Source organism: Micromonospora sp. NPDC050276 (assembly GCF_044459545.1).
Classification (GTDB): Bacteria; Actinomycetota; Actinomycetes; order Mycobacteriales; family Micromonosporaceae; genus Micromonospora.
In genome coordinates, this window is record NZ_JBITJA010000022.1 from 1 (window position 1) to 56,562 (window position 56,562).

Below are 56,562 nucleotides of genomic sequence, written 5' to 3' on the forward strand. Positions count from 1 at the left end.
CGAACTCAACGGACGACCACGCCAAACCCTCGACTGGCAGAATCCAGCCGAGGTACTCCACAAACACCTGGTTGCAACCGCCGCTTGAAACCGCCTACCTCGGACACCGCGACTTTCAGCAACCCGAGTCGATCAAGGCGGCGGGGCCCCAGTCGCAGGACGGCAGGGCTTCAGTCGCAGGACTGCGGGGCTTCAGTCGAAGGACGGCAGGGACGGGCCGAGGACGTCGTCGGCGTCGACGATGGTGTACGCGTACCCCTGCTCGGCGAGGAAGCGCTGCCGGTGCGCCGCGTACTCGGTGTCGATCGTGTCCCGGGACACCACCGTGTAGAAGTGCGCCTGCCGGCCGTCGGCCTTCGGCCGGAGCACCCGCCCCAACCGCTGCGCCTCCTCCTGGCGTGACCCGAACGTCCCGGACACCTGGATCGCCACCGCCGCCTCGGGCAGGTCGATGGAGAAGTTGCCGACCTTCGAGATCACCAGGGTGCGGATCTCGCCGGTGCGGAACGCGTCGAACAGCCGCTCCCGCTCCTTGTTGGTGGTCGAGCCCTGGATGATCGGCGCGTCGAGGTACTCGCCGAGTTGGTGTAGCTGATCGATGTACGCGCCGATCACCAGCACCTGGTCGTCCGGGTGCCGGTCGACCAGCGCCTTCACCACCGGCAGCTTGGTGCGGGCGGTCGCCGCCATCCGGTAGCGCTCCTCGGCCTCGGCCGTCGCGTACGACATCCGCTCCGCTTCGGTCAGCGTCACCCGGACCTCGGTGCACTCGGCCGGGGCGATCCAGCCCTGCGACTCGATGTCCTTCCACGGCGCGTCGTACCGCTTCGGCCCGATCAGGCTGAACACGTCACCCTCGCGGCCGTCCTCGCGTACCAGAGTCGCAGTGAGGCCCAACCGGCGGCGGGCCTGGAGGTCCGCGGTGAACCGGAAGATCGGCGCGGGCAGCAGGTGCACCTCGTCGTAGACGACCAGGCCCCAGTCGCGGGCGCCGAACAGGTCCAGGTGCGTGAACGCGCCGCCGCGCCGGGAGGTGAGCACCTGGTACGTGGCGATGGTGACCGGGCGGATCTCCTTGCGCTCGCCGGAGTACTCGCCGATCTCCTCCTCGGTCAGCGACGTGCGGGCGACCAGCTCCCGCTTCCACTGCCGGCCGGCGACCGTGTTGGTGACCAGGATCAGGGTGGTCGCCTTCGCCTCGGCCATCGCCGCCGCGCCGACCAGGGTCTTGCCGGCGCCGCAGGGCAGCACCACCACACCGGAGCCGCCGGCCCAGAACGCCTCGACGGCCTCCCGCTGGTACGAGCGCAGCGTGAACGGCTTGCGCCCGTCCTTGCCGGCCTCGGCCAGCTCGATCGGGTGCGCCTCACCGTCGACGTAACCGGCCAGGTCCTCCGCCGGCCAACCCAGCTTGAGCAGCGCCTGCTTGAGCCGGCCGCGCTCGGACGGGTGCACCCGGATGGTGTCGTCGTCGATCTTGTCGCCGAGCATCCCGGCGAGCTTCTTGCTCTTGGCCACCTCGATCAGCACCAGCCGGTCCAGTGCCCGCAGCACCAGCCCGTACGCCGGGTCGTTGGCGAGTTGCAGCCGGCCGTACCGGTCCATCGTCTCGGCCACGTCCACCAGCAGCGCGTGCGGCACCGGGTAACGGGAGTACTTGATCAACGAGTCGACGACGCCCTCGGCGTCGTGCCCCGCCGCGCGGGCGTTCCACAGACCCAACGGCGTCAGCCGGTAGGTGTGCACATGCTCCGGCGAGCGCTCCAGCTCCGCGAACGGCGCGATCGCCATCCGGCAGGCCTGCGCGTCGGGGTGGTCGATCTCCAGCAGCAGGGTCTTGTCCGACTGCACGATCAGTGGTCCACCGCTCACGCCAGCGTCCTCTCCTCGGTTGGTCGTCGTCCGCTGGACGGGCTGCATACCCGCCGCTGGCCGACCATCCAGTGTTGCACGATGCGGGACGACGGAAGAAAGATGCTCACCGGGCGCAACCGTGACGGCACTTACGAACGTCTAGTAAAGGGACGACTGTCTGGGGAGGGCCCATGAAGCGTGTCTGGATCACTTCCCGACTGGTTGCCCTTGTGGTGGTCGTGCTGGTCGGCGCCGGTGCGTGCACGTTCGATCCGCAGTCCGGCGGGAGTGGTGGCGGGGGAGCCGCCCCGGCCGGAGCGGCGGAACAGGCAACGGGGGCGAGCGACACGCCCGGGCCGGACCAGCGCGGCCGGCCCACGCCGGCCGCGCCCACCCCGAAACCCTCCCGGACACCCACACCGAAGCCGACCCGCACGACGGCCAAGCCGACCCCGAGCACCACTGCACCGACCGTCGCCGGCTGCCCTCAGGGCCAGCACCAGCGCGCGGTGGAGACCTACCTGGCCCGGCTGGGCGGGTTCGGGGCGGTGACCGTCGACGGTCGGCAGTCCGCCGCCGACTGCGCCGCGATTAAGAAGTTCCAGAAGAGGTACGGCATTCGCCCCGTCGAGGGTCGCGCCGGACCGACCACCCTCGACGTGGCCCAACGCCTCGCCACCACCGACCCGGCCCGTTGCAAGGCCGGCACGGGCACCACCTTCTGCGTGGACCTGACCCGACAGACCGTCTGGGCGATCCGCGGCGGCAAGGTGATCATGTCGCCGACGGTGACCCGTACTGGAATGTCCGGCTACCGCACCCCGGCCGGCACGTACGCCGTCAACTACCGCAATCCCAAGGAGTGGTCCGACCCGTACGAGGTGTGGCTGCCGTACTGGCAGCACTTCACCCAGGGGATGGGCTTCCACGAAACCACCACCTACCTGCACGACAAGTCGATCGGCTCGCACGGTTGCGTCAACCTCCTGCACGCCGACGCGGTCCGGATGTGGGAGCTGGGCAAGGTCGGCACCCGGGTGGTGCTGATCGGCCGGCGCCCCGGCACCTGAGCGACACGGAGCGAATCACGGGGATAACCCCCTGTCCCACCGGTCTCTTGAGTGTCACCCTGGGAGTCCAGGGCCGGACCGGGCGGGGAGGCTGGGCATGACGGTCGACCGTGACGTGATCGCGGAGCATGAGCAAGCACCACCCGACGAGGTGTCCCGGGCGACCGTGATCGCGTACGCCGTCGCGGCGACGCTCCTCCTCGGGTGGTTTCTCTTTGGCTGGCTGGTGCTCCAGCAGGGCTTCGTCGACTCGGTTGGGGAGTCCGCCGGCGCCGGCTTCGCGCTGCTGCTGATCATCTCGGTGGTCGGCACCGTACGCCGCAGCCGCCGCTGACCGACAGCACCGCGCGTGGCGGCGCTGTCGGTCAGTCCGCCACCACCGCCGCGGTGATCCGGTGCAGCGCGAACGTGTGCAGCATCTCGGTCCGTTCGTCCTCGGCCCGGAGGTAGCCGGCACCGATCGAGACCGGTTTGAGCAGGCGCGACGCGGTCGCCCCGTGTGCGTCGACATAACCGACCCAGACCAGCGCCTTGTCCCGGACCGCCTGCTGGAGCACCGCCAGGGCCTCGCTGTGGGTGTGCGCCGGCACCGGTCCGCCGCCCAGCCCCGCCGCGCCGCCGCGGACCACCGCCGGTGCCCGCCGGGCCGCACGCGCCGCCGCGTCACCCCGCCGGATGTGCTCCACCACGCCGAGCAGCCGGGGCATGGGCAGCTTCGGGGCGGCCAGCGGATCGATCGTCCGGCTGGTCACCGACATCCGGGCCGGTGCCCGCCGGATTCGCGGCCGGGCCAGCACCGTGCTGCCCGTGCCGTCCTCCTGCACCGGGGCGTACCCGGCGTCGCGGAGCGCGCCCAGCAACCGGCCCACCTGGTACTGCGTGCACAGCACCGTCGGGGCGAGCCGGCGCAGTGCCAACGACTCCAACCGCCGGTCGGCCAGCACCTCGCTGATCAGCGTCTCGTCGTCACTGCGCAGGTACGCCCCGGCCAGGCCGACCCGCAGCCCGCCGTGCTTACGGGCCACGTCGTCGACCAGGTAGCTGAGCCCCTGCGGCACCGGGGTACGCGACCGGCGTCGGAACACCTCGTGCAGGTCGTCGGCCGTGTAGCCGGAGTCCAGTGCGCGCCGCACGCTCGCCGTGGTGACCCGGTGCACGCTGGCCCCGCCGGCCGACTCGAGTTCGGTCATCGCCTCCAACTCGGCGGCGAGCCCCGGCTCGGGTGGGCCCGGCACCACCACGGTCAGGTCGGCCTGCACCAGGAAGTGGTCGACCGGGGCGGGCAGCAGCGCGTCCAGCGCCCGAGCGGCACTGGACGGGTCGCCGCTCTCGACGTCCGCGTGTACGCCCAGCGGGTCGTCGGCGCCCCGTTCATCGGTCGAGGTCAGGTCGGCCAACAGCAACCGCCCGTACGAGGTGAGCGCCCCCAACCCGGTGACACCCAGCTGCGCGGCCTCGGCCAGCACCTCCCGGTGGGCGGCGTCCCGGCCTCGGCTGCGTCGCGGGGCCCGCCAGTCCAGCAGGTCCTGCACCTCCTCCGGGGTGGGCGCGGTCGCCGGCTCCAGGTCGGCGAGGACGCCGAGCACCGCCCGTCGGGTGGCCGGCACGTTGGCCCGCTCGGCCTCGGCGGAGAGCGCGGTGATCGGGCGATCCCGGTCGTCACGGCGGCCCACAAGTCCCACCTGCCGGGTCATGGTCAGCCAGGCGCGGGCGAGTTGCTCCCACCGTTGGGCCAAGGAGGCGGCCCGCCACACCTCGTACCCGCCGGTCGGCAGCACCTGCTGATCCGCCCCGTATCGGCCGGTGGCCGAGCCGGGCATCTCCAGCTCACCAGCGAGCCCCGCCGCGTAGGCGACCTCCAGCAGCAGCGCGGTGGTCGGTTCGTCCAGCCCGGCGGTACGCGCCAACCGGCGCAGGTCCCGCACACCGATGCCACCGGAACGCAGCACCGGCGCCGGCTCGTCGGCGAGTTGTTCCAGGAGCCCCTCGGTGTGCCGGACCACCTCCATGGTCTGCCCGGCGCCGGCCGAGTCGACCGCCTTCGGCTCGCGCGGCGCGGCGGCCACCGGCGGGGGGCTGGTGCGCAGTGGCCCGAGCGCGCCGCTGTCGCGGCGGAGCAGCAGGCCGACCTCGCGGGGCAGCTCCACCGTGCCGCTGGCCGTGGACGAGCCGGTCGTCACGGGGACCAGCAGCCGGTTGTCGACGAGCCACCGCACTGGTGAGCCGGTCGGGGCGCCACCGTTGGTCGGGTCGGTGAGCACCGGGTCCTCCGCGCCGAGCGGCGGCGCCTGCAACGCCCCCGGCGGTACGCTGCCCACCGGCGGGCCGGCCGCCAAGCGGTCCAGGATCGCCCGGGCCGAGGGTGGGGCGGCGAGCACCGTCCGGCGGAGCTTCGCCGGGTCCGCGCAGAGCGCGGCCGTGCGCGGGTCCAGCTCCGCGGCGGGCCGGCCGAGCCCAGCGGGGTACGGGGCGACCTCGTCGACGGCGGGCACCACCTGGAGCGCGTGTTCCGGGCCGTACAGCAGGAAGAGCGCACGCAGCCGGCCCACGGCGGCCCGGACGGCCGTCGGAGCCGGCCGCTGCGGCCCGGAGGTCGCCATCGCGAGCACGGTGTCGGTGGCCGTGGTGCCGTCGTCCGGATTTCGGGTGAGGCGGGCGGCATCGAGGATCTGGAGGGTGAACTGGTCCAGACCGTCCAGCGCGCGGGCCACGGAGACCCGGGACTGGGCCCGGATGGCGAGGGCGGAGACGTCGGCCGGCACGGGCACGACGAGGTCGGGCCGCAGCTGGAGGAGCGCGGCCAGTGTCTCGTCGGGCAGCGACCGCAGGTGGTCGGCGAGTGAGGTGGTCATCGTCTTTCCACGCTAGCCCGGCACCGGGCTTCCGCGCCCCTCGGACGTCCGGCCGACTGGGAGTCGCGGGTACGTTTCTCGACATGCCCGCACTGACCGTCGGATTCGACCTCGACATGACCCTGGTGGACTCCCGCCCCGGCATCGCCGCGGCGTATCGGGCGCTGACCGCGAGGACCGGCGTGCCGGTCGACGCCGAGCAGGCGGTGTCCCGACTCGGGCCGCCGCTGCGTACCGAGATCGCGCACTGGTTCCCGCCGGAGCAGGTCGAGTCGGCCGTGCGGATGTTTCGCGAGCTGTACCCGGCGTACGCGATCACCCCGACGTTGCTGCTGCCCGGAGCGCGGGAGGCCATCGACGCGATCCATGCGCGGGGTGGTCGTGTGCTGGTCGTCACGTCCAAGCTCGGTCGGTTGGCCCGGTTGCACCTGGACCACCTCGGCCTGCCGGTCGACGAGTTGGCCGGCGATCTGTTCGCTGAGCAGAAGGCGACCGCCCTGCGGGAGCACGACGCGACCCACTACGTCGGTGATCATGTCGCGGACATGGTGGCGGCGGCAGCGGCCGGGGTGCCGGGCATCGGTGTCGCGACGGGCCCGTGCTCCCGCGATGAGCTGCGCGAGGCCGGGGCGGAGGTGGTGCTGGACGGGCTCACCGAATTCCCAGCGGCGCTCGACGGGATGATCCAGCTAGCCTTGGAGCAGTAGCGGCTCAAGTGAAGCAGGGGTTTTCAGGTGCCTACGGGTCGAGTGAAGTGGTACGACACGGCCAAGGGATACGGCTTCGTCACGAGTGACGAGGGCGGCGACGTGTTCCTGCCCAAGGGGGCGCTGCCGGCGGGTGTCACCGACCTCAAGGGTGGCCAACGGGTCGACTTCAGCGTGGTGGACAGCCGTCGGGGCGCGCAGGCCATGGGAGTCAAGCTGCTGGACGCGCCGCCCTCGATGGCGGAGCTGCGCCGTCGGCCGGCCGAGGAGCTGCACGGCCTGGTCGAAGACATGATCAAGGTGCTGGAGGCGAAGGTCCAGCCGGACCTGCGCCGGGGTCGGTACCCGGACAAGAAGACCGCGCAGAAGATCGCTCAGCTGGTCCACGCGGTGGCCCGCGAGCTGGAGGTCTGAGGCACCAGGCCGGCGGTGGCGGCCCGGTCGAGCAGTGCCGCCACCGCGGCGAAACCGGCGTCGCCCAGGTCCGCGGTGAACTCGTTGACGTAGAGGCCGATATGCCGGTCCACCACGTCGAGCTCCATCTCCTGGGCGTGCGCCAACACGTACTCGCGGCTGGCCGCCGGGTCCGCCCAGGCTTGCCGGACCGACTCGCGGACCCAGCCGGCCGCAACCTCCGGGTCCACCGCGCCACGTCGGGCCAGGATCGCGCCGAGGGGGATGGGCAGGCCGGTGTCGGCCTCCCACCACTCGCCGAGGTCGACCAGGGCGCTCAGGCCGTGCCGATGGTAGGTGAACCGGGCCTCGTGGATGACCAGCCCAGCGTCGTAACGCCCAGCCGCCACCCCCGGCATGATCTCGTGGAACGGAACCACCTCGATCCGGGCCGGCGGCCGCCCGGCCGACCAGAGCCGGAACAGCAGGTACGCGGTGGTCCGGTCGCCCGGCACCGCCACCGTGGCGCCGGTCAGGTCGGTGCGGTCCGGGCCGCCGTCGCGGTCGCCCCGGGTGAGCACCAGCGGGCCACAGCCGCGACCGAGCGCACCGCCGCAGGGCAGCAAATGGTAGTCGTCGAGCAGCCAGGGCAGCGCCGCGAAGCTCACTTTCACCAGGTCGAACGCACCCCGCTCGGCCGCCGTGTTGGTGACGTCCACATCGGCGTACGTCACCTCGACGGGTGGCGCGCCGGGCACCCGCCCGTGCACCAGCGCGTGGAAGACGAACGTGTCGTTGGGGCAGGGCGAGATCGCCAGGGAGAGCGCCACACCGCCACGTTAGCCCCGCCCTCCGCCGGGTCGGTCGCCGCGGTCCCGCACCTGTGACCTGCCGTGCAATCGGCGCCGTCTGTTCGCAGCCATCGTCGGCCACCGAACGCCTCCACAGGCGGCTCCAGGGGGTACGGCGTGTCACTGCCGCTCCCTGTAGAGCTGCCCCATCGGCGGGGCGTCGTGCCCGGCGCCGCAGCGCCAGGGCCCTGATGCCAGTGCGTCTGTGCGTCAGTGGGTGAGTGGGTCCGTGCGGGCCCTGCGGCGGTGCGTGCGGGCGGCCGTGCGGCGGCGAGGCGGTGTTCGTCGGCGAGGCGGTGCGGCGGGGTGGCAGTGTGGCGGTGCGTCGGCCTGGCCGTGGCGGCGAGGCGGTGCGGCGGCGTGGCCGTGCGGCGGTGCGGCGGCGTGGCAGTGGAGCGGCGTGGCCGTGCGGCAATGTCAGCGTCAGCGCGGTGGCCAGCGGTGTGTCCGCGTTGGTGGTCGGACGTGACCCTTCCCGACGTCCGTCCGCGTGCCCCACTCCTGGGGCAGCTCTACAGGCCGCGAACAAAGAGGTATGCACAGCGGCGGCGACTTTATCCACAGCGTTGTCCACAGGTGGGTCGGGTTCTGTTGACGAGTTGAGATGAGCGGAAAACCATGGACCCGTGGCCACCGACAAGAATGCGATCGACGTGGGGGCAACTCTGCGCGATCTTCGTCGACGTGCCGATCTGAGCCAGCGGGAGTTGGCCGAGCAGTCCGGGATCCCGAAGAGCACGGTGGCGCGCATCGAGGCGGGGCAGGGGGCCGGGCCGGCGTTCCGGACGGTGGAGCGGTTGGTCCGTGCGGCCGGCGGTGAGATCGCGCTCAGCCTGCCCGGCGGTCCCTCCCACGCGGCGACCGGCGAGCCACCGGACAGCGAGCCACGATTGGGCAGCGAGCCACCGGACGAGCCGCGGGATGAGGCCGGTCGCCGATACCCGGCCCACCTTGACGTCCGTCGGGTCCTGACCCTCAGGGACTGGCCGGGCGCCTGGTGGGCGCAGTCGTACACCTTGCCCCGGCGGTTGTGGCCGGTCCGCGTCCCGGAGCTGACCTATGACCTGGATCGGACGCGGCGTGACGAGCGACGCCTGCGGGACCGGACGCGCGCCGAAGTGCGGTTTCGGCGCGTCGTCGAGGGGCTGCCAGCGACATCGTGGCGCTTTGTCGCCGAGGTGCCCGGTGCCGGGCCGGTCGGTGAGCTGAGGGCCCATGAGCGGAGCTTTGACCTCCTCGTCGGCGAGGATTGGGGCGACCGGCGTGAGCTGGTGTTGGAGGGTGTTCTCGTTGCTCCCGGCCTGCGGACCCTGGGCGTCGGGCGTCAGCTGATCGGGCTGCTGGCCAAGGAGATGGCGGTGGCCGGCATTCGGACCACCCACGCGATCGCCGAGGCCGGGAACGTCGAGTTCCTGCTCGCCTGCGGGTTCGAGCTACAGCCGAGTCGGCCATCGGCGCTCACGCTCGAAGTGCCTCCTCGGCCGTAGTCAGCGCAGTGCTGGGGCCGCCGTGGTCAGGGCGGTGAGCGCTTCGCGCAGTCGCCAGGCGTCCCGGTCGCGGGGGCCGATCGGGTTGGAGATGGTGCGCAGTTCGGCGAAGGGCACCCCGGCCTGTGCGGCGGCGACCGCCACGCCGTACCCCTCCATGGCCTCGGCGACCGCATCCGGATGCCGCCGACGCAGCTCGTCGGTGCCGGCGGTGGTGCCGGTGACGGTACTGACCGTCAGCACCGGCCCGGTCGTGGCCGTCGGGAGGGCGGCCCGCAGCGCCGCCAGCAGGCCCGGGTCGGCCGGCACCATGCTGCCGGCACCGAGCAGTGCGGGCGGCATGCCCAGCTCGTCGATGGGGATGAAGCCGTCCGGTGATTCGGCACCCAGGTCGGCGGCGATGCTGGCGGTGCCGAGCACGGTGTCGCCGACCTCGGCCCGCCCGGTGAAGCCGCCGGCCACGCCGGCGCTGACCACCGCACGGTACGGGCGGCCGGCGGCCTCGGCCAGCGCCAGCAGCCGGGCGGTGGCGGCACCGGCGACGGCCGGGCCCACCCCGACCGGGGTGACGGTCACGGAGGGGTCGGTGAGCCCGGCACGGATCGCGTCCGCCTCGGCGGGAACCGCTGTCACCACCAGCAGCCCGGTCACGAGAGTGAGCCGGGGGACTCGCGGCGGGTCTCGTCGTCGGCTCCGCCACCTGGGCCGCCAACCGCCGACGACGGGCGGTAGATGTGGTAGCCCGGTGGGGCCAGACTCGGGTCGTCGTACTGCGGGGAGTTGGTCTGGGCCGGTGCCGGTGAGGTCGGTGTGGGGTCCCCGGGCCCGCCCGCCGGCTCGTCCTCGGCCAGCTCGTCCTCAACCAGCTCATCGTCACCGAGCGGCCGGCCGGCCAGTTTCTCGCCGCGCAACCGGGCGGCGACCAGCATCCCCCGGATCGCGGTCAGCACGCCGACCCCGGCGGCGACGGCGATGCCCATCCGACCATCGAACGGCACCAGCCCGAGCCCGCCGCCGGCGACGAAGGCGAGCATCAGCACCGTCTCGGAGTGGGCGAAGGAGCTGGCCCGTAGCCGTTCCGGAATGCGCTCCTGAATCGAGGCGTCCACGGCCAGCTTCGCTATCCCGCTGACCATGGCGGCGACCAGGCAGAGCAGGGCGACCATCACCAGCGAGAACTGGATGACGGCGAGCACCGCCACCCCGGCCACGATGATCATGCTGCTGGACTGGATGGCGGTCGGCCGATGGATGCGCAGTCGGGTGCCGACCGCCGTGGCGAGGAACGTGCCGACCGCGAGCGCGCCGCCGACCACACCCAACGCCCACTCGGCACCCAGATCGCGGCCGAACACCACGGTGGTCAGGTCGCCCTTCTTGATCGCGAAGGCGAGGAAGAGCAGCAGGAAGCCGTACAACGCGCGTGACGTCGCGGCACCGATCAGAGTGGCGATCACCAGCCGGCCGGACGGTTGACCCCGCCCCAGCGGCCGATCGCCGCGGTGGCGGCCCAGCGCACGCAGCGCCCGGGGGACCCGCTCCGGTGGCTCCGAGTCGGCCTTCGGTGGCAGCCGCAGGGAGATCACCATGCCGACCAGGAAGATCAACGACGCGACGCGGAGCGGCCACTGCGGCCCGAACCAGAACGCGGCCAACCCGATCGGTGCCACCAGCGCGCCCGCGACCGTGCCGTAGACGCTGGCCCGGGCGCCCACCTGGGACAGGCCGAGGCCCTCCGGCAACAACCGGGGCACCGCCGCGGAGCGGGCCACGCCGTACGCCCGGGACAGCGCGAGCACCCCGAACGCGGCCGGATAGAGCCCGAAGCCGTGGATGTAGTCGGAGATCAACCAGGCCAGGAAGGCACGGCCGAGCATCGTCGCGGCCAGGGCGTACCGCCGGCCGTGCCGGAAATGATCCAGCAGCGGGCCCACCACGGGGGCGAGCATCGCGAACGGGACCATCGTCACCAGCAGGTAGAGCGCGACCTTGCTGCGGGCCTCGCCGAGCGGCACGTTGAAGAAGATCGTCCCGGCCAGACCGATGGCGATCAGAGTGTCGCCGGCACAGGAGAGCGCGTGCAGGTCGAACAGGCGAACCATGCCGATCTCGCCGCCGGCGCCTCGGGCGCGGGCTCGACCGGCCCGGCGGGTCACCCAGCGCCCGCTGCCCACCGAACCACGCAGCAGCAGACGGACGGCGCGAATGCCGGTGCCGACGGTCCGCCCGAGGACGGATCGCCCGGAGCGGGAGTACGACGGCATGTGCACCATCCTCGCCCATCTGATCCAGGTACGCCGCACCACCGCTGGGAAAGGTTCCCCGGGAGTCCCTGTCACCCCTGCGGGGCGCATGGGGAACAATGGTGAGGTGACCAGGCCCGCCTCCACCCGTGCCGCCCGTCTCGACCAGGTCTGTGCCGCCGCCGTCGAGGTGGCCCGCGCTGGCATCACCGAGGTGGACGCCGACGACGTCGGCGACCACCTGCAGGTGGTCGCCGAGGGTGATCGACTGGTTACCCACTACTTCGAATGTCGTCTCGCCGGCTACCGCGGCTGGCGCTGGGCGGTCACCGTCACCCGGGTGCCGCGCAGCAAGACGGTGACGATCTGCGAGACGGTGTTGCTGCCCGGCCCGGACGCGCTGCTCGCGCCCGGCTGGCTGCCCTGGCAGGAGCGGCTCAAGCCGGGCGATCTGGGCCCGGGTGACCTGCTGCCGACCTCGCCGGACGACGATCGACTGGTCCCCGGTTACCTGCTCTCCGACGACCCGGCGGTCGAGGAGACGGCGTGGGAGCTGGGCCTCGGGCGCGCCCGGGTGCTCTCCCGGGAAGGCCGGATCGACACGGCGCAACGCTGGTACGACGGTGACCACGGTCCCGCCGCGGCCATCTCCACCGCCGCTCCGGCCGCCGCCCGTTGTGGCACCTGCGGCTTCTACCTGCCGCTGGCCGGCGCGATGCGGCAGGCCTTCGGTGCGTGCGGCAACTTCTACGCCCCCGACGACGGCCGGGTGGTGAGCGCCGACCACGGTTGCGGTGCCCACTCCGAGACGTTGATCGAGGCGGCGGAGACCGCGGTCGAGGAGCTCCCCACCGTGTACGACGACAGCGCGGTGGAGGCCATGTCGGTCAGCCGGGCTCCGGGCTCGGTGGAGACGGCTGAGCCGGCGGAGCCGTACGGGCACTCCTGATCGGCCGCGCCGGAGTGCTCCGGCGCGGTGGCCAGGTCACCTGGCGCGGCGGCGGCGTCGGTTGGCGTCGTGCCGCATCATCACCGCGAGGCCTGGAAAGCCCCACAGGAAGCCGGCGAGGCAGGTCCAGAGCCAGTTCTGGTGACCGTGGTCGGTCAACCAACCCCGGAAGAAGATCAGCAGGACCAGGCCGGCCACTGCCCACGCGATCAATCCGGCGACGGCGAACGGCACCATCGGCGGATCCAGTGGTGCGGGCCGCGGTGGCTGCTCGTTCGGCATTCGGCAAGCGTACGGGATCTGCTTCCCCTGCCCACCGACGATCTGGGACGATGCGCGCGACAAACCGGAAGATCACCTGCGAGGACCCTGATGGCAGTAGCGCCGCCCGAGAACGGCACACCTCCCAATCCCGCCCACCCCCGTAACGGCTTCGACCGGTTCTTCGAGATCTCCGCCCGTGGCTCGACGGTGAGCCGTGAGGTACGCGGTGGCCTGGCGACCTTCTTCACGATGGCGTACATCGTGGTGCTCAACCCGCTGATCCTGGGCGGTGCCGTCGACGGTGCCGGCCAGACCCTCCCGATTCCCGCGCTGGCTGCCGCTACCGCGCTGGTGGCCGGACTGATGACCATCCTGATGGGTGTGGTCGGCCGGTTCCCGCTGGCGCTCGCCGCTGGTCTGGGCGTCAACGCGCTGGTGGCGTACGAGATCGCCCCCGAGATGACCTGGGCCGACGCGATGGGCCTGGTGGTGATCGAGGGTGTGATCATCGCGGTGCTGGTGCTGACCGGTCTGCGGACCGCGGTGTTCCGCTCGGTGCCGACGCAGATGAAGACCGCGATCGGCGTCGGCATCGGTCTGTTCCTGACCATCATCGGCCTGGTGGACGCCGGTTTCGTCCGACGCATCCCGGACGCCGCCAACACCACCGTTCCGGTCGGCCTCGGCATCGGCGGCAAACTGGTGAGCTGGCCGATGCTCGTCTTCGTGGTGGGCCTGCTGATCACGCTGGTGCTGGTGGTCCGCCGGGTGAAGGGCGCGATCCTGATCGGCATCCTCGTCTCGACGGTGCTGGCGGTGATCGTGGAGGCCATCGGCAACATCGGCCCGTCGTTCGTCGACGGGAAGCCCAACCCGAAGGGTTGGTCGCTGAACGTGCCGGAGCTGCCCAAGACGGTGGTGGACCTGCCGGACCTGTCGCTGCTCGGCAAGTTCAACGTGCTCGACTCGTGGGGGAGGGCCGGCTGGCTGGTCGTGCTGATGTTCATCTTCACGCTGTTGATCACCGACTTCTTCGACACCATGGGCACGATGGTCGCGGTCGGCCAGGAGGGCGGCCTGCTCGACGAGCAGGGCACCCCGCCGAAGGCCAAGGAGATCCTGCTGGTCGACTCGATCGCCGCGGCGGCCGGTGGTGCGGCCAGCACCTCCAGCAACACGTCGTACATCGAGAGCGCCGCCGGTGTCGCGGAGGGTGCCCGGACCGGGGTGGCCAACCTGGTCACCGGCGTGCTCTTCCTGCTCGCCATGTTCCTGGCACCGCTGGTCGTGATCGTGCCGTTCGAGGCGGCGTCGACGGCGCTGGTGGTGGTCGGTTTCCTGATGATGACCGCGGTGCGGACGATCGACTGGTCCGACTACGAGATCGCCATTCCGGCGTTCCTCACGATCGTGCTGATGCCGTTCACCTACTCGATCTCCAACGGGATCGGCGCTGGTCTGATCACCTTCGTGGTGGTCAAGCTGGCTCGGGGCAAGGCCCGGGAGGTCCATCCGTTGCTGTACGGGGTGGCCGCGCTGTTCGTGCTGTACTTCCTGCGTGGGCCGATCGAGTCCCTGGTGCTCTGAGGCACGTCCGGGCGGGGAGCCGATCAGGATTCCCCGCCCGTACCATCGGAATCCCCTCGTGAGCCTGGTCATAACGGATGTCGTTAGCCATGCTCATTAGTTAAGCTAACTACTGTGACGGAGCGGACGGTGACGGCGGAACGCGTGCCACCGGCGCAGCTGGCTCCCCAGCTGCGTGATGCGATCACCCGACTCAACCGGCGGGTCCGCCAGGCCCGACCGGTCGGCGACCTCACGGTCACCCAGGTCTCCGCGCTCACCAGCCTGCGGCTGGCGGGCGCGATGACGCCTCGGGAATTGGCCGACGTGGAGCGGGTGCAGCCGCCGACGATGACCAAAATCGTCGGGAAGTTGGAGGACCGCGGCCTCGTGCGGCGGACACCCCATCCGACCGACGGGCGGCAGGTCATCCTCGCGGCAACCGAAGGAGGGCAGGCCGTGCTCGACCAGTTCGAGCGGGCCCGCGACGAGTGGCTGGCCCACCGGCTGGCTGCCCTCGACGAGGACGAACGGGAGACCCTGCAAAGGGCCGCCGAGATTCTTCAGCAGCTCGCTCGCGCCTGAGCCGCACCCGCGCCACCGGGTCCGTGCCGTCACCTGTCGATGACGCGTACGTCCGGAGGAGGCGCACCAAGAGTGCAGGCGAAGCTGAGCACGATGTTCCAGTCCCTACAGGTCCGCAACTACCGCCTCTTCGCATCCGGGCAGCTGATCAAGCTGATCGGCGTCTGGATGATGTTCATCGCCCAGGACTGGCTCGTCCTCGAGCTCTCCAACAACTCGGCCACCGCGCTCGGCGTGGTCACCGCCTGTCAGTTCACCCCGGTGCTCTTGCTCACCCTGCTCTCCGGGCGGCTCGCCGACCGGTACGACAAGCGGGTGTTGCTGTTCGCCGCTAACGCCTTCTGGAGCATGCTGGCGCTCGGCATGTCCGTGCTGGTCCTCACCGACCTGGTGCAGCTCTGGCACGTCTTCGCGTTCGCCGCGCTGCTCGGCACGGCCAACGCCGTCGAGACGCCGGTCCGGCAGGCGTTCGTCTCCGAACTCGTCGGCACCCCACTGCTGCCAAACGCGCTGTCGCTGAACGCCGCCGTGTTCAACTCCGCCCGGATCGTCGGCCCCGCAGTCGCCGGCCTGGCCATCGCCGCGTTCGACGTGGGCCCGGTCTTCCTCTTCACCGCCCTCAGTTCGGTCGCGCCCCTGGTCAACGTGGTTCGCATGCGGACGGCCGAGCTGCACCGCGACGCCCTGCTGCCGCGCGACGAGCGGGCGTCCGCCCGGGTCGTCGACGGCCTGCGGTACGTGTGGCGCCGCCCCGATCTGTTGTTGCCGATGGCGGTCATGTCGGTGATCGGCATGTCGTTGTTCAACTTCCAGCTCACCCTGGCCGCGTTGGCGAAGACGGTGTTCAACACCGGTGCGGCCTCGTTCGGCCTGTTCAGCACGGCGCTGGCCGTCGGTGCGCTCGGCGGCGCGCTCAGTGGCACCGGTCGGCGTAGCCGTCCCTCGGTGTGGCTGGTCCTGGGCGCGGCGATCGCCTGCGCCAGCTTCGGCACCCTGGTCGGCCTCTCCTCGGCGTACTGGCTGGTCGTGGTGCTGCTGGTGCCGACCGGGTTCTTCATGGTCTTCTTCGCCCAGGCCGCCAACCAGCGGGTCCAGTTGGGGGTGGACGCGGCCTTCCGGGGTCGGGTGATGGCCCTGTGGGTGCTGGTGTTCCTGGGCACCAACCCGGTCGGCGCGCCGCTGATCGGTTGGGTCGCGGAGCACTACGGTGCCGGTGCCAGCATCTGGATGGGCGGGCTCATCTCGCTGGCCGCCGCCGTGATCGCCCTCACCTGGCAGCTACGCCACTCCGGTGCCCGGTTGCGCTTCCGGGTGCTGCCGATGCCCCGTTTCTACGTCACCTCCACCGACTGCTGAGGTTTAGGCCGGAGCTGGGCCGGGTCCCGTTGCGCGGATCGCGCGGATCCGGCCAAAGCGCTGGCGGGGTGGCACGGCGGGGCTTAGCGTCGATATGTGGGAGTCGGACGCGCGCTGATGCTGGCCCTGGCACTCCTTGCCGTGGCCAGTCTGCCGGCGGCATTTGCCCTGCTCTTCTGCTACGACGAGATCGTCGACCGGGTGGTCTGCGGCTGGTCCGAGTGGCGGGAGCGCCGCCGGGAGAGGCGCACGATCGCTCGGCTCGACCGGGCCATCGAGGCGGACGCGCTGACCCGGGACATCGACCTCAGCGAGTTCGACCGCATCGACCGGCGGCCGCTGGAGCAGCTCGCCGCTGACCTGCGTCGCCTCGGCGGTCAGCGGCTCGGCGGCACCGGCCGGTCGATGGTCTGGCACAGTGCGCTGCTCCAGGCGTACGACGACCGGCTCCGGCTCGCCTGCCGCGCCCTCGGCGTCACCGAGCACCTCGCCGAGCTGGAGGGTGTCGATCAGGAGATCGAGCGGGTCCGGGTGGAGGGTGTGCTGCACGCCGCCGGGCTGACCCTGCCAGCGGCGCGCGCCGGGCACCGGCAGCGGCACCGCTGACCGGCCGCGCGCTGTGCGACTCTTCGTCGCGGTCGACCCGTCCGTCGAGGCGGTCAATCACCTCGGCGTACGGGTCGCCCGGCTGCGCGTCGCGGCGGCGACCGCCACCGGCGTCAACGTCCGGCTTGCCGACCCGGCCGACCTGCACCTCACCCTGGCGTTCCTCGGTGCCGTCGAGGCTGCCCGGCTGGTCGAGGTGGAGAGTGCGCTCGGCTTGGCCGCCGAGCGGTTCCGGGACAGCCGGGATGCCGTACCCCGGTTGCGCCTGGGTGGCGGTGGCCGGTTCGGCCCGGATCGGTCCACCGTGCTCTGGGTGGGCCTCCGGGGGGGAGCTCGAGGCGTTGCACGTGCTGGTCGGGCTGATCCGGTCCCGACTGAACCACGGCCGGCTGCCGTGCGACGAGAAGCCGTTCCGGCCGCACCTGACCATCGCCCGGCCCGGCGACCGGATGGCCCCGGCCGAGGTCGAGGCCGACCGGGTCAGCCTGGACGGGTACGAAGGGCCATCGTGGCCGGTTTCGGAGCTGCTGCTGGTGCGCAGTTACCTCGGCGGCCGACCGCGCTACGAGCGGATTGCCGCCTGGTCACTCTGATCTGGCGGGACTTCGCTGGTCGCGGTGGAAGGACTGCTGCGCAGAACCTCGCGGGCCTGTTCGGCGGCGCGGGTGATGCTCTCGCTGATGAAGTCGAGGAAGCGGGCGATGTTCTCCAGCCGGGCGGCGGCGGGGGTGTGCGCGCCGAGGAGGGCGACGCCCTGGCGCGCGGTCGCGACGAGATGGTCGTTGGCCCGGGCGCTGGCGATCGTGGCCTGGTAGAAGAGCTCGTCGTCGACAACGTAGCGGTCGCGGCGGCGTTCGTCGCGTTCGCGGCGAACGAGGCTCTGGCTCTCAAGGAAGGTGATCGCCTTGGAGATCGACGCCGGGCTGACCTGGAGGCGCTGGGCGAGTTCCGAGGCGGTGAGACTGCCCGAGTCGGTGAGGAACAGGTTGGTCATCACCCGGGCCGCCATCTTGGTCAAACCGGAGGCCATGAGGACGGTGGTGAACGCCTCCTCGTACTCGGCCACGGCCTGGGCGTCGCGTCCGTCCGGTCGGGAGGCCGCCCCGGCCCCACGGAAGGTGGCGGGCTTGCGCCGGTGGGCGCGGCCTTCGGTAGCGCGGTGGGCTAGATCGGCGCGGTAGACGACGGGGCCGCCGTTGCGCATCACCTCACGCGTGACCGTCGACGTGGGACGGTCGAGGCGTCGGGCGATCTCGGCGTAGGGGAGGCTGTCGGCCAGCCCCAGCGCGATCTGCTGGCGTTCCTGCTGGCTGAGCCTGCCTCCCGGCATCGCGATCTCCCTGGTGGTCCCGTAGGGCGGTCTCGGACTCCGTCACCTTAGCGTTTACCGACTACAAATGCAACGCAAGGGTGGACCCTGTTGCATTAAATGCAGGATCGTTGCAACGATCCAAACCGCGTTAGCAGGTAAAACGGCTTCTCACTGCAACAAGCTTGTTGCCACAGAATCGAAAGCAACGTAGCTTTTCCCACATCGGAAACAAGCGCCAACCTGGGAGAGCACGATGCAGACGTTCGACACCCCCGCCCCGATCTCCGCCGTCCTGGACATCCCCGCCGGACGCGTCCAGCTCATCGCCGCGGACCGCGCCGACACCACCGTCGAGGTCCTCCCGGCCGACCCCGCCAAGAGCCGCGATACCAGGACCGCCGAGCAGACCACCGTCGCGTACACCGACGGCGTCCTGCGAATCACGACCGCACGTCCCATCAACAAGCTCTTCGGCCCCTCCGGATCCCTGGAGGTCACCGTCCGGCTGCCCGCCAACTCCCAAGTCGAGGTCAAGGCCGCCAGCGCCGAGCTTCGGGGCGTCGGACGCCTCGGCGATCTCGCCTTCGACGGGGCGTACCGGCGGATCAAGATTGACGAGGCCGCCAGCGTTCGCCTCACCGCGATCGACGGCGACGTCGAGGTCGGCCGGCTCAACGGCCCCGCCGAGATCAGCACCGCCCGGGGCGACATCAGGATCGCCGAGGCCGTGCGCGGCCGGGTCGTTCTCCGTACCCAGTCCGGCGACATCTCGGTCGCCGCGGCGGCCGGCGTCTCGGCCGCCCTGGATGCCGGCACCGGCTACGGCCGCGTCGACAACGCCCTCAAGAACGACGGCACCACCGAACTCGACATCCACGCCAGCACCCTGCAGGGCGACATCAGTGCCCGCAGTCTCTGAAAAGGACGGATTGAGATGACGAACAACAACAACCCCTCGACCATCTCGACGTGGACCGGCATGGTGGCGGTCGACGACACGGCCCTCGCCGTCACCGACACCGGCGGTCCCGGCATCCCTGTGGTCTACCTCAACGGCCAGTTCGCCACCCAGGGCTACTGGCGGCGCGTCATCGCCGACCTGGGCGGCGGGTTCCGGCACATCACCTACGACGAGCGGGCTCGCGGCAGGAAGTCGAAGCGGTCAGCCGACTACTCGTTCGAGGCGGCGGTCCGGGACGTCGACGCCGTTCTCGCCGCCCGGGGGGTGCACCAGGCGGTACTGGTGGGCTGGTCCTACGGAGCGGTGGTCGGGGCGCACTGGGTCAACCGGAACCCGGAGCGCGCCCTGGGCGCGGTCCTGGTCGACGGCGCGTTCCCGCACGACTGGCTCGACGACGCCATGGCGCAGCGGATCCGCAAGATGTTCCGACGGATGAACCTGTTCATGCCGCTGCTGCGCCCGACCGGCCTGACCCCACGAATGAACGCCGACCAGATGGCGGACAGCAACATCGAACTCGGCGAACTCTCCCGCGAACGCGAGCTGGGCCCGGTGCTGGACGCCATCACCGTCCCGGTGCGGTACGTGGTCGCCTCCGGAACGTCCCTCGGGAGCCGTGGCGACGAGCAGGAGACGATCCGCGCCAGCCTCGACGCGGTGATCGCCCGCAACCCGAACATAACGATCGGCGCGAAGGTCGCCAGCAACCACGGTGCGATCCTCAAGAAGGACTTCCGGGCCGTCGCCGAGGCCGTACGCGGGGTCGCCGCCCCTCATCCCGAAGGCGCCGGAGACATTCGGTGAGGTCAGAACGCTCGCGTTGACGGGTGGCGCAAAGTCACCCGTCACCGCGAAGCGTCAGGAGGATTCGCGGGCCGCCGGGCCGCTGCCGAACAGCACGTCGTCCCAGCTCGGCAGCCGCTTGCGCGGCTTGCCGTTGGCATCGGTGGACTCGCCGCCGGCGGCCGCCGCGGCGCCCGTCCGGCGAGGCCGCAGCACCGCCAGCGACGGCACGGCCGGCACCTCCTTGGGCGCGTCCGAATCGTCGTCGAAGGCCGAGCCCTGGCCACCGCCGAGCAGCGCCGCGGCACCCCCACCGACCGGTCGCTGCCGGGGCGCGTCCGATCCGGCGAGAGCAGCCGGAGTACGCGGCTCAAGCCCGCGACCCGACGAGGCGCCGAGCGGGCGGTCCAGGGAGGCGAGCAGCGCGTCCCGGCCGGCACGGATCGGATCGCGGCCGGGGCGCGGGTGCTCGGACGCGGCCGGCAACCCGTGCCCGCCACGACTCGGCTCACCGCGCGACGGGCCGGGCAGAGCATGCCCGCCCCGCTCCGGCGCCGGCTCCTGACCCAGGATCGGCGTGGGCCGCTCGGCGCAGAGATATTGCGCCATGTCGTCGTGCGGGGTCACCGACTGTCGGGTCTTGTCGAGATCCCAGATGGCCTGCGCGGTGGCCTTGCCCGACGGCCAGGTGGCGATGATCCGCCAGGTGCCGTCGTCACGCCGGTACGCGTCCCAGGAGATCTTCTCGGTGTCGATGCCGTGCTGGCTCAGCCGACCGTTGACCACCTCGGCGAGCGGGGTGGGCTTCTCCGCACCCTTGAGGCGGGTGCGGCGGGCGTGCTGGGCGAGCATCGCCCGCTCCTGCAGGACGGGGCCGGCATAGCGCAGCACCCGGTCGACCGGCACCCCGGCGATCCGGGCGACATCCTCCGCGGACTCGCCGGAACGGATGCGGGCCTGAATGTCCCGAGGGGACAGTGACGGAACCGGGTCGGCCGCGGTGGGCGCGACCGCCAGCGGCGGCGCACCGGGGTCGGCGTGCAACGCACCGGAGATCCGTTCGTCGATCGGCAGGGCGAGCAGCCGCCCGACCTCGTCGGCGAGAACCAGGGCATGGCCGTCCTCGGAGAGGGCGACGAAGCGTACTGGGCGCATAGCGTTGCCTCCGTCCCGCTTCGCTGGCCGCACGCCACGAGTCGGCCACCCAGGCGTCTCGGACCACCGTACGCGCATCTGCCTCGGGGTGGGGGAAGCGACACCCCGCATGTCGTGACTGAGCTGCGGCGATGATCACGGTCGGTGTCCGTTGAAGCCCCAACGGACACCGACCGTGACGAAGCTCAGAGTCGCTCGACCACGTAGTCGATGGACGCGGTCAGCGCCTCGACGTCAGCCGGCTCGACGGCCGGGAAGAGCGCCACCCGCAGCTGGTTGCGACCGAGTTTGCGGTAGGGCTCGGTGTCCACGATGCCGTTGGCGCGCAGCGCCTTGGCGATCGCCGTGGCGTCCACCCCGTCGGCGAAGTCGATGGTGGCGACCACGTTGGAGCGCAGCGCCGGGTCGGTGACGAACGGGGTGGCCACGCTGGACCGCTCGGCCCAGCCGTACACCGTGGCGGCGCTCTCGGCCGTGCGCTTCGCCGCCCAGGCCAGCCCACCCTGCGCGTTCATCCAGTCGGTCTGCTCGGCGGCCAGGAAGATGGTGGCCAGCGCCGGGGTGTTGTAGGTCTGCTCCAGCCGCGAGTTGTCGATCGCGGTGACCAGGTCGAGGAAGGCGGGGATGTAGCGCCCGGACGCCTTGATCTCGGCGGCCCGGTCCAGGGCGGCCGGTGACATCAGGGCCAGCCAGAGGCCGCCGTCGGACCCGAAGCACTTCTGCGGAGCGAAGTAGTAGACGTCGGTCTCGCCGACGTTGACCTCCAGGCCACCCGCGCCGGAGGTCGCGTCGACCAGCAGCAGCGCGCCCTCGTCGGCGCCGGCCACCCGGCTGATCGGGACGGCCACACCGGTCGAGGTCTCGTTCTGCGGCGTCGCGTACGCGTCCACGCCGGACTCGGCGACCAGGGCCGGGGCGCTGCCCGCGTCGGCCTTGCGGACGGTCGGCTCACCCAGGAACGGGGCGTCCTTGACCGACTTGGCGAACTTGGCGCCGAACTCGCCGAAGCTGGCGAACTGGGCCCGGTCGCGAATCAGGCCGAAGGTGGCGACCTCCCAGAACGCCGTGGTGCCACCGTTGCCGATGACGACCTCGTAGCCCTCGGGCAGCGAGAAGAACTCGGCGATGCCGGAGCGCAGCCGGGCCACCTGGTCGCGGACCGTCTTCTGCCGGTGCGAGGTGCCGAGGTAGCTGGTCGCGACCTCGGCGAGCGCGGACACCGCGGCGGGGCGGACCTTGGACGGGCCGCAGCCGAACCGTCCGTCGGCGGGCTTGATCTCGTCGGGAATCCGGATGATCGGTGCGTCAGCCACGGTCTTGAAGATCCTTCCGCAAGGGCGAGGGCGGGCCCGGCGACACTGCCGACCCTCATCCTCGCACCCGCCCCGGTCAGCGATGGGCGGGGTCCCGGCGGTGGGGCTGAGTCCTTCGCCACAGTCGGCCCCACCAGCCGACGAGAAGGGCCCCTCCCCGACGCTCGGCGTCGGGAAGGGGCCCCTTCGGATGGCTCAGACGCCGTGCGGGATGGCGGCCCAGCCCTCGACGTCGGACGGCTTGCGCGTCTCCGGGCCGATGTAGCGGGCGGACGGGCGGACCAGCCGCTGGAGGCGCTTCTGCTCCAGGATGTGCGCGCTCCAGCCGCCCATCCGCGCGCAGGTGAACATCGAGGTGAACATGTGCGCCGGCACCTCGGCGAAGTCCAGCACCACGGCCGACCAGAACTCGACGTTGGTGGCCAGCACCCGGTCCGGGCGGCGGGCCTGAAGCTCGGCGAGGGCGGCCTTCTCCAGTGCCTCGGCGATCTCGAAGCGCGGGGCACCCAGCTCCTTGGCCGTCCGTCGGAGCACCCGGGCGCGCGGGTCCTCGGCGCGGTAGACGCGGTGGCCGAAGCCCATCAGCCGCTCGCCGCGGTCCAGGACACCCTTGACGTAGCCCTCCGCGTCTCCGCTGCGCTCCACCGCCTCCAGCATGCTGAGCACCCGGGACGGAGCGCCGCCGTGCAGCGGGCCGGAGAGGGCGCCGATGCCGGAGGAGATGCAGGCAGCCGCGTCCGCCCCGGTGGAGGCGACGATGCGGGCGGTGAAGGTGGACGCGTTCAGGCCGTGCTCGGCGGCCGAGATGAAGTACGCGTCGACGGCCTTGACGTGCCGTGGGTCGGGCTCGCCGCGCCAGCGCTTCATGAACCGCTCGACGATGGTCTGCGCCTTGTCGATCTCCTTCTGCGGCACCGCCGGCAGGCCGAGGCCACGAGCGGACTGGGCCACGAACGAGAGCGCGGTCACCGAGACCCGGGCCAGATCCTCCCGGGCCTGCTCGTCGGAGATGTCCAACAGCTGGTTGAGACCCCAGTACGGGGCCAGCATGGCGACCGCGGACTGCACGTCGACGCGGATGTCACCGGAGTGCACCGGCACCGGGAACGGCTCGGCCGGCGGCAGGCCCGGCCCGAACCGGCCGTCGACCAGCAGCGCCCACACGTTGCCGAACGACACCTGGCCGATCAGATCCTCGATGTCGACTCCGCGATAGCGCAGCGCGCCGCCCTCGCGGTCAGGTTCGGCGATCTCGGTCTCGAAGGCGACGACGCCCTCCAGCCCGGGTTTGAAATCGGCCATGTCGCTCTCCTGGATCTGGTCGGTGCGCCCGATCGCTCATCCGGCCCGATCGGCCGAGCGCCTTAGGCGACCCTCAGGGATGTGTTCGGAACATCTTGCCTGCTGAGTAAGGGATACGCGACCCGCTGCGACTGTGCTGCACGCGACATCCCCGGACGCGCATTCTCCGCCGCACTCGGTGAGACTGGGCAGGGCGGGCTGGCCAGCGCGGGAGGGCGTTGGGCGGAGCGCCGAGAAGGAGTGGGGACGTGACGGGTGACACACCCGCCCCGGCCGCGATGCGTAACGAGTACGCCGCGGACCTGGGCCTGACCGAGGCTGACCTGGCCGTCGACTGGCACACGCAGTTCGACAGCTGGTTCGCCGACGCGGTGGCTTTCGGGCTACCCGAACCGAACGCCATGGTGGTGGGCACCGCCGACTCGGCCGGCCGGCCGAGCGGACGGACGGTGCTGCTGAAGGGGTACGACCCGGAGGGCTTCGTCTTCTTCACCAACCACCTGTCCCGCAAGGGCGTCGAGGCGTCCGCCAACCCGTACGCCAGCCTGGTCTTTCCGTGGTTTCCCATGCAGCGTCAGGTGGTGGTCGCCGGACGGGTCGCGCACGTCGACCGCGCGACGAGCGAGGCGTACTTCGCCAGCCGACCGCGCGGCTCCCAACTGGGCGCGTGGGCCAGCCCGCAGTCCCAGGTCGTGTCGGGCCGGGCGGTGCTGGAGGAGCGGTACCAGGAGGCGGCCGGGCGGTTCGCCGACCAAGCCGAGATCCCGACCCCGCCGCACTGGGGCGGATTGCGGGTCCAACCCGAGTCGGTGGAGTTCTGGCAGGGCCGGGCCGGCCGGTTGCACGATCGGCTCCGCTTCCGTCGCCTCGACGAGGGTGGCTGGATCGTCGAGCGGTTGGCGCCGTGACGGGTGTGCAGGAGACCCGGCCGCGCGCCGCGCGCCGCTGGGCGATCGACGCGCGTCCGCTGCGGGTGCCGGCGTACCGGCGGCTCTGGCTCGGCAACACCGTGGCGATGTTCGGCTTCCAGTTCACCGCCGTCGCGGTGCCGGTGGAGATGTACGCCCTGACCCGGGACTCGTTCTGGGTGGGTCTGCTGGGTGTGGCTGCCTTCGTACCGTTGCTGGTCTTCGGGCTCTGGGGCGGCGCGGTCGCCGACGCCCGCGACCGCCGTGCGGTGCTGCTCGGCGGCTCATTGTTGCTTTGGGCATCCACTCTCGGGCTGTTGATCCAGGCACTGCTGAACGTGGGCAGCCCGGTGCTGCTGTTGGTGTTGATGGCGGTGCAGTCGGTGGCCTTCGCGATCAGCTCGCCGGCTCGCAGCGCCATGCTGCCCCGGCTGGTGCCGGAGGACCTGGTGGCGCCCGCGACCACGCTGAACTACACGACCTTCACGGCCGCGTCGGTCGCCGGCCCGCTCGCCGCCGGCCTGATCCTCTCCGCGTCGCCGGACACCACGGTGGTCCTGCCGATCGCGTACGGGGTGGACGCGGTGCTGTTCACCGCCATGCTCTGGGCCGCGTTGCGGCTGCCGTCGCTCCCACCCGAGCCGACCGCCGACGGCCAGGCCCGGCGGGCCGGCCTGGCCAGCGTCGTCGACGGCTTCCGCTACCTGGCCACCACGCCGGTCCTGCTGCTGTCCTTCGCGGTGGACCTGATCGCGATGATCCTGGCCATGCCACGGGCCCTCTTTCCAGAGATCGCGCACGAGCGGTTCGGTGGGGGTGGCGCGGTCGGCCTGCTCTACAGCGCCATCGCGATCGGCTCGATGATCGGTGGGCTGACCTCCGGCTGGATCGGCCGACTCCGCCGGCAGGGGCTCGGCCTGGTGCTCGCGGTGGTCGGCTGGGGCCTGGCCATCGCCGCGGCGGGGTTGGCCCGCCAGCTCTGGTTGATGGTCGTGCTGCTCGCCGTGGCCGGCGCGGCCGACCTGATCAGTGCGGTGCTGCGGCAGTCCATGCTGCTGGTCTACGCGCCGGACCGGATGCGCGGCCGGCTCCAGGGCGTCAACACGGTGGTGGTGGCGGGTGGCCCACGCCTGGGCGACCTCCGCGCCGGCACCATGGCCGCGGGGTTCGGCGGCGGGGTGGCCTGGGTGGCCGGCGGGCTCGCCTCCGCGGTGCTCGTGGTGGTGCTCGCGGTCGCGTTCCCGGCGCTGCTGCGCTACCGCGTGGCGACGGCGTCGAGCGACGAGCGGACCTGACCGGTTAGGGTCGCCGGCATGGAAAGCCCTGATTCGCGCCCGTTCTCCGGTGCCCAGTGGACCATCTCCGCCGCCGGCCACGAGGCCGTCATCGTGGAGGTCGGCGGTGGGCTCCGGACGTACCGGCACGACGGTGTCGACCTGGTCGACGGCTATCAGACCGACGAGGTCTGCCCCGGTTGCACCGGGCAGGTGCTGGCACCCTGGCCGAACCGGATCCGCGATGGCAGCTACTCGTTCGGCGGACAGACGCACCAGCTCGCACTGACCGAGCCGGAGCGGCACGTGGCCATTCACGGGCTGGTCAACTGGGTGCCGTGGCAGTTGTTGGAGCAGTCGGCGGACGCGGTGACGGTCGGCTTCGACCTGCCGCCGCAGCCCGGCTACCCATGGCCGCTGCGGCTGCGCAGCCGGTGGAGCGTCGACGCGGACGGGCTGCGCGCCGAGCACGAGGTGACCAACATCGGTGCGGAGTTGGCCCCGTTCGGCTTCTCCGTGCACCCGTACCTGCAGCTGCCGGGCGTCGCGGTGGACGACCTGGTGCTGCGGCTGCCCACCCGGAGTCGGGTGCTGGTGGACGGTCGACTGCTGCCGGTGGGGGCGACCCCGGTGGCCGGCACCGAGTACGACTGGACCAGCCCTCGGCGGATCGGCGCAGCCGTTCTGGACTCCTGCTTCGGCGACGTGATCCGGGACGCCGACGGCGGCTCGTCGGTGAGCCTGTCCGCGCCGGACGGCTCGGCCGGGGTGAGCATCTGGGCGGATGCCGAGTTCGGCTGGTGGCAGGTCTTCACCGGCGACGCCCTCAGCGGCGAGCGGCACCGCCGTTCGGTGGCGATCGAGCCGATGACCTGCCCACCGGACGCGTTCCGGTCGGGCAAGGACCTGCTCACGCTCAAGCCCGGCACGACCTGGCGGGGTGCCTGGGGCATCCGCCCCGGGGCCTGATGGAGTTCGCCGAGGTCGTCCGCCGTCGGCGGATGGTGCGCAACTACGACCCGGACCGTCCGGTCCCGCCCGACGTGGTGGACCGGCTGCTCGACCACGCGGTCCGTGCTCCGTCGGCCGGCTTCGCCCAGGGGTGGGGTTTCCTGGTGTTGGAGGAGCCGGCCGATCGGGACCGGTTCTGGGCCGCCACCACCCCCGAGGGCGGCGGGCGGGAGCGGTGGCTCGCCGGCATGCGTCGGGCACCCCTGATCGTGGTGCCGCACGCCAACGAGTCGGCCTACCTGCGGCGGTACGCGGAGCCGGACAAGGGCTGGACGGATCAGTCCACCGACCGGTGGCCGGTGCCGTACTGGCACGTGGACACCGGCTTCGCGGCGCTGCTGATGCTGCTCACCGCCGTGGACGAGGGCCTGGGGGCGTGCTTCTTCGGCATTCCGCCGCAGCGGCTCGCCTCCTACCGGGACGCGTTCGGCGTGCCGCTGGAGTATCAACCCATCGGTGCCGTCACAATCGGTTACCGGGCGGCCGACCATCGGTCACCATCGCTGCGCCGTGGGCGTCGTTCGATGGACGAGGTGGTGCGGCGCGGTCGGTGGAACTGAGGTTGCCGTCCCGTTCATCCCATTGAGGATCGGACGACCGGTAGCGAAACTGACATCAGGGAGCAGAACGCAACGTGCGCCGGGCGGCTAGGCTGGCACGGTCATCGGTGCCGCGCCGCGCGGTGCCCGCCGCGGCCCGGCTCGGCGCCGTCGGTCGGCCCGGCCACGGGGAGGGGAGCGTGCCGTCGTGATCTTCAGAGCGGTCCGGGACGGGCGTCCCTATCCGGAGCACAATCTGACGCTCAAGCAGTGGGCGGAGATTCCGCCGCGACCACTGCGTCTGGATCAGATGATCACCACCAAGCGCGAGCTGGCGCTGGACAAACTCCTCGCCGAGGATTCCACCTTCTACGGCGACCTCTTCCCGCACGTCGTGCAGTGGAACGGCGGGCTCTACCTGGAGGACGGGCTGCACCGGGCGCTGCGCGCCGCCCTGCAGCAGCGCAACCAGATCCACGCTCGGGTGCTGGTGCTCTCCGAGGCGATCGAGTGACGAGCCCTTCTTTCGCGCGCTGAACCTTCGTTAGGGTGGCGTCCATGACCGCTCCGCTGGACCTGCTCGACCTGGACCCGTCGCTCACCGAGGAGGAGCGGCAGATCCGGGACGTCGTCCGTCAGCTCATCGACGACCGGGTGCGCCCGCACGTCGCCGACTGGTACGAGGACGGCCGGGTGCCGGCACGGGAGCTGGCCCGCGAGTTCGGCAAGCTCGGCCTGCTCGGCATGCACCTGACCGGTTACGGCTGCGCCGGTGCCTCCGCGGTCGCCTACGGGCTGGCCTGCCAGGAGCTGGAGGCCGGCGACTCCGGCGTCCGCTCCCTGGTCTCCGTGCAGGGATCGCTCGCCATGTACGCCATCTGGCGCTACGGCAGCGAGGAGCAGAAGCAACGCTGGTTGCCGTCCATGGCCACCGGCGAGGCGATCGGCTGCTTCGGCCTGACCGAGCCCGACCACGGCTCCGACCCCGCCTCGATGGCCACCCGGGCCCGCCGTGACGGCGACGACTGGGTGCTCACCGGCGGGAAGATGTGGATCACCAACGCCCCGATCGCGGACGTCGCGGTGATCTGGGCCCGCACCGACGAGGGTGTCTGCGGCTTCGCCGTACCAATGGACACGCCCGGCGTCACGGCCCGGGAGATCCGCCGCAAGATGTCGCTGCGCGCGTCGCTGACCGGCGAGATCGTGCTCGACGACGTCCGACTCCCGGCGGACGCCCAACTGCCCGAGGCGGTCGGGCTCAAGGCGCCGCTGAGCTGCCTCACCGAGGCCCGCTACGGCATCGTCTGGGGTGCCGTCGGCGCCGCCCGCGACTGCCTGGAAACCACCCTGGCGTACGCCACCACCCGCACCCAGTTCGGTCGTCCACTCGCCGGTTTCCAGCTCACCCAGGCGAAGCTCGCCGACATGGCCGTCGAGCTGGTGAAGGGGCAGCTGCTCGCGCTGCACCTGGGCCGGCTCGCCGATGCCCACCGGCTGCGGCCCGAGCAGGTCAGCGTGGGCAAACTGAACAACGTGCGGGAGGCCCTGGCCATCGCCCGGCAGTGCCGGACCATCCTCGGCGCCAACGGCGTTTCCGGCGAGTACCCGGTGATGCGGCACGCCAACAACCTGGAGAGCGTGCTGACGTACGAGGGCACCTCCGAGATCCACCAGCTGGTCATCGGGCAGCGGCTCACCGGGCTCTCCGCGTTCGCCTGACCTGCCGGTTCGCGCCTTCCTGACGCTCGACGCGCGACTGTCGTATCGGGGCCGTACCGTCATTCACAGACGACGTGTCTGACGAGGACGGTGAGCGTGATGGCCCGCGACGCTGGCAGCAACGAGCCCACGAGGGAGTTCCCCGGTTACCCGACCGGCGACGACCTCAAGGCGCGGTCGACCGCGACACCCGAGCCAACCACGGACGGGCCGGGCGGCCCCGGTGGGCCCGGCGGCCCTGGTGGCCCGACGACCGGTGGCGACGGCCCCGGCGGTGGCGGCCCCGGTGGTGGCGGTGGGGCGGCCCGAGGTCTGCTCCTCCTACTCGGCGCCGCCGCGCTGGCCGTGGTCGTGCTGCTCGGCATCCAGGCGACCGGCATCCTGCCGGAGTTCCGCAACCCGTTCGCCAAGGAGCAGACCGACCGCAGCCAGCCACCGCTGCTGAAGTCGATCCAGGACCTCAGCCGCTACGTGGCCGCCGAGGGCAACTTCCAGGTCGTGGTCGACACCCAGAACGACCGGCGCAACGTTCCGGATTTCCTGCTCAACGAGCGCACCCTGTTCGTCGGAGCCGGCAGCGTCGAGGCGTACGTCGACTTCGCCAAGATTGGTGAAGGTGCCGTCGTGCAGTCCGCCGACGGCAAGTCCGTCGAGATCAAGCTGCCCGCACCGCAGCTCGGCGAGACCAATCTCGACATGGAGAAGAGCTACGTCTTCGCCGAGCAGCGCGGTCTGCTCAACCGGCTCGGTGACCTGGTCGGCAACGACCCCAACCGGCAGCAGCAGGTCTACCAGCTCGCCGAGGACCGGATCACCTCCGCCGCTCGGGACAGCGGGCTCTCCGCCCGAGCGGAGGAAAACACCCGCAAGATGCTGGAAGGGCTGCTCCGCTCGCTCGGCTACCAGCAGATCACGGTCACCTACATCGCACCCTGACCTGCCTCATCTTGGACGCCGAAGCGCCCGCCCCGACGAGAATCGGGGCGGGCGCTCCCGTCTGCCACCATCCTTGCCCGCCGGACGCGGGCCGCGGGCCTGCGCCGTGTCGCGTCTGCCACCGCGCCCTCGACCGCCGAAGGCGGGTCGCCAGCCCCGCGCCTTTGTCGCGTCTGCCGCCGCGCACTCGCCCACCGGACGCAGGCCGCGGGTCCGTGCCGTGTCTGCCGCCGCGCCCTCGACCGCCGAAGGCGGCCGCCGGCCCGCGCCTTGCACGGCGTGTGCAGGTTGATCGACTCGACGTCACTGAAATCGGGGTATCGCGGCGGCCTCGACACCCCGACATCAGGGATATCGAGTCGATCAACGGCAAGGTCGGCCGCGCGGGCACCGCGCGGAGACGCGCCCGCGCGCCCGCGCGCCTGCGCGCCTGCGCTACCCAAGATCCGTGCAACTTCAGGGACGGTGGTGCCTCGGACGCTCGTGAGGCAGCCACTTCCCTGAAGTCGCGCCGTGGCCAGGGCCGGGCGCGACATGGCCTCGACGGGGCGTCAGTTGCACCGTGGTCAGGGCCACCGGATCAGGGGTGCGGGTCAGTGTCCGGTGGAGGCGAGGTAGCGGTCCTCGTTGGGCATCAGCACCCAGAGGATCAGGTAGACGATTACCTGGGTGCCGGGCAGCAGCAGGGACAGCAGGAACAGCAGCCGGACCATTCCGGCCGACATGCCGAAGCGCCGACCGAGGCCGGCGCAGACACCGGCGAGCATGCGCCCCTCGCGGGGCCGGACCAGTTTGCGACTCATCGTCGTACTCCCACTCTGCGGCGGTGCGCCGCGTCTGCAATCCACGGTAGAAAGGGATGGCCACCTCGCCCTCGGTCCCGAGGAGGAGTGGCAACCCGTGGACCCGTAGGTGCTTTACCCGGGCCGCCCTCGGCTGACGCCTCCGAGCACGCCGCCGTCTCCGAGCACGCCGCCACCTCCGAGCACGCCGCCACCTCCGAGCACGCCGCCGTCTCCGAGCACGCCGCCGTCTCCGAGCACGCCGCCGTCTCCGAGCACGCCGCAACCTCCGAGCACGCCCGCCGCCCACCGCGGCAGGCGTTCACGTCCCGGACCGGGTGGGCGGTGAGCTGGGCGGGTAGGCTGGCTGATCGGCCTTCCACACCCCGGAGGGTCGGCACCCATACCCCGGACGGTCACCAGCGGGGCCGTCCGACCGGCGGCCACGACCCGGCCGGTTCCCGTACGCCGGGACGACGGCGAGGAAGCGCAGCCATGATCAGTGTTTTCGACCTCTTCAGCGTCGGTATCGGGCCGTCCAGCTCGCACACGGTGGGGCCGATGCGGGCCGCGCGCACGTTCGTTGGCGGTCTCAAGGCCGACGGGCTGCTCACCCACACCGCGCGGGTGCAGGCCGAGCTGTTCGGATCGCTGGGCGCCACCGGGCACGGCCACGGCAGCGACCGGGCCGTGCTGCTCGGGCTGTCGGGTGAGTCGCCGGAGACGGTCGATACGGACACCGTGGGTCCTCGGGTCGAGCGGATCCGGGCCGAGCGGCGGATCAGCATCCTGGACGCGCACGAGATCGACTTTGACCCGGATCGGGACCTCACGCTGCACCGCCGCCGGTCGCTGCCGTACCACCCGAACGGGATGACCTTCGTGGCGTACGACGGGGCTGGTGCCGAGCTGCGCAGCCGCACCTACTACTCGGTCGGTGGCGGTTTCGTGGTGGACGAGGCGGCGGCCGGCGCGGACCGGATCAAGCCGGACAGCACCGTGGTGCGGTACCCCTTCCTGACCGGGGCGCAGCTGCTCGACGTCACCACCGCCACCGGCCTGTCGATCAGCGAGGTGATGCTGGCCAACGAGCGTTCCTGGCGCAGCGAGGCGGACATCCGGGCCGGTCTGCTGGAGATCTGGCGGGTCATGCAGGAGTGCGTGCAGCGCGGCTGCGAGCGCGACGGCGTACTCCCTGGGGGGTTGAAGGTGCGGCGGCGCGCGGCGGAGCTGCGGCGCGGTCTGGAGGCGGACGCCGGCACGGCCGACCCGCTGCACGCGATGGACTGGGTGACGCTGTTCGCCCTCGCGGTGAACGAGGAGAACGCGGCGGGCGGCCGGGTGGTCACCGCGCCGACCAACGGCGCGGCCGGGATCATCCCGGCGGTGCTGCACTACTACACCCGGTTCGTGCCGGGCGCCGATGACGAGGGTGTGGTGCGGTTCCTGCTGACGGCCGGCGCGATCGGTGTGCTGTTCAAGGAGAACGCGTCGATCTCCGGCGCGGAGGTCGGCTGCCAGGGTGAGGTCGGTTCGGCGTGCTCGATGGCGGCGGCGGGGCTGGCCGAGGCGCTCGGCGGCACCCCGAAGCAGGTGGAGAACGCGGCCGAGATCGGGATGGAGCACAACCTAGGCCTGACCTGTGACCCGGTGGGTGGCCTGGTGCAGATCCCCTGCATCGAGCGGAACGCGGTGGCTAGCATCAAGGCGATCACGGCTGCCCGGCTGGCGCTGCGCGGCGACGGGGTGCACAAGGTGTCGCTGGACAAGGTCATCAAGACCATGCGGGAGACGGGCGCCGACATGAAGGTCAAGTACAAGGAGACGGCGCGTGGCGGTCTGGCCGTCAACGTGATCGAGTGCTGAGTCCGGCCGATTCGGGGCATTCGTTCACCGACTGCTAACCTGTCGTCCGTTTCAGGAGGCGGGAGGCTGCGGTGACCTCTGGCGTCGCGGCGTTGTGGTCGCACCGCAACTCGCTGCGCATCCTGGTCAGACGGGACCTGGCGGTCAAGTACCAGCAGTCGGTGCTCGGCTACTTCTGGTCGTTGATCGAGCCGCTCGGCATGGGCGCCATCTACTGGTTCGTCTTCGGGGTGCTCTACTCCCGCGACACCGGTCGGCACCTCGGTGAGGCCGCCGGGTCGTACCCGCTGTTCCTGATCACCGGCATCTTCGCCTGGATGTGGACCAGCTCGGCGCTGAGCGAGGCGACGAACGCGCTGACCGGCCAGTCCCGGCTGATCACCACGATGAACGTGCCGCGTCAGGTCTTCCCGATCGGCCGGGTGACCGGCCGGTTCGCCGAGTACGCGGCCGGCCTGCCGATCCTGATCGCCATCGCGGTGATCTACGCGGTGCACGGTCGGATCCACCCCGGCTGGTCACTGCTCTCCCTGCCGCTGGCGGTGGCCGTGCAGGCCGTGCTGTTGACCGGGCTCGCCCTGCTGCTGTCGGCGTGGAACGTGCTCATGCGCGACGTGGAACGGTTGATGCGGCTGATCATCCGGGTGCTCTTCTACGCCACACCGATCATCTATCCACTCAGCCTGGTCCGGGAGTCCGGCCTGCCCGGCTGGCTGAAGGTGGGGTACGAGCTGAACCCGCTGGTCGGGATCTTCCAGCTGCACCACGCGATCTGGTACCCGGACGAGTTCCCGGACGCCCGGCTGCTCGCCACGACGATCGTCGGCAGTCTGTTGGTGCTGGCCGCCGGCTGGTGGTCGTTCCGCCGGCTGGAACCCGCCGTGCTCAAGGAGCTCTGAGGTGGCCGCGCCGATCATTGAGGCGGACGGCCTGGGTATCCGGTTCGTCCGTAACCGGCGCCGCCAGCTGCGGCTGCGGGAGTTGTTCATCCACCGGGGTGCCCGTGGTGCGCTGCCGGGCCAGTTCTGGCCGCTGCGGGACGTGTCGTTCACCATCGAGCCCGGCGAGACCGTCGGGGTGATCGGACGCAACGGCACCGGTAAGAGCACCCTGCTGCGGCTGATCGCCGGGGTGCTCATTCCGGACGAGGGCGGCATCCGGGTGCACGGCGCGGTGGCGCCGTTGCTGGAGTTGTCCGCCGGTTTCTCCAACGACCTGACCGGCCGGGAGAACCTGCACCTGGTAGGTGGGCTGCACGGGCTGTCGACGAGCTACCTGAAGCGGCACTTCGACGAGATCGTCGAGTTCGCCGGTGAGCAGGTGGAGCGGGCCATCGACACGTCGGTGCGGCACTACTCGTCGGGAATGAAGGTGCGGCTCGGCTTCGCGATCATCTCGCATCTGCCGCACCCGATCCTGCTGATGGACGAGGTGACCGCGGTCGGGGACGCGGAGTTCCGCAAGAAGTGTTACGCGACGATTGATCGTCTGCTCGGGGAGGGGCGCACGCTGGTGCTGGTGTCACACAACGAAAAGGACCTGACCCGGTTCTGCCGTCGGGGGTTGTACCTCGACGCGGGCCGGTTGACGCTCGACGGCACCATCGCCGAGGCGCTCGACGCGTACCACGCCGCGGTCACGCGGTGACGCTCGCGATCGTGCTCGCCGCCGGAACGTCCGCGGCGGGCCTGACCACGGCGACCGGCGAGCCGCTGGCCGACCGCCTGGCCGCCCAGTTGCGCGTGGCCGGGGCGGACGAGGTCCGCTTCGCCGCCAACCTCGACGAGCTGACCGACCTGGTCGCCACCGCGACCGCCCCCGTCTTGATCACCGGCACCGACCTGGTGGCGCACACCGCCGTGCTGCGGCACCTGGCCACCAGCCCGGCGGGGCCCACGGTGGCGCTGGTGCTCGGCGACCCGCCGGTGCCCGGCCGGACGGCCGTGCGGGAGGAGCGCGGCCAGGTGGTCGACGCCGGCGCGGTGGGCACCCTCGACGGGGACGCCACCGGTGTGTTCGGCGGCGCGCTGCGGGTTGGCGTGGACGACCTGCCGACCCTGGCCGCCGCCGCCCGAGCCGCCGCGACCGGGATGCTCCCCGTCGCCGCCCCGATCGGCCCGGCCGGTGATGTCGCGCCGCGGCCGGCGACCGGTGGGGTCGGGTCCGGCGGGTCGGCCGCGGCCGGTGGCCCCGGGTCCGCCGTGGACCGGCTCTTCGCGGGTCTCGCGGCGCTCGGCACCCTGATCTTCGCCCAGCGGGTACGCCTGCTCGTCGCACACCGGGTCGAGGACGCCGCCGGGCTCGTCGCTGCCGAGGCGGCGGTGACCGCGGTCGACGAGGACCGGGCCGAGCTGCGGCTGTCGGTGAAGGAGAAGGACGACTTCTTCTCCACCTACTTCGTCAGCACCTGGTCGCCGTACGTGGTCCGGCTGGCGGCCCGGCTCCGGCTCACCCCGACCGGGGTGACGGTGATCTCGGTACTCTTCGCGCTGGGCGCGGCGGTGCTGTTCGGGGTCGGGGGGCGACCCGCGCTGGTCGGTGGTGCGGTGCTGCTCTACCTCGGCTTCGTGCTCGACTGTGTGGACGGCCAGTTGGCCCGCTACACCCGGCACTTCAGCGCCTGGGGCGGTTGGCTGGACACGATGGCCGACCGGGCCAAGGAGTACCTGGTCTACGCCGGGCTGGGCTTCGGGGTGAGCCACGCCGGGCTGGGCAACGGCTGGGCGCTCGCGATCGCCGCGATGACGCTGCAGACCGTCCGGCACATGACCGACACCTGGTACGGGGTGCTGCACGACGAGGCGGCCCGTCGACCGCGTACGGCGACGGGTGCCAGCGGCGGGATCGGTGACCGGCTCAACGCGGCGTCGACCCGGGTGCAGGCGGACACCGGCTCGGTGTCGTACTGGCTGAAGCGGACCGTGGTCTTCCCGATCGGTGAGCGCTGGGCGCTGATCGCACTGACCGTGGCGCTGTTCAATCCGCTGGTCAGCCTGATCGCCGTGCTGGTCTGGGGGGTGTTGGCGTTCGCGTACACCGGGGCGCTGCGGACGCTGCGGGCCCGCTGGATGTGGGTGCCGGTGCTGGACACGGTCGACGCCACCCTGCACCGCGACGACGGGCCGTTGGCCCGCTGGTTGCCGGTGGTCCGCCCGATGGGGCCGCTGACCCTGGCGGTGATCGCCGCGCTCGGCCCGGCGGTGCTGTTGGTCGGGGCGCTGCTGAGTGACGCGCCCGAGGGGCTGCGCTGGGCGGTGCCGGTGGCGTTGCTGGTGCTGCTGGTCGGCGGCCTGGGTGCCGGGGCGGCGCACAACGGTCCGTTGGACTGGCTGGTGCCGGCGGCGTTGCGGGCCGCCGAGTATCTGTTCGCCATCGCGGTCGGGGTGGTCGGTGCGGCGCCCGGCTGGTTGATCTTCGGGTACGTCTTCGTGCTCACCGTGCACCACTACGATTTGACCGCCCGGCTGGAGAAGCGGCAGGCGGCGCCTCCTCTGCACCCGGCGACGCTGGGCTGGGAGGGGCGCTCGGTGCTGGTGGCCCTCGCGGCGATTGCCGGCATGGCGGGTATCGGGCTGGCTACACTCGGTGCGTACCTTCTCGTGGTTTTCGTGGTGAGCGTCGTCCTGGCCTGGTTCGTGCGACCGGCCCGTAGCGCGCGGGCGTCGGTCGCGCCGGCGGGCGCTGGAGGTGCCGCGCCGCGCTGACGGAGGGCGGCCGGATGACCCTGATCAGCTTCGTGGTGCCGGCCTTCCGGGTGCAGGGCTACCTGCGGGAATGCCTGGACTCCATCCTCGGTCAGCCGGAGACCGACATCGAGGTGATCGCCGTCGACGACTGCTCGCCGGACGCCAGCGGCGACATCATCGACGAGTACGCGGCCCGCGACCAGCGGGTCCACTCGGTCCGACTGCCAGAGAACGTCGGCCTCGGTCCGGCCCGCAACATCGGGCTGGACCGGGCCGTCGGCGAGTACGTGTGGTTCCTCGACGGCGACGACTGGCTGGCCCCGGAGTGCCTGACCGAGGTCGCCGAGCGGCTACGGGTCACCCGCCCGGACGTCCTGCTGGTCGACCACGTCCGCACCCACTGGAACGACACCGCCACCCGCAGCGCGATGGCCGAGGTGTTTCCCGAGTCGCCCGGCCCGGGCACCTTCCGGTTGCGGGACCGGCCGGAGGCGATGCACCTGCTGCACACCGCGTGGAACCGGTTGGTCCGCCGGGAGTTCCTCGTCGATCTCGGGCTGCGTTTCGCGCCCGGCTGGTACGAGGACGTCTCGTTCAGCTACCCGGTGCTGATGGCCGCGCGGCGGATCGGCGTACTGGATCGGGTCTGCGTCAACTACCGGCAACGCCGCGCCGGCGCGATCACCCGGACCCGGGGCGACCGGCACTTCGAGGTCTTCCCGCAGTGGCACCGGGTCTTCCACCTGATGGATTCGTGGGGGCCGGCGGCGGAGGCCCTGCGGCCGGCGGTCTTCGAACGGATGATCTGGCATTACCTGACCGTGCTCGGCAACGGTCAGCGGATCGCCCCGGAGTTGCGGCCGGCGTTCTTCGCGCAGATCACCGCCGACTACGAGCGCTGGCTGCCGCCCGGCGGCTACCCGGTGCCGGACGGGGTCGAGGGGATCAAACACAAGCTCGTCGCCTCCGGGCGCTGGCGCACCTTCAGCGCGTTGCGGGCCGCGAGCCGGGCCCGCGACGCCGCCCGCCGGCAGGCCCGTACCGCTCGGCGCAAGGTCGGCCCGGTCGCCCGGCGCGGTGCCCGGCTGACCCGCGATGGGCTGCTGCGCGAGTACTACCGGGCCGAGTTGCGCAGGCCGGTCGATCCGACGCTCGCGGTGTACGCCGCGTACTGGTACCGGGGATACTCCTGCAACCCGGCGGCGATCTACGAGGTGGCCCGCCGGTTGGCGCCGGGGGTGCGCGGCGTGTGGATCGTGCGCCGGGACCGGGTGGACAGCGTGCCGGACGGGGTGGAGTACGTGGTCGCCGGAACACCGGCGTACTACCGGGTGCTCGCCCGCGCCCGGTGGTTGGTCAACAACGTCAACTACCCGGACTTCGTCCGTAAGCGACCCGAACAGGTGCACCTGCAGACCCACCACGGCACGCCGGTCAAGGTGATGGGGCTGGATCAACAGCGCTACCCGATCGGCGCGGGGCGGATGGACTTCGCCGGGCTGCTGCGCCGGGTGGACCGCTGGGACTACAGCGTCAGCGCCAACAGCTTCTCCACCCAGATGTGGGACCGGGCCTACCCGGCCACGTACACGACCCTGGAGGTGGGTTACCCGCGCAACGACCGGCTGGTCACGGCCGGTCCGGAGGAGGTGCGCCGGCTCCGCGCGGAGTTCGGCCTCGACCCCGACGAACAGGTCGTCCTGTACGCCCCGACCCACCGTGAGCACCTGCCCGGCTACCGGCCGCCGTTCGACCCGGACCGGTTCGTGCAGGCGCTGGGAGATTCGGGCCGGTTGCTGATGCGCAGCCACTACTTCCACGACCGTGATCGACGTCCGGGCCAGCCGAAGGACTGGGAGCGGGTCCGCGACGTCAGTGGCTATCAGCGGGTGGAGGATCTCTACCTGGTGGCTGACGTGCTGGTCACCGACTACTCGTCGGCCATGTTCGACTATGCGGTGCTGGACCGGCCGATCGTGCTCTACACGCCGGACTGGGAGGCGTACCGGCTGGCCCGGGGGGTCTACTTCGACGTCACGGCCGAACCGCCGGGCGCGGTGGCCGCCACTTTCGCCGATCTGCTCGACCTGTTTCGTACCGACGCGGTGCGCTCGGACGCGGCGGCCAAGGCGCGCGAACACTTCCGGGCCCGATTCTGCACGTTGGACGACGGGCGGGCCGCGGAGCGGGTGGTGCGCCAGGTGTTCCTCGGGGAGCCGGACGGACGGTCCACCCGCTGTTGATCGGGTCTTCTGTCATGTAATAGCAGCGACATCGATCGAACATAAGACGTTTACCCGATGTGCTAAAGCCATGATCCTGGTCACAGTCTTGTGGGGTTCGGTCGACGCGCACTGGGGGGGAAGACGGTGAGCACCGTCACGCTCAAGGATGTGACCAAGGTTTTCCGGGATGGCACGCTGGCCGTCGACAGCATCAATCTTGATGTTAACGACGGCGAGTTCATGGTGCTGCTTGGACCGTCCGGGTGCGGGAAGTCGACGGTGCTGCGAATGATCGCCGGCCTGGAAGACCCGACCACCGGCGCGGTCATGCTTGACGGGGAGTTGGCGAACGACCTGCCTCCCCGGGACCGCAAGATCGCCATGGTGTTCCAGGACTTCGCCCTCTACCCGCACATGACCGTTGGCGACAACATCGCGTTTCCGCTGCGGCTGGCCGGGATCGAGCCGGCGCCGAGGGGTGAGCGGGTCAGTGACGTGGCGAGCGCGCTGGGCATCGGTGACGTGCTGGCCCGCAAGCCCGGTCAGCTCTCCGGCGGGCAGCGGCAGCGGGTGGCGATGGGGCGGGCGATCGTCCGCCGACCCGGCCTGTTCCTCATGGACGAGCCGTTATCCAACCTGGACAGCGGCCTCCGTGCCGAGCTGCGCGCGGAGATCTCCGGGCTGACCCGGGAGCTGGGCGTCACCACCGTCTACGTCACCCACGACCAGGCGGAGGCGCTCACCATGGCCGACCGGGTGGCCATCATGCGTCGCGGCGTGCTCCAGGACGTGGGCACACCCACCCAGGTGTACGGCCGGCCGGCGACGCTCTACGTGGCGGCGTTCCTGGGCAGCCCACGGATGAACCTGCTGGAAGCCTCGGTCTACGTCCACCTCGACCGGTACGTCACGCTCAACCTCGGTGACCAGTCGCTCTACCTGCCCTGGAACGACATCCGCAGTCGGGCGGTGGCGCACTACCACGGTGAGCGGATCGTGGTCGGCATGCGGGCCGAGGCGCTCACCCCGGTCGCACCGGACAGCGCCGGCGACGTGTTGCGGGGCCGGATCCGCTACCTGGAGCACCACGGGCACGAGTCGTTGGCGTTCCTCGACATCGGCGCGACCGCGATCGTGGTCGACGAGATGGGCGCGCCGTTGGAATCGCCACCGGTCGGTCAGCGTGGCCTGCGTCGGTTCGGCTCGGTGATGCAGCGACTCACCGGCAAGCCGGTGGAGGCGCAGAACGCCCCGGTCACCAGCACCCAGACCAGCGTGCTTCCCGATCCGGGCCGGCACCACCGGCGCCCGGCGGAGCTGGCGGTGCGGTTGGCACCGTACCCGGCGGTCAGCGCCGGTCACCCACTCGCCGTCTCGGTTCGGATGGACGCGCTGCACTTCTTCGACGAGCGCGGCGACCGGATCGACGTGGGTTGGCGCTGACGATTCGCCGGAGCGGGGTGGCGGGCCGGCCACCCGGTGCCCTACCGTCTGCCCACCCAGTCCACTGTGAAGATCACCGAGAGGGGTGCACCCGTGTCGGGTGACCTACCCAGCCCGCTCGTCATCGAGCGCATCCTGCGGGATCGCGAGGGCATCTGGCAGCAGATCGTGGCCGAGCGTGACCTGAACGCTCTGACCGGACGGATGTTGGCCAGCTCCGCCGTCGCGTTGGCCTGCTACGGGGCGGTGCTGGGCTTCTTCCACAGCCCGCTCATGGCGCTGACCTCGGCGCTGAAGCTGCCACTGCTGTTCCTCGTCACGCTGGCCATCTGCCTGCCCACGCTCTACCTGTTCAATCTGGTGTTCGGCGCCCGGCTCTCGGTGCGGCAGTCGTTGGCGCTGGTGATGGTGGCGATCACGGTCACCGCGATGCTCGCGGTGGCGTTCGCGCCGATCAGTCTCTTCTTCCTGATCACCGCGCCCGACTACGGGTTCTTCAAGCTGCTCAACGTGGCGATCCTGACCCTGTCGGCGCTGGTCGGTCTGCGTTTCTTGACCAGCGGGATGCAGGTGCTCAACGACCACGGCCTGCTCGCTCCGGAGGCCGCCAGAGCCAAGGTAGAGGCGCAGGACGACGCCCAGGCACCGGTCCCGGCCGTGCCGGCCGCGGTGCCGGTCGGCGCCACGCCGGCCGCCGAGCCGGTCGCCGTGCCGGCCGGAGCCCCGGCGGTCGAGTCGGCCGGCAACGGTGCCGTGACCACCGCGCCGGCTCCGGTGCACGTCCCGCAGCAGTGGAGCGGCCAGCCGGTCGGCACCTCGTTCCCGCCCGGCGTGCGGCATCCCGGCCAGCAGCGCCCGTGGGGCGAGCGCCCGATCCGCCCGGGCCAGCCGACGCAGCGGCCGGCCAGCATGAACCTGCTCTACATCTGGATCCTGCTCTTCGGCTTCGTCGGCACCCAGTTGGGCTGGACGCTACGTCCGTTCTTCGGCGACCCGGGTCAGGACTTTTCCTTCTTCCGCAGCATCGACGGCAACTTCTACGCGGAGATCCTGCGGACGATCGCCAACCTCTGAGGCCGACGCTGGGGTAGCGGTGGGTGCGGCCGGTGTCCTGATTTTCAGGTAGCGGTTGACGAGCCGCTGGGCCGGCCGCTCCCAGAGGAAATGGCACGCGGCCGCGGCGGCGATGATGGCGGCGACGAGCAGGGTCAGCTTCGCGACGTAGGTCAGGAGGTCGTCGTTCATCCAGGCGGCCTCCCCGACCAGTTGCATCAGCGGGCGGTGCACCAGATAGAAGGCGAAGGAGACCTCGCCGAGAAAGACGATGAACCGGGTGCTGAGAAGTCGACTGAGCGCGGACCGCGGATACTGGCCCAGGCCGAAGAAGAGCAGTGCTCCAGGAAGCATCCACAGCGCGTCGTAGCTGGCGTAGTAGCGGGTCCGGTCCGGCCACGCCATCAGCAGCAGGGTCGCCACCACGGGAAGCCAGGTGAGCGACGGCGACAGCACCCGGTTCCAGCTGGCCGACGCCGGCCACGACAGCTTGGCCTGCCGCAGGAGCAACGCCGTCACCATGCCGAGGGTGAAATCCCCGAGTCGGGTCGCCGGCGTGCGATAGAGCCAACGGTGCGCACTGAACGGATTGGTGGCGGGCAGCCCGTTGCGGAAGTGCTGGAACAGCGCCGCGAGGACGAACGCCGCGACTATCGTCGCCGCCGCCACGGCGAGGAGAGCCCTGGCGTTGTTGGCGATCGGACGTAGCGCCAGCACCAGCAGCGGGAAGCAGGCGTAGAGGAAGAACTCGACGCCGATCGACCAGCCCGGCGCGTTGATGCCGTAGGTGACGACGAGCGACGGGTGCCAGGACTGTAGCGCGAGCGCCTGGATGAGGAACCGACTCACGTTGGAGTGGTGGTCCACGGCCAGCCAGACGACGACGAGGACCAGCAGATAGAGCGGGTAGACCCGGGCCAGCCGACCGATCAGGTAGTTCCAGGTGCTGCGCGGGGTGGGCCGGGTGGCGCCGTCGAAGTAGTTCAACGCGATGACGAAGCCCGAGAGGAGGAAGAAGAAGGTGACACCGTTGCTGCCCGCTCCCATGATCCGTCGCACCGGATCCGGCAGTGACTCGTGCGCTGCCGAGTGATGGAAGAAGACAGCGAGAGCAGCGAACCAGCGTAATCCGGTCAAGGCGGGAATGCGTATCTTCGGGACGGTGGTTCCGGGCGTCGTCGTCATTCGTTCCTCCAGTTCGGCGCCAGGTTATAGCAACTCAGATGGAGATGGATGCCCGCCGGGAGGTGCACCCAATTCCGTTTGTTCGCCGACTGTTCACGCTATTCGGCTTGCCGTCTTCCGAGATTTGCGGTCGGTATCGTGGATCTCATTCGGATAGGTGATCGGATGGCGGATGGCAATTGTTCGAGAAATGAACAACGGGTAGCCCCGAACCGGGGCGGGCGACCTTGCCTGGCAGGTTACCGCCGAGTAACGTCGGGTCATGACCATCGACTCCCGCCAGGTGGCGGCCGGAATGCTGGACGCGGTGCCGTTCGCCCGCACGCTCGGCCTCGAATTCGTCGAGGTGGCACCGGAAGCGGAGGGCGGCGTACGGGCGGTGGTCCGGCTGCCCGACTCGCCGGCCACCCACAACCACGTCGGCGGGCCGCACGCCGGCGCCATGTTCTCCCTCGGCGAGACGGCTTCCGGCGCGGTCGTGTTGGCCGCCTTCGGGCAACTGCTCGACCGGGCCGTGCCGCTGGCCGTCCAGGGCGAGATCGCCTACCGCAAGCTCGCCATGGGTCCGGTGCTGGCCACCGCACGGCTCGGCCGGCCGGCCCACGAGGTGATCGAGGAGTTGGAGTCCGGTCGTCGTCCGGAGTTCCCGGTCCACGTGGAGATCACCACCGAGGACGGTAAGCCCACCTCGGCGATGACCGTGATCTGGACGTTGCGGCCAAACTGAGCCGTGTCGGCGGCGGAAACGGGTTTACCGGCCCAGTGGGGTGGATAGATTCGTACCGTGCTGAGCCTACCTGCTCACGTGACCGCCTGCCTCTTCGATCTGGACGGTGTGCTGACGCAGACCGCCCGCGTACACAACGCCGCCTGGACGCAGACGTTCGACGAGTTTCTTCAGCAGCGTGCCACGGCCTCCGGTCAACCGTTCCAACCGTTCGACCCGGGCCCCGACTACAACCGCTACGTCGACGGCCGCCCTCGCGCCGACGGCGTCCGGACGTTCCTCGCCTCCCGCGGGATCGTGCTGCCCGAGGGCAGCCCGGACGACCCGCCGGAGGCCGAAACCGTCAACGGTGTGGGCAACCGCAAGAACGTCCTGCTGCTGCAACGTCTGCGTACCGACGGCGTCGAGGTCTACCCGGGCTCGGTGCGGTACCTGAAGGCGGCGACCGAGGCCGGTCTCCGCCGAGCCGTGGTGACCGCGAGCGCGAACGGGCGCGAGGTGGTCGCCGCCGCCGGGCTGGAGAAGCTGCTGGAGGCCCGGGTCGACGGGTTGGTCGCCCGCGCTCAGGGGCTGCGCGGCAAACCGCACCCGGACACCTTCCTCGCCGGGGCCACCCTGCTCGGCGTCGACCCGACGCAGGCCGCCGTCTTCGAGGACGCGCTCTCCGGGGTGGCCGCCGGGCGCGCCGGTGGCTTCGGTTACGTGGTCGGCGTGGACCGGGTCGGGCAGGCCCACGAGTTGCTCGCCCACGGCGCCGACATCGTGGTGACGGATCTCGCCGACCTGCTCGACGACGCCGATCCGGCGAGCCCGACCCGCACCGGCGCCCAGCACCCGGCCGGCGAACGAGGTCCCGCGTGATCCGGGAACGGGCCTATCCGGTCGAGCCGTGGCACGTCCGGGAGACCCGGCTGGACATGGACGTGCTGGCCCAGTCGGAGTCGGTCTTCGCGCTCTCCAATGGGCACGTCGGCCTGCGCGGCAACCTCGACGAGGGCGAGCCGCACGGCCTGCCCGGCACCTACCTCAACTCGTTCTACGAGTTGCGGCCGCTGCCGTACGCGGAGGCGGGCTACGGCTTCCCCGAATCCGGGCAGACCATCGTCAACGTCACGAACGGCAAACTGATCCGGCTGCTCGTCGACGACGAACCGCTCGACGTGCGCTACGGAGAACTGCTCGCCCACGAGCGGATCCTCGACCTGCGGGCCGGCACCCTGCACCGGGAGCTGCACTGGCGCTCGCCCGCCGGTCGGGAGGTCAAGGTCCGCAGCACCCGTCTGGTCTCGTTCACCCAACGGTCCGTGGCCGCCATCAGCTACGAGGTGGAGGCCGTGAACGGCCCACTGCGGCTGATCGTGCAGTCCGAGTTGGTGGCCAACGAGTCGCTGCCCGCGCAGAGCAGGGACCCTCGGGTCGCGGCGGTGCTGGAGTCGCCGCTACAGGCCGAGGAGGAGCTGACCACCCCCGACGGAGGGCAGCTGATCCACCGCACCAAGGTCTCCGGTCTGCGGGTCGCCGCCGCCATGGAGCACGAGGTGCACGGCCCGGACCACACCACCATCGAGTCCGAGGGATACCAGGACTGGGTACGCACCACCATCGCCTGCGTGCTCAAGCCCGGCGAGAAGCTACGGGTGATCAAGTATCTGACCTACAGCTGGTCGAGCCGCCGGTCCCTGCCGGCGCTGCGCGACCAGGTCGGCGCGGCGCTGGCCGGCGCCCGGCTCGACGGCTGGGACGGACTGCACCGGGAGCAGCGCAACTACCTCGACGCGTTCTGGGACGCGTCCGACGTGCTGGTCGAGGGCGACCCGGAGGTGCAGCAGGCGGTCCGGTTCGGTCTCTTCCACGTGTTGCAGGCCGGCGCGCGGGCCGAGCAACGGCCGATCTCGGCGAAGGGCCTGACCGGCCCCGGTTACGACGGCCACGCCTTCTGGGACACCGAGATGTTCGTGCTGCCGGTGCTCACGTACACCCAGCCGAGCGCGGTGCGCAGCGCGTTGCAGTGGCGGCACAGCACACTGGCTTCGGCGCGGGAGCGTGCCGAGATGCTCAACCTTCGGGGTGCCGCCTTTCCCTGGCGCACCATCGGGGGCCCGGAATCCTCGGGCTACTGGCCGGCCGGCACGGCGGCCTTCCACATCGCGGCCGACATCGCCGACGCCGTGCGCCGCTACGTGATGGTCACCGGGGACACCCAGCTGGAACGGCAGATCGGGCTGGAGTTGCTGGTGGAGACCGCCCGGCTGTGGCGCTCGCTCGGCCACCACGACCGGCACGGGCAGTTCCACATCGACGGTGTCACCGGCCCGGACGAGTACACCGCCGTGAAGAACGACAACGTCTACACCAATCTCATGGCGCAGCGGAACCTGCTCACCGCCGCCGACGTGGTCATGCGCTACCGGGACGAGGCGTTCCACCTCGGGGTCACCGACGAGGAGGCCGCGAGCTGGCGCGACGCCGCCACCTCCATGTACGTCCCGTACGACGAGGAGCTCGACGTCCACCAACAGGTGGAGGGCTTCACCCGGCTCCAGGAATGGGACTTCACGCACACCCCGGCGGAGAAGTACCCGCTGCTGCTGCATTACCCGTACTTCGAGCTGTACCGCAAGCAGGTGGTCAAGCAGGCCGACCTGGTCCTCGCCATGCACTGGCGCGGTGACGCCTTCACCCCCGAGGAGAAGGTGCGCAACTTCCTCTACTACGAACGCCGCACCGTACGCGACTCGTCGTTGTCGGCCTGTACCCAGTCGGTGCTCGCCGCCGAGGTGGGCCACCCGGAGTTGGCGCACACCTATCTGCGCGAGGCTGCGCTGATGGACCTGCACGACCTCAACGAGAACACCCGCGACGGCGTACACATGGCGTCGTTGGCCGGCTCGTGGCTCGCCCTGGTCAGTGGGTTCGGCGGTCTGCGGGACCACGACGGCGAGTTGTCCTTCGCCCCCCGACTCTCCAGCCGCCTCAGCCGGTTGGAGTTCTCCCTACAGTGGCGAGGGCTGGCGCTGCGGGTGGATGTCCGACCGCACCAGACGACGTACTCGCTGCGCCACGGCGGCCCGGACGACGTGGTGGAGCTGCGCCACCACGACCAGATGGTTCGGGTGACCTGCGACGAGCCGGTGACGGTGCCGGTGCCGCAGGCCGAGTCGTCCGGCCCGCCGCCCGAGCAGCCACCGGGCCGGTCACCGCTGCTGCGGTTGCCCGAGCGCGAACAGTGACGGGCGGGGCGGGAGTGCTCCCGCCCCGCCCGCTGCGCCTGGCGGTCAGACCGGCTCGCCGGTGGACGGGCGACCGATCGCGTCCCGGGGCGCCGCCGCCTTCGGGTCGTCGGGCAGCCGGGCCGAAGCGGCCCGGTCTCCGAAGTCCTGCTCCCCGACGTCCTGATTGCGCTCGGCGTCCTGTTCCCGCTGGGCCTGCTCGGTCAGCTGCTGCTGCCGGGAAATCTGCTGCTTGGCCATGGCGATCCTCGCGATCCGTCGGGGCGCGGTGGCGCCGACACGGTCTGCGGTCGCTCGTCGCGTACCCGACGCCCCTTTGGGCAAACGCGGCCCGGCGGCGTGCCCACGGCCCGGGGTGACGCGGCCGTTCGGGGCGCGTGTCGCGCGGCGGACGGGGTACCCGGATCACCGGCGAACACCCGGAGGTGGGGCATGGACGAGCGGCGCGGCACGGTGACCATTCCGATCGGGGACGCACAACTCCCCGCCGATCTGACGCTGCCCGCCCAGCCGGTCGGCGTGGTGCTGTTCGCGCACGGCAGCGGCAGTTCCCGGCACAGCCCCCGCAATGTGGCGGTGGCCCAGACGCTGAACGACCGTGGACTCGGCACGGTGCTGGCAGATCTGCTGACCCCGGCCGAGGACGAGGTGGACGCCCGAACCGCCGAACTGCGGTTCGACATCGGGTTGCTGGCCAGCCGGCTGGCCGGGATCGTCGACTGGCTGGCGGCCGAACGCCCCGCCGGTGACGTGCCGATCGGCCTGTTCGGCGCCAGCACGGGTGCCGCCGCCGCCCTGGTCGCGGCGTCGTCCCGCGCGGATCGGGTGGCCGCCGTGGTCAGCCGAGGCGGTCGGCCGGACCTGGCCGAAGACGCGCTGGCCCAGGTGCGTACCCCGACGTTGCTGCTGGTCGGTGGCCTGGACGAGGAAGTGATCACGCTCAACGAGCGGGCGCTGGCCGAGCTTGGGGAGGTCGGCGAGCTGCGGGTGATCCCCGGTGCCACCCATCTCTTCGAGGAGCCCGGCACCCTGGAGCAGGTCGCCGACCAGGCCGGCACCTGGTTCACCACGCACCTCAGCCGATGATCAGTCCGTTGGCAGGAGGGCCGAGGCCGAACGGCGCTGCTGGACGGTGTCGATGACGCGCCAGAGGACGGCGGTGATCGGAACGCTGACGAAGGCGCCGGCGATCCCCGCGATCAGTGTGCCCGCGGTGACCGCCACCAGGATCACCGCCGGGTGCAGTCGGACCTGCCGCTTCATGACCAGTGGCTCCAACAGGTTGCCCTCGATCTGCTGCACGGCGATCACCGCCGCGAGGGTGAGCAGCGCGGTGGTGGGACCGTTCGCGGCCAGCGCCACCAGCACCGCCACCGCGCCGGCCACCGTCGCCCCGATGATCGGGACGAACCCGCCGAGGAACGTGATCAACGCCAGCGGCAGGGCGAGTGGCACCCGCAGCACCACGAGGGCCAGCCCGATGCCCAGCGCGTCGACCGCGGCGATGAACATCGTCCCCCGGCTGTACGCGCCCAACGTCTGCCAACCGGCCCGGCCGGCCTCGGCCAGCACGGGCTGGTTCGGGCCGGACACCCGGGACAGCACCCAGTGCCACATCGACCGGCCATCCTTGAGCAGGAAGAACAGCAGCACCAGAGCGAGCAACGCGGAACCGAACACCTCCGTGGCGGTCCGGGCACCGGCCACCGGATCCGGAGAGCTGCCGCCGAGGCCCTGCCGGGCCTGGTCGACCAGCCGGTCCAGCTGCGCCTCGGTGACCGGCAGTGTGGACGTCACGAAGTCCCGGCTGCGTTCGACCCCCTGCGTCAGCTCCTGGCTGAGCTGGTCGAACTGGCTGGCGGTCAGGTTCCACACCAGGGCACCGACGCCGACCAGGATGCCGAGCAGCAGCAGTACGGTGCAGAGCGCGGCCAGCGCCGCCGGCAGGCGCAGCCGGCGGAGCAGCAGCAGGACCGGGTCGAGCAGCGCGGTCAGGAAGATGGTGGCGGCCAGCGCGATAGCCAGCGGCGCCAGCAGGACAGCGACCCGGCCCAGCAGGTAGAGCCCGGCGGCGATCACCACCAGGCAGGCGCTCCACAACACCGCGGTCCGGACCAGCCAGGGCAGCGCTGCCCAGGTCTGGCGCGGCCCGGGGCCGCCTGCCGGTGCGGGGTCCTCTGCGGCCATGTCGGTCCTCCTCGATCTCGACGAGGTCGGTACCCGGTCGGTCGTGCGCCGACACCCCTGTCGCTGACCGTCACCCGCGCGGATCGTACGCGAGCCAGGGTGACGTGGGCGTGTGTTCGCGAATCGCAACCGGACCGGCGGCGTTTGCGCTGTTCGGCCGGGGGAACGCGGAAAAGACGGACCGGACTGAGGAGGAACGCCGTGGGTGACTTCATGGACAAGGCCAAGGACTTCGCGGACGAGCATGACAAGCAGATCGACCAGGTCCGCTGACCCGCCGTGCTCCTCCCGGGCCGCCGAGTTGTCGGCGACCCGGGAGTGCCCGGTCCGGCAGGTGTGTGGGTCAGCGCTGGCGCTTGTCGCGTAGCTCGTCCATCGAGGTGGGCCGGCCGCTCAACGCGTCGCGCAGCCGGTCGACCAAACCGATGCCGGGGGCGAGCAGCTTGTTCGCCGGCGGGTGTTCCGGGCTCCCCGGATGCGGCCGGGTCGGTCCGATCTTCTTGATCGCCGTGGCCTTGGCGGCAACCTCGACCAACTCCTCCCGGGCCGTCGCCGCGCGCAGTCGGGGGAAGAGCTCCTTCTCCTCTTCCGCCACATGATGTCGGACGGTGCTGGTCAGCTGGGCGAGCAACTCCTCGAAGCGCGGGTCGGCCGGTTCGACGGACTCCAATTCCTTCATGGTCCGTTCGGCCTCGGCGTGCTCCGCGATCTCCCGGTCGGCGATTTCGTCGCCGTCGGGCAGCACCTTACGGGCGACCGGATAGACGTACGCCTCCTCCGCGACCGAGTGGCGGACGAGTTCGGCGATCACCACGTCGACGAGGTGCCGGCGGTGCTCGGGGGTGCCTTGCCGGGTAGCCAACTCGTCGAGGAGGGCGTCGACCTCACGATGGTCGGCGACCAGGATGTCGACGACGTCCTGGTCGTCGCTGTTCTGCGGATTGGTCATGTCACGGCCCTTACCGGTTGCGGATCGGTGGGAGGTGTGTGGCCCTGGTACCCCCACGGGGCTGCACAAACCTACGGTCGACGATGTGTTCCCCGGTGTGCCTGGTGCGCAGGGTGCCGCTGGTGCCGGTACGCCACGATTGCCACGCCGTCGCCTGGGTAACCGCCGCCATGGCCGACGACCGCCCATCCGCTGGCCGCGATCAGTCGCGGCTCGATGAGACCGCCGAGCGCGCGGTTCGGCGGGTGCGGCACCGCGGTGGGCAGGCCGGCCGGATCCGGGCCCGACAGTGGGAGATCACCCTGGTGATCTCCATCCAGGCCGGGTTGGCCGCGGCGATCGCCGCCCTGCTCGCCAAGAACCTGCTCGGCCCCGGATCGCACGTCTTCGCGCCCGCCGCCGCCGTCGGTACGATCGCCACCGCCATCGGGCAGCGGGCCCGGCGCACCTTCGAGCTGCTGGGCGGCGTGGCCCTGGGCATCATCATCGGCGACACGCTGCGATTCCTGATCGGTTCGGGACCGTGGCAGACCGGCGCGGTGGTCGCGCTGGCCATCGCCGCCGCGTTGCTGGTCGCCGGAAAGGGCGGGCCGTTGGTCGGTCAGGCCGGCGGTACCGCCGTGCTGATCGCCACGCTGGCCCCGGTGGAACGTGGCCTGGAGTTGCCCCGGATCTTCGACGCACTCGTCGGCGGCACCGTCGGCCTGGTGGTGGTCGCGCTCCTGCTGCCGGTCAACCCGATGCGAGTGCTGGACCGGGCCGCGGCACCGATCTTCGCGATCCTCTGCGAGCAGCTCGCCGAGCTGGCGCAGGCGATGCGAGAGCACGACGGCGATCGGACGCTGAAAGTCCTGGAGCGTCTCCGCGGCACCGAGGGTGACCTGGGTCGGCTGCACGACGCGCTGAGCGGCGCGGAGGAGGTCGTGACGATCGCCCCGGTGCGCTGGCACCGCCGACAGCTGTACCACCGCTATGCCCGCAGCGCCGACCACCTGGAGCGGTTGCTCCTGGACAGCCGCGCCCTGGCCCGCTGGTCCTCGACCGCGCTGCAGTACGGCGAGCCGATCCCGCCCGAGCTGCCAGAGGCGATGGGCCGGTTGGGTCAGGCGGTGGGGGAGATGCGGATGGAGTGCAAGGTCGGGGACGACCCCCAGCGCACCCGCCGGTTGGTCGAGGAGTGTGCCGAATTGGCCGGGCGAGCGGCGGCGAGCGGGGTCCGCTCGTTCGGTGAGTCCCTCGTGACCGGCCTGCGTACCGCGTGCAGCGACCTGCTCCGGGCCTCCGGTTGCGACCCGGAGGTCGCCAATCGGATCGTGCGCCGGGCGGCCGGTGTCGGCGAAGCGGCGGTCCACCCGCCGGTCCGACGACACCTGCACCGGACCCAACCAACACGAGCCATCCGCGCCCGTCGACGCGCGCACCTCGCCGCCCGGCGTAACGACAGTCGGGCCGGCCTCCCCGCTCGGGAGAGGCCGGCCCGGTGAACCGTCAGGGTCAGGCGGAGTAGCCGCGCTCGGCGATCCAGTTGGCGACCTTCGGCAGGCTCATCCAGTACTCGCCCAGCGCCGGGTCGGCCGGGTCGGCGACCCGGATCGTGTCGCCGCCGTCGCGGTAGCCGACGAGGGTCAGGTAGTGGCCCCCCTCGTACGAGTGCGGGTTGCCGTCGGTGTCCACGGTCGTGCCCTTGATGTTGGCGACCACCGGGCGACCGGCGTCCACCGCGGCCAGCACGTCGCGGCGCAGCTGCTCGACCTGGTCGGGGCGGGCAACCGAGTCACGAATCTCGGTGGTCCGGTACTTGCCACCGGTCAGTTCGTTCAACACCCGGGTGGTGTCCAGGGCCGAGGGCGTGCCCGCCTCGGTGGTGCCCAGCAGCGTGGCCACCTCGTCCTGGGAGAGCGCCTTGCCCTGGGCGGACAACGCCATCCGGGTCGCGGCTGGACCGCAGTAGTAGAAGTTCGGCTGAGCCTGGTAGTCGATTCCGAGGATCCGCTCGGCGTGCCGGTCGCTCTGGCTCGACGAGGCCGGGGCGGCCTGCGTCGGGGCGGCCTGCGCGGCCACCGCCGGACCGAGGGCACAACCGCCGGCGACCAGCAGGCCAACGACGGACAAACCGCTCTTCTGAACGATCGGGTTCATGGTCGAGTCTCCGTTCGGGGGTTGGCGCCTCCGGACACCGGAGGGCGGCAGCACCGGGAATGGCGCTCGGCGCAACACGGGGGCGACGACCATCGGTGGTCTCAGCCCTGGGCGTACCGAGGGCGTAACCGCTCTGCTTCGCCGAGAATTCCGCTGGCTGGCGGCGCGACCAGGTCGCTCAGAGGCTGCCCAGCAGCCCGGTGACGGTGATCTCGATGACCACCCGCTGCGGATTCGGACGCGGTGCCCGATACCGCTCGGCGTACCTGCGTTCCGCCTCCGCCACGGCGGCCGGATCCGACCGCAGCACCGCACGGCCCTCGATGGTCAACCAGCGGCGGCCATCCACGTGGCACACGGCCACCGCCGCGCCGCTTGCGCCCGCCGCCGCCACCTGCCGGGCCTTGCGGGAGGTGGCGGAGGTGATGACCCGGGCCAAACCGGCCGCCGGGTCGAGGGTCACCCCGACCGGTACGACGTGCGGGGTGCCGTCCGCCCGCAGGGTGGTCAGCGTCGCAAGATGTCGTTCTGCGCAGAAGGCGACAACGCGCTCATCGTGCACATCCAACCGATGATCGCCTGCCATGCCCGTCCCCTGTCCGTCGAACCGACCTCGATCATGGCACGCGGCGGCGCACCTGATCCCGATCCGGCGGGGCGTCCGGCTGACCGGGCAACTGGCGGCCCGCCGCCCGACGCTGGTGCACCAGTCGGGTGAGGTAGATCAGCGCGGCGGCCAGGACACCCATGTCATCCAGGTAGATCGGGTCCGGCAGCACGTCGACCGGGAAGATCGTGTAGATCAGCGCACCGTAGAAGGCGACCTTGCCGCCCGCCCCGAGCCCGGTCAACAGCCGTCGCGTCCGCACCACCCGCACCGCCAGCACCACGGCACCGACCAGTGTGGCGAGCGCCAGAATGCTGGCGATCACCACGAGGACCCATGCCTGTCGGGACATGCCGTCACGCTAACCCACCCGGCGGCGTACGGCTCAGAACGCGGGCACCGTCGCGCGGCCCCGAGCGATCACCGAGTTTTCCCGGGTCTGCTCGACGTTCTCCCGGGTCAGCTTGCCCGACGGCGCGCCAACCTCGCTGAGCGGCAGCACGGACGCCGACTCGACGGCCCGTCGTCCGATGGCAGCGTGCGCCTCCTCGCGCAGACTGCGCGCCGCCGCCACGGCCAACTCCGCTGCCCGCCACGCGACCTGCTCCTGCTCGCGGGCCGCGGCGTGCTTGGCCGCCAGGTTGTCCCGGATCGCCCGCTGGAGCACCAGCTCCTGCTCGACCGGGTGCAGCCGCGGGTCCCAACCGTCGCGGTGCGCGAAGATGTCGCTGAGCTGCTCCACCGACAGCTCCCGCCGCCAGTACGCGTCCAGTGCCGCCCGGTGCAGGTAGCGCTCGCGGTCCGCGTACTCGGCCGGGGTCCGCGCGGTGTGCGGCAGCGGCATCGCGGCTGCGGCGTCGAGCCGGCGCACGGCCGCCTCGGCCGCCTCGTACGTCTGCCAGGCCGCCTCGACCGCCTCCTGCGCGGCCACCCACTCGGCCCGGCGGCGCTGCGCGGTGGTGGTCGCCCGCTCGGCGGCCACCGCGACCTCCTGCGCGTAGCGACTCTGCTCCCGTTCCTGCTGCGCCTGCTCAAGCTGGCTTGGCATCGCCGCGCGGCGGATCCGGGCGCCCGGGTCGAGGCGGAGCCGGCCGGGCCGCAGCAGGAGAGCGGAGACAACGACTGCGACCACGCCGAGCAGGCTCAGCCAGATGACGGCGGCGCGGGAGAGGTCGGGAAGAACGGCGGAGAGGATGGTTTGCATGATCAGCACCTTGCGGTCGAAAGGCGGGTATCGACGGGCGGCAGGAGGCGCGGCTACCACACCGGTCGGCCCGGTAGCGGGAACGTCCCGTGGACGGCGACTCAGGTGCCGTGACGGACTACCCGGGACCGGGCCGCGGGAATCGCCGGGCCTGGCTCAGCGGGTGGGCGGGCCGCGTCGCGCAGGAGTGCCACGGCCGGGATCGATGGCTGGCGCGTGCCCCGGGCCCGCCACGACCGGACCGGCCGCTGCGGCGATATCGACGGTGCTCGCTGGCGGGGCGACGGCGGGCTGACCTGCCCGCTCGATGGCCGGGCCGGCGTCGGGGCGGACGCTGGCCACCCGGCTGCTGACGGCACTCGGCCGCAGCTGCGTGGGGGCGGGCGGTGGGGTCGCGGCGAGGGCGGCACCGAGGCCGACCGCGAGGACCAGCGCGGTGACCGCCAGGCGGGTCAGTTCCCGCAGTGACCGCAGCACAGCCCAGCGGGCTGGGCGGGCGGACGCTGCGGACGACACCCGACCAACCTATCGCCCGTGCGGGCGGACCGCAGCACGGCGACGGACTGCTCCGGCGTGACCGCTACCACCATGCGCACTGTGGACGCCATTGGACGACGCGCGAAACGGCGGTGCCCCCGACCGGACCGGGTCCGATCGGGGGCACCGCACATCGTTCGGGTGGCACCGCCGGTGGCGAGGGCCCGCCAGCGGCAGCTCATGGTCAGTCGCCGGTGCCGAGCACCGGGGGTGCGGCCCGCTCGCCGTCCTGCCACACCATCTCGTCCTCGGTCAACCAGGTCAGCCGCTCGTCGGAGTCGTCGTCCTGCGGTCGACCGTGGCCGCCGAGCACGCCCGGACGGTTGGCGCCGCCCCCGGCCGCACGACCGCCGCTCCCGCCGCGCTGACCGTCGATGCTGCGCCCGATCCCGTTGGCGGCGCGGCTCTCGGCCGGCGGCGTACCACCGGTCGGACGCGCCGAGGTGGGGGCCGCGCTGCCCGAGCCCGCGAGCGAGCCGCTGCGCAACACCCCGCCGGCCGGTGACCCGCCGTGTGCCCCGTAGAGCAGGCCGGGCCCAGTGCTCGCTCCGGCGGGCACCGCGGCCGGCCCGGACAGGCCGACCAGCCCGGCCGCACCCCCGCCGAGCAGCGCGCCGCCGACAAGTGGGTCCGCTCCAGCGAGCGAGGTGCCGCTGCCGATGGGGTCGCTGCCGGCCCCGATCGGACCGACGCCGACCGCCGGGCTGCCACCGGAGCCCGAGCCGTCGTGTCCAGGAACCGTGCCGTCGCCGGTGACCGGCGGCTGGGCAACGTGGTTGGGCGTCGAGATGGTCGCGTCGCCCTTGCGCGCGGTGCCGGTGCCGGTGTGGGGGCCGCCGGACACCTTGGCGATGGCCGAGACGCTCTGCGGCGGCGTGGAATCCTTGCTGACGGTGCTCGGGGTGTCGGGATCGGGCGGCGGCGGGTCGACCACCCGGTCGTAGGCGGAGATCTCGTAACTGCTGGCGAGACCGGCCACCAGGTTCACCATCCGCTGGTGGGCCTTCTCCTGCTCCGCCTTGTCCTGCTGGTGGCCCGCGATGCCCCCGACGATCGCTCCGGTCAGACCGAAGGTGGCGGCACCCTTGATCGCACCGCCGATCAACTTGTCGTTGTCGTCGGTCTCCTCCGGGCTCTCCGCCTGCTTGTGGGCCGCACGCAGATGGTCGGCCATCATGGTCAACCCCTGCTTGACGCCGGCCATCCCCTCGCCCAACGCATCGCTGTGCGCGACGATCAGGCTGAGTCGCCGGTGAAACTCCCGACCGGCCGAGCCCGTCCAGGTGTTGGCGAGCTTTTCGAGGTCGCCGCTCAGCTCCCGACCGAGACCGTCGAGGATGCCCTTGAGCTCGGCCCACTGGGTGGCCACGCCCTCGATCTGCTCCGGCTTGCCCGCCATCAGGCCGTCGTACAGCTGCTGGTGGCTGCTGCCCTGGTAGCGCTGGGTGTATTCAGACACGCCCGTCCTCCTTCGGCTGCAACGCCCGGTCGACCGGGGTCAGCGCGGCGGTGACGTCGTCGGCGTTGGCCGCGTTGCGTGCCTCGGCGGTGCGGTAGTTGCTCAGGATCGTGCTGGTGGCCTGCTGTGCCGCCAGCACCGCCTGCCGGATCCGCTCGGCTTGATCCACATAGGACTGGTGGACGTCGCTGTAGCGACGCGCCTGGTCAGTGGCGTCGAAGAACGAGCCCAGCGCCGGAGGGCGGCACTGCATCTCAGTGTTGAGCTTGCGCAGCACCGACTCGGCCTGGCTCAACCGCGACGCCAGGTGCTCGTGGAAGTCCTCAAGGGACAACAGGTCGACTTCCGTGCGCCCGGCCATGGCAACATCCCCGTCGTTCTGGTTGACAACCGTCAGCGACATCCAGGTTAGTCCACCAGTGCGACTCCGGGCGACCCGTCGAACCTGCTCAGCCGTCGGCGTCGGTCGATCCCACGGGCAACCCGCCGCCGGCACCGCCGTTCGCCGGGGCGCCGCTGGCTGGAGTCGACGGTGTGGAGCCCGACGGCGGCGCGGCCGAGGTCGAGCCGGACGTCGTCGGCGAGCCTGGCGTCGGCGTCGCCGACGGTGCGCCTGACCTCGGTGCGGCCGACGGCGGTGCGGCCGGTGCCGCCGCGTCGGGAGCGAAGACGGCCAACGCGTCCTCGCGGTCCAGGGTCGGCCCGGTCGGAATCAGCGAGAGTAGCGAGCCGGGCACCGCCAGTGGGGTGATCCCGCCGTAGCCGAGCACCCCCAGTGTGTCCGCCGAGGCGAGCGGATACCGGATGCCCTGCGGGGTGATCAGGTAGATCGTCGATCCGGCGGCACCGGACCCGCTGGTCCCGGCACCCGGCGAGGCCTGGGCGATGACGCCCTTGCCGCCGGGCAGCAGTACCGCCTCGGCGGTGCGTACCGCGTCGCGCCTGGTCTGGCGCACCGGCACCAGGCCCGGATCGCTCTCGGTCAGCTCGACCGGCACCCGGTCGAAGACCTCCAGCGTGGTAGTCGGCGGGCCCCCCGCGCTGCCCGTCCGGTACGTCGCGCACAGCGTGGTCTGACCGGGCTGAGCCCGGTACAGCTCGGGCATCGCCGGCGGCAGCCCATCCTCCTCGATCCGCTGCTCGACGGACGCGTCGCTGGCCTGATTCGGGGTGATGTCGGTGATCCGCGTGCCGTTGCTGACCATCAGCAGAGCGGTGATCTCGCTGACCGGCACGAGGCCGTCCCGGATCAGCACGTAGTGCCGCTCGGCGGCCTTGAACACC

The 56,562-nt window shown here is 71.5% G+C and carries 55 protein-coding genes and 1 pseudogene (1 of these 56 only partly in view); 32 read left to right on the forward strand and 24 right to left on the reverse strand.

Going from position 1 to position 56,562, the window contains the following annotated elements:
- Positions 1-192: 192 nt before the first annotated feature.
- Positions 193-1,872, reverse strand: coding sequence for a DNA repair helicase XPB (locus ACIBF8_RS29820; protein ID WP_396787252.1), 1,680 nt, complete (start codon positions 1,870-1,872; stop codon positions 193-195).
- Positions 1,873-2,045: 173 nt separating this feature from the next.
- On the opposite strand from ACIBF8_RS29820, the gene ACIBF8_RS29825 reads away from it, so the two are divergent.
- Positions 2,046-2,924 carry a L,D-transpeptidase family protein gene (locus ACIBF8_RS29825; RefSeq protein ID WP_396787253.1) on the forward strand — a complete coding sequence of 293 codons (879 nt, stop codon included), beginning with the start codon at positions 2,046-2,048 and terminating at the stop codon, positions 2,922-2,924.
- Between the two features lie 97 nt (positions 2,925-3,021).
- Positions 3,022-3,258, forward strand: a complete 237-nt coding sequence (locus ACIBF8_RS29830) for a hypothetical protein (protein WP_357709610.1) — start codon at positions 3,022-3,024, stop codon at positions 3,256-3,258.
- Between the two features lie 31 nt (positions 3,259-3,289).
- Here the strand turns inward: ACIBF8_RS29830 and ACIBF8_RS29835 are convergent, their stop codons facing one another.
- Positions 3,290-5,776, reverse strand: a complete 2,487-nt coding sequence (locus ACIBF8_RS29835) for a helicase-associated domain-containing protein (protein WP_396787254.1) — start codon at positions 5,774-5,776, stop codon at positions 3,290-3,292.
- Positions 5,777-5,859: 83 nt separating this feature from the next.
- Here ACIBF8_RS29835 and ACIBF8_RS29840 point away from each other — a divergent pair, with 83 nt between their 5' ends.
- Complete coding sequence (locus tag ACIBF8_RS29840; protein ID WP_396787255.1) at positions 5,860-6,483, forward strand: HAD family hydrolase; 624 nt, start codon at positions 5,860-5,862, stop codon at positions 6,481-6,483.
- Between the two features lie 27 nt (positions 6,484-6,510).
- The gene (locus tag ACIBF8_RS29845; protein ID WP_088986676.1) at positions 6,511-6,897 is read left to right on the forward strand and encodes a cold-shock protein; all 387 of its coding nucleotides are present in this window, start codon (positions 6,511-6,513) and stop codon (positions 6,895-6,897) included.
- Here ACIBF8_RS29845 and ACIBF8_RS29850 read toward each other — a convergent pair.
- On the reverse strand, positions 6,858-7,706 hold the full coding sequence (locus tag ACIBF8_RS29850; RefSeq protein ID WP_396787256.1) for a 1,4-dihydroxy-6-naphthoate synthase: 849 nt from the start codon (positions 7,704-7,706) through the stop codon (positions 6,858-6,860). The genes ACIBF8_RS29845 and ACIBF8_RS29850 overlap by 40 nt on opposite strands.
- 647 nt (positions 7,707-8,353) lie before the next feature.
- Here ACIBF8_RS29850 and ACIBF8_RS29855 point away from each other — a divergent pair.
- The gene (locus ACIBF8_RS29855; RefSeq protein ID WP_396787257.1) at positions 8,354-9,214 is read left to right on the forward strand and encodes a helix-turn-helix domain-containing protein; all 861 of its coding nucleotides are present in this window, start codon (positions 8,354-8,356) and stop codon (positions 9,212-9,214) included.
- Here ACIBF8_RS29855 and ACIBF8_RS29860 read toward each other — a convergent pair whose 3' ends face one another.
- A complete protein-coding gene (locus ACIBF8_RS29860) occupies positions 9,215-9,865 on the reverse strand; it encodes a futalosine hydrolase (protein WP_396787258.1) in 651 nt (216 codons plus the stop codon). It abuts the gene before it with no gap.
- Positions 9,862-11,478 (reverse strand): MFS transporter, encoded by a 1,617-nt coding sequence (locus ACIBF8_RS29865; protein WP_396787259.1) that lies wholly within the window; start codon positions 11,476-11,478, stop codon positions 9,862-9,864. The genes ACIBF8_RS29860 and ACIBF8_RS29865 overlap by 4 nt, the downstream gene beginning before the upstream one ends.
- Positions 11,479-11,566: 88 nt before the next feature.
- On the opposite strand from ACIBF8_RS29865, the gene ACIBF8_RS29870 reads away from it, so the two are divergent.
- Entirely contained in the window at positions 11,567-12,406 is an 840-nt protein-coding gene (locus tag ACIBF8_RS29870) for a DUF3027 domain-containing protein (protein WP_396787260.1), read from the forward strand.
- A 36-nt stretch (positions 12,407-12,442) separates the two neighbouring features.
- Here the strand turns inward: ACIBF8_RS29870 and ACIBF8_RS29875 are convergent, their stop codons facing one another.
- On the reverse strand, positions 12,443-12,688 hold the full coding sequence (locus ACIBF8_RS29875; RefSeq protein WP_363609255.1) for a DUF2530 domain-containing protein: 246 nt from the start codon (positions 12,686-12,688) through the stop codon (positions 12,443-12,445).
- A gap of 90 nt (positions 12,689-12,778) precedes the next feature.
- On the opposite strand from ACIBF8_RS29875, the gene ACIBF8_RS29880 reads away from it, so the two are divergent.
- From ACIBF8_RS29880 to thpR, 5 genes and pseudogenes are all read left to right on the forward strand, one after another.
- Positions 12,779-14,257: an NCS2 family permease gene (locus ACIBF8_RS29880; RefSeq protein WP_396787261.1), complete on the forward strand. Its 1,479-nt coding sequence runs from the start codon at positions 12,779-12,781 to the stop codon at positions 14,255-14,257.
- Positions 14,258-14,371: 114 nt separating this feature from the next.
- Positions 14,372-14,821, forward strand: coding sequence for a MarR family winged helix-turn-helix transcriptional regulator (locus tag ACIBF8_RS29885; RefSeq protein WP_030486369.1), 450 nt, complete (start codon positions 14,372-14,374; stop codon positions 14,819-14,821).
- Positions 14,822-14,893: 72 nt separating this feature from the next.
- Positions 14,894-16,177, forward strand: a complete 1,284-nt coding sequence (locus ACIBF8_RS29890) for an MFS transporter (protein ID WP_396787262.1) — start codon at positions 14,894-14,896, stop codon at positions 16,175-16,177.
- Positions 16,178-16,273: 96 nt separating this feature from the next.
- The gene (locus tag ACIBF8_RS29895; protein ID WP_396787263.1) at positions 16,274-16,783 is read left to right on the forward strand and encodes a hypothetical protein; all 510 of its coding nucleotides are present in this window, start codon (positions 16,274-16,276) and stop codon (positions 16,781-16,783) included.
- A 13-nt stretch (positions 16,784-16,796) separates the two neighbouring features.
- A pseudogene (gene thpR / locus ACIBF8_RS29900) lies at positions 16,797-17,376 on the forward strand (RNA 2',3'-cyclic phosphodiesterase).
- Here the strand turns inward: thpR and ACIBF8_RS29905 are convergent.
- Positions 17,346-18,113 (reverse strand): helix-turn-helix domain-containing protein, encoded by a 768-nt coding sequence (locus tag ACIBF8_RS29905; RefSeq protein WP_396787264.1) that lies wholly within the window; start codon positions 18,111-18,113, stop codon positions 17,346-17,348. The pseudogene thpR and the gene ACIBF8_RS29905 sit on opposite strands and share 31 nt — an antisense overlap.
- Before the next feature lie 235 nt (positions 18,114-18,348).
- Between ACIBF8_RS29905 and ACIBF8_RS29910 the strand changes: the two genes are divergently transcribed.
- Together ACIBF8_RS29910 and ACIBF8_RS29915 are read left to right on the forward strand one after the other, a co-directional pair.
- Entirely contained in the window at positions 18,349-19,014 is a 666-nt protein-coding gene (locus tag ACIBF8_RS29910) for a DUF4097 family beta strand repeat-containing protein (RefSeq protein ID WP_396787265.1), read from the forward strand.
- A 15-nt stretch (positions 19,015-19,029) separates the two neighbouring features.
- Entirely contained in the window at positions 19,030-19,860 is an 831-nt protein-coding gene (locus tag ACIBF8_RS29915; protein WP_396787266.1) for an alpha/beta fold hydrolase, read from the forward strand.
- 54 nt (positions 19,861-19,914) lie between these two features.
- On the opposite strand, the gene sepH is transcribed toward ACIBF8_RS29915, so the two are convergent.
- The 3 genes from sepH to ACIBF8_RS29930 form a co-directional block, all read right to left on the reverse strand.
- A complete protein-coding gene (gene sepH / locus ACIBF8_RS29920; RefSeq protein WP_396787267.1) occupies positions 19,915-20,994 on the reverse strand; it encodes a septation protein SepH in 1,080 nt (359 codons plus the stop codon).
- A gap of 185 nt (positions 20,995-21,179) precedes the next feature.
- Positions 21,180-22,307 (reverse strand): phosphoserine transaminase, encoded by a 1,128-nt coding sequence (gene serC / locus ACIBF8_RS29925; protein WP_366630549.1) that lies wholly within the window; start codon positions 22,305-22,307, stop codon positions 21,180-21,182.
- A 195-nt stretch (positions 22,308-22,502) separates the two neighbouring features.
- Positions 22,503-23,609 carry a citrate synthase 2 gene (locus ACIBF8_RS29930; RefSeq protein ID WP_124774249.1) on the reverse strand — a complete coding sequence of 369 codons (1,107 nt, stop codon included), beginning with the start codon at positions 23,607-23,609 and terminating at the stop codon, positions 22,503-22,505.
- Positions 23,610-23,887: 278 nt separating this feature from the next.
- Between ACIBF8_RS29930 and pdxH the strand changes: the two genes are divergently transcribed.
- The 7 genes from pdxH to ACIBF8_RS29965 all read left to right on the forward strand — a co-directional run bounded on the left by pdxH (position 23,888) and on the right by ACIBF8_RS29965 (position 29,999).
- On the forward strand, positions 23,888-24,517 hold the full coding sequence (gene pdxH / locus ACIBF8_RS29935; protein WP_396787315.1) for a pyridoxamine 5'-phosphate oxidase: 630 nt from the start codon (positions 23,888-23,890) through the stop codon (positions 24,515-24,517).
- A complete protein-coding gene (locus tag ACIBF8_RS29940; RefSeq protein WP_396787268.1) occupies positions 24,514-25,812 on the forward strand; it encodes an MFS transporter in 1,299 nt (432 codons plus the stop codon). Before pdxH ends, ACIBF8_RS29940 begins: the two co-directional genes overlap by 4 nt.
- A gap of 18 nt (positions 25,813-25,830) precedes the next feature.
- Positions 25,831-26,760, forward strand: a complete 930-nt coding sequence (locus ACIBF8_RS29945) for an aldose 1-epimerase family protein (RefSeq protein WP_396787269.1) — start codon at positions 25,831-25,833, stop codon at positions 26,758-26,760.
- Complete coding sequence (locus tag ACIBF8_RS29950; protein ID WP_396787270.1) at positions 26,760-27,362, forward strand: nitroreductase family protein; 603 nt, start codon at positions 26,760-26,762, stop codon at positions 27,360-27,362. Before ACIBF8_RS29945 ends, ACIBF8_RS29950 begins: the two co-directional genes overlap by 1 nt.
- 187 nt (positions 27,363-27,549) lie before the next feature.
- Complete coding sequence (locus tag ACIBF8_RS29955) at positions 27,550-27,855, forward strand: type II toxin-antitoxin system VapB family antitoxin (protein ID WP_396787271.1); 306 nt, start codon at positions 27,550-27,552, stop codon at positions 27,853-27,855.
- 44 nt (positions 27,856-27,899) lie between these two features.
- Positions 27,900-29,063: an acyl-CoA dehydrogenase family protein gene (locus ACIBF8_RS29960; RefSeq protein WP_396787272.1), complete on the forward strand. Its 1,164-nt coding sequence runs from the start codon at positions 27,900-27,902 to the stop codon at positions 29,061-29,063.
- 99 nt (positions 29,064-29,162) lie between these two features.
- A complete protein-coding gene (locus ACIBF8_RS29965; RefSeq protein ID WP_396787273.1) occupies positions 29,163-29,999 on the forward strand; it encodes a DUF4230 domain-containing protein in 837 nt (278 codons plus the stop codon).
- Between the two features lie 593 nt (positions 30,000-30,592).
- Here the strand turns inward: ACIBF8_RS29965 and ACIBF8_RS29970 are convergent.
- Together ACIBF8_RS29970 and ACIBF8_RS29975 are read right to left on the reverse strand one after the other, a co-directional pair.
- On the reverse strand, positions 30,593-30,802 hold the full coding sequence (locus ACIBF8_RS29970) for a PspC domain-containing protein (protein ID WP_030329606.1): 210 nt from the start codon (positions 30,800-30,802) through the stop codon (positions 30,593-30,595).
- A 114-nt stretch (positions 30,803-30,916) separates the two neighbouring features.
- Entirely contained in the window at positions 30,917-31,060 is a 144-nt protein-coding gene (locus ACIBF8_RS29975) for a hypothetical protein (RefSeq protein WP_396787274.1), read from the reverse strand.
- A 216-nt stretch (positions 31,061-31,276) separates the two neighbouring features.
- Here ACIBF8_RS29975 and ACIBF8_RS29980 point away from each other — a divergent pair, with 216 nt between their 5' ends.
- The 7 genes from ACIBF8_RS29980 (at position 31,277) to ACIBF8_RS30010 (ending at position 41,075) form a co-directional block, all read left to right on the forward strand.
- On the forward strand, positions 31,277-32,647 hold the full coding sequence (locus ACIBF8_RS29980; RefSeq protein ID WP_396787275.1) for an L-serine ammonia-lyase: 1,371 nt from the start codon (positions 31,277-31,279) through the stop codon (positions 32,645-32,647).
- Between the two features lie 71 nt (positions 32,648-32,718).
- On the forward strand, positions 32,719-33,546 hold the full coding sequence (locus tag ACIBF8_RS29985; protein WP_396787276.1) for an ABC transporter permease: 828 nt from the start codon (positions 32,719-32,721) through the stop codon (positions 33,544-33,546).
- A 1-nt stretch (position 33,547) separates the two neighbouring features.
- Positions 33,548-34,294: an ABC transporter ATP-binding protein gene (locus ACIBF8_RS29990; protein WP_396787277.1), complete on the forward strand. Its 747-nt coding sequence runs from the start codon at positions 33,548-33,550 to the stop codon at positions 34,292-34,294.
- Positions 34,291-36,351: a DUF5941 domain-containing protein gene (locus tag ACIBF8_RS29995; RefSeq protein ID WP_396787278.1), complete on the forward strand. Its 2,061-nt coding sequence runs from the start codon at positions 34,291-34,293 to the stop codon at positions 36,349-36,351. The genes ACIBF8_RS29990 and ACIBF8_RS29995 overlap by 4 nt, the downstream gene beginning before the upstream one ends.
- Before the next feature lie 14 nt (positions 36,352-36,365).
- A complete protein-coding gene (locus tag ACIBF8_RS30000) occupies positions 36,366-38,576 on the forward strand; it encodes a CDP-glycerol glycerophosphotransferase family protein (RefSeq protein ID WP_396787279.1) in 2,211 nt (736 codons plus the stop codon).
- 126 nt (positions 38,577-38,702) lie between these two features.
- Positions 38,703-40,001, forward strand: a complete 1,299-nt coding sequence (locus tag ACIBF8_RS30005; protein ID WP_396787280.1) for an ABC transporter ATP-binding protein — start codon at positions 38,703-38,705, stop codon at positions 39,999-40,001.
- A gap of 93 nt (positions 40,002-40,094) precedes the next feature.
- A complete protein-coding gene (locus ACIBF8_RS30010; RefSeq protein ID WP_396787281.1) occupies positions 40,095-41,075 on the forward strand; it encodes a hypothetical protein in 981 nt (326 codons plus the stop codon).
- Here ACIBF8_RS30010 and ACIBF8_RS30015 read toward each other — a convergent pair.
- On the reverse strand, positions 40,974-42,191 hold the full coding sequence (locus ACIBF8_RS30015; protein ID WP_396787282.1) for an acyltransferase family protein: 1,218 nt from the start codon (positions 42,189-42,191) through the stop codon (positions 40,974-40,976). The genes ACIBF8_RS30010 and ACIBF8_RS30015 overlap by 102 nt on opposite strands.
- A gap of 310 nt (positions 42,192-42,501) precedes the next feature.
- Here ACIBF8_RS30015 and ACIBF8_RS30020 point away from each other — a divergent pair, with 310 nt between their 5' ends.
- From ACIBF8_RS30020 to ACIBF8_RS30030, 3 genes are read left to right on the forward strand one after another with little or no spacing between them, the layout of a single operon-like run.
- On the forward strand, positions 42,502-42,966 hold the full coding sequence (locus ACIBF8_RS30020; protein WP_396787283.1) for a DUF4442 domain-containing protein: 465 nt from the start codon (positions 42,502-42,504) through the stop codon (positions 42,964-42,966).
- Between the two features lie 57 nt (positions 42,967-43,023).
- Positions 43,024-43,827 (forward strand): HAD family hydrolase, encoded by an 804-nt coding sequence (locus ACIBF8_RS30025; protein WP_396787284.1) that lies wholly within the window; start codon positions 43,024-43,026, stop codon positions 43,825-43,827.
- The gene (locus tag ACIBF8_RS30030) at positions 43,824-46,196 is read left to right on the forward strand and encodes a glycoside hydrolase family 65 protein (RefSeq protein ID WP_396787285.1); all 2,373 of its coding nucleotides are present in this window, start codon (positions 43,824-43,826) and stop codon (positions 46,194-46,196) included. The genes ACIBF8_RS30025 and ACIBF8_RS30030 overlap by 4 nt, the downstream gene beginning before the upstream one ends.
- Before the next feature lie 45 nt (positions 46,197-46,241).
- On the opposite strand, the gene ACIBF8_RS30035 is transcribed toward ACIBF8_RS30030, so the two are convergent.
- A complete protein-coding gene (locus tag ACIBF8_RS30035; protein WP_396787286.1) occupies positions 46,242-46,436 on the reverse strand; it encodes a hypothetical protein in 195 nt (64 codons plus the stop codon).
- A gap of 192 nt (positions 46,437-46,628) precedes the next feature.
- Here ACIBF8_RS30035 and ACIBF8_RS30040 point away from each other — a divergent pair, with 192 nt between their 5' ends.
- Positions 46,629-47,282: a dienelactone hydrolase family protein gene (locus ACIBF8_RS30040; RefSeq protein ID WP_396787287.1), complete on the forward strand. Its 654-nt coding sequence runs from the start codon at positions 46,629-46,631 to the stop codon at positions 47,280-47,282.
- Here ACIBF8_RS30040 and ACIBF8_RS30045 read toward each other — a convergent pair whose 3' ends face one another.
- Positions 47,283-48,383: an AI-2E family transporter gene (locus tag ACIBF8_RS30045; protein WP_396787288.1), complete on the reverse strand. Its 1,101-nt coding sequence runs from the start codon at positions 48,381-48,383 to the stop codon at positions 47,283-47,285.
- A 343-nt stretch (positions 48,384-48,726) separates the two neighbouring features.
- Entirely contained in the window at positions 48,727-49,332 is a 606-nt protein-coding gene (locus tag ACIBF8_RS30050; RefSeq protein ID WP_396787289.1) for a hemerythrin domain-containing protein, read from the reverse strand.
- Between the two features lie 104 nt (positions 49,333-49,436).
- On the opposite strand from ACIBF8_RS30050, the gene ACIBF8_RS30055 reads away from it, so the two are divergent.
- Positions 49,437-50,816: an FUSC family protein gene (locus ACIBF8_RS30055; protein WP_396787290.1), complete on the forward strand. Its 1,380-nt coding sequence runs from the start codon at positions 49,437-49,439 to the stop codon at positions 50,814-50,816.
- Positions 50,817-50,826: 10 nt separating this feature from the next.
- On the opposite strand, the gene ACIBF8_RS30060 is transcribed toward ACIBF8_RS30055, so the two are convergent.
- From ACIBF8_RS30060 to eccB, 8 genes are all read right to left on the reverse strand, one after another.
- Complete coding sequence (locus tag ACIBF8_RS30060; RefSeq protein ID WP_396787291.1) at positions 50,827-51,471, reverse strand: C39 family peptidase; 645 nt, start codon at positions 51,469-51,471, stop codon at positions 50,827-50,829.
- Positions 51,472-51,649: 178 nt separating this feature from the next.
- Entirely contained in the window at positions 51,650-52,057 is a 408-nt protein-coding gene (locus ACIBF8_RS30065; RefSeq protein WP_396787292.1) for a pyridoxamine 5'-phosphate oxidase family protein, read from the reverse strand.
- 31 nt (positions 52,058-52,088) lie between these two features.
- On the reverse strand, positions 52,089-52,430 hold the full coding sequence (locus ACIBF8_RS30070; protein ID WP_396787293.1) for a hypothetical protein: 342 nt from the start codon (positions 52,428-52,430) through the stop codon (positions 52,089-52,091).
- Positions 52,431-52,463: 33 nt separating this feature from the next.
- Positions 52,464-53,282, reverse strand: a complete 819-nt coding sequence (locus tag ACIBF8_RS30075) for a hypothetical protein (RefSeq protein WP_396787294.1) — start codon at positions 53,280-53,282, stop codon at positions 52,464-52,466.
- 156 nt (positions 53,283-53,438) lie between these two features.
- Positions 53,439-53,798 (reverse strand): hypothetical protein, encoded by a 360-nt coding sequence (locus ACIBF8_RS30080; protein WP_396787295.1) that lies wholly within the window; start codon positions 53,796-53,798, stop codon positions 53,439-53,441.
- A 205-nt stretch (positions 53,799-54,003) separates the two neighbouring features.
- Complete coding sequence (locus tag ACIBF8_RS30085) at positions 54,004-55,278, reverse strand: WXG100 family type VII secretion target (protein WP_396787296.1); 1,275 nt, start codon at positions 55,276-55,278, stop codon at positions 54,004-54,006.
- The gene (locus ACIBF8_RS30090) at positions 55,271-55,681 is read right to left on the reverse strand and encodes a hypothetical protein (RefSeq protein ID WP_396787297.1); all 411 of its coding nucleotides are present in this window, start codon (positions 55,679-55,681) and stop codon (positions 55,271-55,273) included. The genes ACIBF8_RS30085 and ACIBF8_RS30090 overlap by 8 nt, the downstream gene beginning before the upstream one ends.
- A gap of 46 nt (positions 55,682-55,727) precedes the next feature.
- Positions 55,728-56,562, reverse strand: the 3' portion of a protein-coding gene (gene eccB / locus ACIBF8_RS30095) for a type VII secretion protein EccB (RefSeq protein WP_396787298.1). It continues 779 nt past the right edge of the window; 835 of the gene's 1,614 nt are visible here — the last part of the coding sequence; its start codon lies beyond the right edge, outside the window; the stop codon is at positions 55,728-55,730.

Coding starts and splice junctions, on each gene's coding strand:
- ACIBF8_RS29825 (WP_396787253.1), top strand. CDS start 2,046: ATGAAGCGTGTCTGGATCACTTCCCGACTGGTTGCCCTTGTGGTGGTC.
- ACIBF8_RS29830 (WP_357709610.1), top strand. CDS start 3,022: ATGACGGTCGACCGTGACGTGATCGCGGAGCATGAGCAAGCACCACCC.
- ACIBF8_RS29835 (WP_396787254.1), bottom strand. CDS start 5,776: ATGACCACCTCACTCGCCGACCACCTGCGGTCGCTGCCCGACGAGACA.
- ACIBF8_RS29840 (WP_396787255.1), top strand. CDS start 5,860: ATGCCCGCACTGACCGTCGGATTCGACCTCGACATGACCCTGGTGGAC.
- ACIBF8_RS29865 (WP_396787259.1), bottom strand. CDS start 11,478: ATGCCGTCGTACTCCCGCTCCGGGCGATCCGTCCTCGGGCGGACCGTC.
- ACIBF8_RS29870 (WP_396787260.1), top strand. CDS start 11,567: ATGGGGAACAATGGTGAGGTGACCAGGCCCGCCTCCACCCGTGCCGCC.
- ACIBF8_RS29875 (WP_363609255.1), bottom strand. CDS start 12,688: ATGCCGAACGAGCAGCCACCGCGGCCCGCACCACTGGATCCGCCGATG.
- ACIBF8_RS29880 (WP_396787261.1), top strand. CDS start 12,779: ATGGCAGTAGCGCCGCCCGAGAACGGCACACCTCCCAATCCCGCCCAC.
- ACIBF8_RS29905 (WP_396787264.1), bottom strand. CDS start 18,113: ATGCCGGGAGGCAGGCTCAGCCAGCAGGAACGCCAGCAGATCGCGCTG.
- ACIBF8_RS29910 (WP_396787265.1), top strand. CDS start 18,349: ATGCAGACGTTCGACACCCCCGCCCCGATCTCCGCCGTCCTGGACATC.
- ACIBF8_RS29915 (WP_396787266.1), top strand. CDS start 19,030: ATGACGAACAACAACAACCCCTCGACCATCTCGACGTGGACCGGCATG.
- sepH (WP_396787267.1), bottom strand. CDS start 20,994: ATGCGCCCAGTACGCTTCGTCGCCCTCTCCGAGGACGGCCATGCCCTG.
- ACIBF8_RS29930 (WP_124774249.1), bottom strand. CDS start 23,609: ATGGCCGATTTCAAACCCGGGCTGGAGGGCGTCGTCGCCTTCGAGACC.
- pdxH (WP_396787315.1), top strand. CDS start 23,888: ATGCGTAACGAGTACGCCGCGGACCTGGGCCTGACCGAGGCTGACCTG.
- ACIBF8_RS29945 (WP_396787269.1), top strand. CDS start 25,831: ATGGAAAGCCCTGATTCGCGCCCGTTCTCCGGTGCCCAGTGGACCATC.
- ACIBF8_RS29950 (WP_396787270.1), top strand. CDS start 26,760: ATGGAGTTCGCCGAGGTCGTCCGCCGTCGGCGGATGGTGCGCAACTAC.
- ACIBF8_RS29960 (WP_396787272.1), top strand. CDS start 27,900: ATGACCGCTCCGCTGGACCTGCTCGACCTGGACCCGTCGCTCACCGAG.
- ACIBF8_RS29965 (WP_396787273.1), top strand. CDS start 29,163: ATGGCCCGCGACGCTGGCAGCAACGAGCCCACGAGGGAGTTCCCCGGT.
- ACIBF8_RS29970 (WP_030329606.1), bottom strand. CDS start 30,802: ATGAGTCGCAAACTGGTCCGGCCCCGCGAGGGGCGCATGCTCGCCGGT.
- ACIBF8_RS29980 (WP_396787275.1), top strand. CDS start 31,277: ATGATCAGTGTTTTCGACCTCTTCAGCGTCGGTATCGGGCCGTCCAGC.
- ACIBF8_RS30000 (WP_396787279.1), top strand. CDS start 36,366: ATGACCCTGATCAGCTTCGTGGTGCCGGCCTTCCGGGTGCAGGGCTAC.
- ACIBF8_RS30020 (WP_396787283.1), top strand. CDS start 42,502: ATGACCATCGACTCCCGCCAGGTGGCGGCCGGAATGCTGGACGCGGTG.
- ACIBF8_RS30035 (WP_396787286.1), bottom strand. CDS start 46,436: ATGGCCAAGCAGCAGATTTCCCGGCAGCAGCAGCTGACCGAGCAGGCC.
- ACIBF8_RS30040 (WP_396787287.1), top strand. CDS start 46,629: ATGGACGAGCGGCGCGGCACGGTGACCATTCCGATCGGGGACGCACAA.
- ACIBF8_RS30045 (WP_396787288.1), bottom strand. CDS start 48,383: ATGGCCGCAGAGGACCCCGCACCGGCAGGCGGCCCCGGGCCGCGCCAG.
- ACIBF8_RS30050 (WP_396787289.1), bottom strand. CDS start 49,332: ATGACCAATCCGCAGAACAGCGACGACCAGGACGTCGTCGACATCCTG.
- ACIBF8_RS30060 (WP_396787291.1), bottom strand. CDS start 51,471: ATGAACCCGATCGTTCAGAAGAGCGGTTTGTCCGTCGTTGGCCTGCTG.
- ACIBF8_RS30065 (WP_396787292.1), bottom strand. CDS start 52,057: ATGGCAGGCGATCATCGGTTGGATGTGCACGATGAGCGCGTTGTCGCC.
- ACIBF8_RS30070 (WP_396787293.1), bottom strand. CDS start 52,430: ATGTCCCGACAGGCATGGGTCCTCGTGGTGATCGCCAGCATTCTGGCG.
- ACIBF8_RS30075 (WP_396787294.1), bottom strand. CDS start 53,282: ATGCAAACCATCCTCTCCGCCGTTCTTCCCGACCTCTCCCGCGCCGCC.
- ACIBF8_RS30090 (WP_396787297.1), bottom strand. CDS start 55,681: ATGTCGCTGACGGTTGTCAACCAGAACGACGGGGATGTTGCCATGGCC.